The sequence below is a fragment of the Paraburkholderia sp. RCC_158 genome (assembly GCF_041355255.1).
GTDB lineage: Bacteria > Pseudomonadota > Gammaproteobacteria > Burkholderiales > Burkholderiaceae > Paraburkholderia > Paraburkholderia graminis.
The window spans coordinates 486,403-544,073 of record NZ_JBFUPM010000002.1; the positions used below are offsets into that span (position 1 = coordinate 486,403).

General features: G+C 63.4%; 44 protein-coding genes, 1 tRNA gene and 1 pseudogene (2 of these 46 only partly in view). 29 read left to right on the forward strand and 17 right to left on the reverse strand.

What is annotated here, in order from left to right:
* The 3 genes from proP to argA form a co-directional block, all read right to left on the reverse strand.
* On the reverse strand, nucleotides 1-27 hold the 5' end (the start) of the coding sequence (proP, locus tag AB6809_RS06580; protein ID WP_371026118.1) for a glycine betaine/L-proline transporter ProP. 1,476 nt of this gene lie to the left of the window's left edge; the window shows 27 of its 1,503 coding nt (coding positions 1-27); it begins with the start codon at nucleotides 25-27; its stop codon lies off the left edge, out of view.
* Nucleotides 28-819: 792 nt separating this feature from the next.
* Nucleotides 820-1,095 (reverse strand): oxidative damage protection protein, encoded by a 276-nt coding sequence (locus AB6809_RS06585; protein ID WP_006051234.1) that lies wholly within the window; start codon nucleotides 1,093-1,095, stop codon nucleotides 820-822.
* 110 nt (nucleotides 1,096-1,205) lie between these two features.
* Nucleotides 1,206-2,594, reverse strand: coding sequence for an amino-acid N-acetyltransferase (gene argA / locus AB6809_RS06590; protein WP_006051235.1), 1,389 nt, complete (start codon nucleotides 2,592-2,594; stop codon nucleotides 1,206-1,208).
* 23 nt (nucleotides 2,595-2,617) lie between these two features.
* Between argA and hrpA the strand changes: the two genes are divergently transcribed.
* Nucleotides 2,618-6,982 carry an ATP-dependent RNA helicase HrpA gene (hrpA, locus tag AB6809_RS06595; RefSeq protein ID WP_371026119.1) on the forward strand — a complete coding sequence of 1,455 codons (4,365 nt, stop codon included), beginning with the start codon at nucleotides 2,618-2,620 and terminating at the stop codon, nucleotides 6,980-6,982.
* A gap of 388 nt (nucleotides 6,983-7,370) precedes the next feature.
* On the opposite strand, the gene AB6809_RS06600 is transcribed toward hrpA, so the two are convergent.
* Nucleotides 7,371-10,256: a YadA-like family protein gene (locus AB6809_RS06600; protein WP_371026164.1), complete on the reverse strand. Its 2,886-nt coding sequence runs from the start codon at nucleotides 10,254-10,256 to the stop codon at nucleotides 7,371-7,373.
* 81 nt (nucleotides 10,257-10,337) lie between these two features.
* A pseudogene (locus AB6809_RS06605) lies at nucleotides 10,338-11,243 on the reverse strand (ESPR-type extended signal peptide-containing protein); the annotation flags it as partial.
* Nucleotides 11,244-11,734: 491 nt separating this feature from the next.
* Here AB6809_RS06605 and AB6809_RS06610 point away from each other — a divergent pair.
* The 4 genes from AB6809_RS06610 to AB6809_RS06625 all read left to right on the forward strand — a co-directional run bounded on the left by AB6809_RS06610 (nucleotide 11,735) and on the right by AB6809_RS06625 (nucleotide 15,731).
* Nucleotides 11,735-12,754 carry a beta-propeller fold lactonase family protein gene (locus tag AB6809_RS06610; protein WP_006051238.1) on the forward strand — a complete coding sequence of 340 codons (1,020 nt, stop codon included), beginning with the start codon at nucleotides 11,735-11,737 and terminating at the stop codon, nucleotides 12,752-12,754.
* 111 nt (nucleotides 12,755-12,865) lie between these two features.
* On the forward strand, nucleotides 12,866-13,867 hold the full coding sequence (locus tag AB6809_RS06615) for a sterol desaturase family protein (protein ID WP_053858454.1): 1,002 nt from the start codon (nucleotides 12,866-12,868) through the stop codon (nucleotides 13,865-13,867).
* A gap of 172 nt (nucleotides 13,868-14,039) precedes the next feature.
* Nucleotides 14,040-14,873: an EI24 domain-containing protein gene (locus tag AB6809_RS06620; RefSeq protein WP_107706544.1), complete on the forward strand. Its 834-nt coding sequence runs from the start codon at nucleotides 14,040-14,042 to the stop codon at nucleotides 14,871-14,873.
* Between the two features lie 30 nt (nucleotides 14,874-14,903).
* Nucleotides 14,904-15,731: a competence/damage-inducible protein A gene (locus AB6809_RS06625; protein WP_371026120.1), complete on the forward strand. Its 828-nt coding sequence runs from the start codon at nucleotides 14,904-14,906 to the stop codon at nucleotides 15,729-15,731.
* Between the two features lie 191 nt (nucleotides 15,732-15,922).
* On the opposite strand, the gene AB6809_RS06630 is transcribed toward AB6809_RS06625, so the two are convergent.
* On the reverse strand, nucleotides 15,923-16,387 hold the full coding sequence (locus AB6809_RS06630) for a rhodanese-like domain-containing protein (RefSeq protein ID WP_006051242.1): 465 nt from the start codon (nucleotides 16,385-16,387) through the stop codon (nucleotides 15,923-15,925).
* Between the two features lie 439 nt (nucleotides 16,388-16,826).
* Between AB6809_RS06630 and glnA the strand changes: the two genes are divergently transcribed.
* The 4 genes from glnA (at nucleotide 16,827) to AB6809_RS06650 (ending at nucleotide 23,407) form a co-directional block, all read left to right on the forward strand.
* Nucleotides 16,827-18,242, forward strand: coding sequence for a type I glutamate--ammonia ligase (glnA, locus tag AB6809_RS06635; protein ID WP_006051243.1), 1,416 nt, complete (start codon nucleotides 16,827-16,829; stop codon nucleotides 18,240-18,242).
* Nucleotides 18,243-18,385: 143 nt separating this feature from the next.
* Nucleotides 18,386-19,528 carry a nitrogen regulation protein NR(II) gene (gene glnL / locus AB6809_RS06640; RefSeq protein WP_006051244.1) on the forward strand — a complete coding sequence of 381 codons (1,143 nt, stop codon included), beginning with the start codon at nucleotides 18,386-18,388 and terminating at the stop codon, nucleotides 19,526-19,528.
* A gap of 47 nt (nucleotides 19,529-19,575) precedes the next feature.
* The gene (ntrC, locus tag AB6809_RS06645; protein WP_371026121.1) at nucleotides 19,576-21,093 is read left to right on the forward strand and encodes a nitrogen regulation protein NR(I); all 1,518 of its coding nucleotides are present in this window, start codon (nucleotides 19,576-19,578) and stop codon (nucleotides 21,091-21,093) included.
* 169 nt (nucleotides 21,094-21,262) lie between these two features.
* A complete protein-coding gene (locus AB6809_RS06650) occupies nucleotides 21,263-23,407 on the forward strand; it encodes a prolyl oligopeptidase family protein (protein ID WP_371026123.1) in 2,145 nt (714 codons plus the stop codon).
* A gap of 37 nt (nucleotides 23,408-23,444) precedes the next feature.
* Here AB6809_RS06650 and xth read toward each other — a convergent pair whose 3' ends face one another.
* Complete coding sequence (xth, locus tag AB6809_RS06655; protein ID WP_371026124.1) at nucleotides 23,445-24,221, reverse strand: exodeoxyribonuclease III; 777 nt, start codon at nucleotides 24,219-24,221, stop codon at nucleotides 23,445-23,447.
* Between the two features lie 210 nt (nucleotides 24,222-24,431).
* Between xth and AB6809_RS06660 the strand changes: the two genes are divergently transcribed.
* Nucleotides 24,432-24,719 (forward strand): hypothetical protein, encoded by a 288-nt coding sequence (locus AB6809_RS06660; RefSeq protein WP_006051248.1) that lies wholly within the window; start codon nucleotides 24,432-24,434, stop codon nucleotides 24,717-24,719.
* A gap of 101 nt (nucleotides 24,720-24,820) precedes the next feature.
* Nucleotides 24,821-24,897, forward strand: a tRNA-Met gene (locus tag AB6809_RS06665).
* A 52-nt stretch (nucleotides 24,898-24,949) separates the two neighbouring features.
* On the opposite strand, the gene AB6809_RS06670 is transcribed toward AB6809_RS06665, so the two are convergent.
* Nucleotides 24,950-25,666 (reverse strand): aspartate/glutamate racemase family protein, encoded by a 717-nt coding sequence (locus AB6809_RS06670; protein ID WP_371026126.1) that lies wholly within the window; start codon nucleotides 25,664-25,666, stop codon nucleotides 24,950-24,952.
* 200 nt (nucleotides 25,667-25,866) lie between these two features.
* On the opposite strand from AB6809_RS06670, the gene AB6809_RS06675 reads away from it, so the two are divergent.
* Nucleotides 25,867-27,159: an amidohydrolase family protein gene (locus AB6809_RS06675; RefSeq protein ID WP_371026127.1), complete on the forward strand. Its 1,293-nt coding sequence runs from the start codon at nucleotides 25,867-25,869 to the stop codon at nucleotides 27,157-27,159.
* An 86-nt stretch (nucleotides 27,160-27,245) separates the two neighbouring features.
* On the opposite strand, the gene AB6809_RS06680 is transcribed toward AB6809_RS06675, so the two are convergent.
* Complete coding sequence (locus tag AB6809_RS06680; RefSeq protein WP_006051251.1) at nucleotides 27,246-29,354, reverse strand: M3 family metallopeptidase; 2,109 nt, start codon at nucleotides 29,352-29,354, stop codon at nucleotides 27,246-27,248.
* Nucleotides 29,355-29,632: 278 nt separating this feature from the next.
* Between AB6809_RS06680 and AB6809_RS06685 the strand changes: the two genes are divergently transcribed.
* On the forward strand, nucleotides 29,633-30,787 hold the full coding sequence (locus tag AB6809_RS06685; protein ID WP_371026128.1) for an acyltransferase family protein: 1,155 nt from the start codon (nucleotides 29,633-29,635) through the stop codon (nucleotides 30,785-30,787).
* Between the two features lie 209 nt (nucleotides 30,788-30,996).
* Here the strand turns inward: AB6809_RS06685 and folD are convergent, their stop codons facing one another.
* The 3 genes from folD to fixL all read right to left on the reverse strand — a co-directional run bounded on the left by folD (nucleotide 30,997) and on the right by fixL (nucleotide 35,325).
* The gene (gene folD / locus AB6809_RS06690) at nucleotides 30,997-31,857 is read right to left on the reverse strand and encodes a bifunctional methylenetetrahydrofolate dehydrogenase/methenyltetrahydrofolate cyclohydrolase FolD (protein WP_006051253.1); all 861 of its coding nucleotides are present in this window, start codon (nucleotides 31,855-31,857) and stop codon (nucleotides 30,997-30,999) included.
* A gap of 310 nt (nucleotides 31,858-32,167) precedes the next feature.
* Nucleotides 32,168-32,812 carry an oxygen response regulator transcription factor FixJ gene (fixJ, locus tag AB6809_RS06695; protein WP_006051254.1) on the reverse strand — a complete coding sequence of 215 codons (645 nt, stop codon included), beginning with the start codon at nucleotides 32,810-32,812 and terminating at the stop codon, nucleotides 32,168-32,170.
* Nucleotides 32,809-35,325 (reverse strand): oxygen sensor histidine kinase FixL, encoded by a 2,517-nt coding sequence (fixL, locus tag AB6809_RS06700; protein WP_006051255.1) that lies wholly within the window; start codon nucleotides 35,323-35,325, stop codon nucleotides 32,809-32,811. The genes fixJ and fixL overlap by 4 nt, the downstream gene beginning before the upstream one ends.
* A 275-nt stretch (nucleotides 35,326-35,600) precedes the next feature.
* Between fixL and aceE the strand changes: the two genes are divergently transcribed.
* The 3 genes from aceE to lpdA all read left to right on the forward strand — a co-directional run bounded on the left by aceE (nucleotide 35,601) and on the right by lpdA (nucleotide 42,090).
* Nucleotides 35,601-38,306, forward strand: coding sequence for a pyruvate dehydrogenase (acetyl-transferring), homodimeric type (aceE, locus tag AB6809_RS06705; RefSeq protein WP_371026130.1), 2,706 nt, complete (start codon nucleotides 35,601-35,603; stop codon nucleotides 38,304-38,306).
* 95 nt (nucleotides 38,307-38,401) lie between these two features.
* Nucleotides 38,402-40,063 carry a dihydrolipoyllysine-residue acetyltransferase gene (gene aceF, locus AB6809_RS06710; protein WP_371026131.1) on the forward strand — a complete coding sequence of 554 codons (1,662 nt, stop codon included), beginning with the start codon at nucleotides 38,402-38,404 and terminating at the stop codon, nucleotides 40,061-40,063.
* A gap of 251 nt (nucleotides 40,064-40,314) precedes the next feature.
* Nucleotides 40,315-42,090, forward strand: coding sequence for a dihydrolipoyl dehydrogenase (gene lpdA / locus AB6809_RS06715; protein ID WP_371026132.1), 1,776 nt, complete (start codon nucleotides 40,315-40,317; stop codon nucleotides 42,088-42,090).
* Nucleotides 42,091-42,447: 357 nt separating this feature from the next.
* Here lpdA and AB6809_RS06720 read toward each other — a convergent pair whose 3' ends face one another.
* The gene (locus AB6809_RS06720; RefSeq protein ID WP_006051259.1) at nucleotides 42,448-43,020 is read right to left on the reverse strand and encodes a phasin family protein; all 573 of its coding nucleotides are present in this window, start codon (nucleotides 43,018-43,020) and stop codon (nucleotides 42,448-42,450) included.
* 769 nt (nucleotides 43,021-43,789) lie between these two features.
* Between AB6809_RS06720 and pbpG the strand changes: the two genes are divergently transcribed.
* The gene (gene pbpG / locus AB6809_RS06725; RefSeq protein ID WP_310399546.1) at nucleotides 43,790-44,974 is read left to right on the forward strand and encodes a D-alanyl-D-alanine endopeptidase; all 1,185 of its coding nucleotides are present in this window, start codon (nucleotides 43,790-43,792) and stop codon (nucleotides 44,972-44,974) included.
* A gap of 110 nt (nucleotides 44,975-45,084) precedes the next feature.
* Here pbpG and AB6809_RS06730 read toward each other — a convergent pair whose 3' ends face one another.
* Complete coding sequence (locus AB6809_RS06730; RefSeq protein WP_114156239.1) at nucleotides 45,085-45,897, reverse strand: IclR family transcriptional regulator; 813 nt, start codon at nucleotides 45,895-45,897, stop codon at nucleotides 45,085-45,087.
* A gap of 179 nt (nucleotides 45,898-46,076) precedes the next feature.
* Here AB6809_RS06730 and AB6809_RS06735 point away from each other — a divergent pair, with 179 nt between their 5' ends.
* Entirely contained in the window at nucleotides 46,077-46,799 is a 723-nt protein-coding gene (locus tag AB6809_RS06735; protein ID WP_053858443.1) for a (Fe-S)-binding protein, read from the forward strand.
* A gap of 18 nt (nucleotides 46,800-46,817) precedes the next feature.
* Entirely contained in the window at nucleotides 46,818-48,233 is a 1,416-nt protein-coding gene (locus tag AB6809_RS06740) for a lactate utilization protein B (RefSeq protein WP_006051263.1), read from the forward strand.
* Nucleotides 48,234-48,439: 206 nt separating this feature from the next.
* On the opposite strand, the gene AB6809_RS06745 is transcribed toward AB6809_RS06740, so the two are convergent.
* Nucleotides 48,440-48,964: a hypothetical protein gene (locus AB6809_RS06745; protein WP_044021733.1), complete on the reverse strand. Its 525-nt coding sequence runs from the start codon at nucleotides 48,962-48,964 to the stop codon at nucleotides 48,440-48,442.
* Nucleotides 48,965-49,233: 269 nt separating this feature from the next.
* Here AB6809_RS06745 and AB6809_RS06750 point away from each other — a divergent pair, with 269 nt between their 5' ends.
* The 10 genes from AB6809_RS06750 to iscX all read left to right on the forward strand — a co-directional run bounded on the left by AB6809_RS06750 (nucleotide 49,234) and on the right by iscX (nucleotide 56,425).
* On the forward strand, nucleotides 49,234-49,473 hold the full coding sequence (locus AB6809_RS06750) for a hypothetical protein (RefSeq protein ID WP_107706552.1): 240 nt from the start codon (nucleotides 49,234-49,236) through the stop codon (nucleotides 49,471-49,473).
* Between the two features lie 165 nt (nucleotides 49,474-49,638).
* The gene (locus AB6809_RS06755; RefSeq protein ID WP_107706553.1) at nucleotides 49,639-50,136 is read left to right on the forward strand and encodes a low molecular weight protein-tyrosine-phosphatase; all 498 of its coding nucleotides are present in this window, start codon (nucleotides 49,639-49,641) and stop codon (nucleotides 50,134-50,136) included.
* A 131-nt stretch (nucleotides 50,137-50,267) separates the two neighbouring features.
* Nucleotides 50,268-50,798: a Fe-S cluster assembly transcriptional regulator IscR gene (iscR, locus tag AB6809_RS06760; RefSeq protein WP_006051269.1), complete on the forward strand. Its 531-nt coding sequence runs from the start codon at nucleotides 50,268-50,270 to the stop codon at nucleotides 50,796-50,798.
* Nucleotides 50,799-50,870: 72 nt separating this feature from the next.
* Nucleotides 50,871-52,094 carry an IscS subfamily cysteine desulfurase gene (locus AB6809_RS06765; RefSeq protein ID WP_006051270.1) on the forward strand — a complete coding sequence of 408 codons (1,224 nt, stop codon included), beginning with the start codon at nucleotides 50,871-50,873 and terminating at the stop codon, nucleotides 52,092-52,094.
* Between the two features lie 94 nt (nucleotides 52,095-52,188).
* Nucleotides 52,189-52,605, forward strand: a complete 417-nt coding sequence (gene iscU / locus AB6809_RS06770; RefSeq protein ID WP_006051271.1) for a Fe-S cluster assembly scaffold IscU — start codon at nucleotides 52,189-52,191, stop codon at nucleotides 52,603-52,605.
* A 144-nt stretch (nucleotides 52,606-52,749) separates the two neighbouring features.
* Complete coding sequence (gene iscA, locus AB6809_RS06775; RefSeq protein ID WP_029967490.1) at nucleotides 52,750-53,073, forward strand: iron-sulfur cluster assembly protein IscA; 324 nt, start codon at nucleotides 52,750-52,752, stop codon at nucleotides 53,071-53,073.
* A gap of 139 nt (nucleotides 53,074-53,212) precedes the next feature.
* Nucleotides 53,213-53,740: a Fe-S protein assembly co-chaperone HscB gene (hscB, locus tag AB6809_RS06780; protein ID WP_029967488.1), complete on the forward strand. Its 528-nt coding sequence runs from the start codon at nucleotides 53,213-53,215 to the stop codon at nucleotides 53,738-53,740.
* A gap of 103 nt (nucleotides 53,741-53,843) precedes the next feature.
* Entirely contained in the window at nucleotides 53,844-55,715 is a 1,872-nt protein-coding gene (hscA, locus tag AB6809_RS06785) for a Fe-S protein assembly chaperone HscA (RefSeq protein WP_371026134.1), read from the forward strand.
* 155 nt (nucleotides 55,716-55,870) lie between these two features.
* Nucleotides 55,871-56,212 (forward strand): ISC system 2Fe-2S type ferredoxin, encoded by a 342-nt coding sequence (fdx, locus tag AB6809_RS06790; protein ID WP_006051275.1) that lies wholly within the window; start codon nucleotides 55,871-55,873, stop codon nucleotides 56,210-56,212.
* Between the two features lie 15 nt (nucleotides 56,213-56,227).
* A complete protein-coding gene (gene iscX / locus AB6809_RS06795; protein WP_006051276.1) occupies nucleotides 56,228-56,425 on the forward strand; it encodes a Fe-S cluster assembly protein IscX in 198 nt (65 codons plus the stop codon).
* 120 nt (nucleotides 56,426-56,545) lie between these two features.
* Here the strand turns inward: iscX and AB6809_RS06800 are convergent, their stop codons facing one another.
* Nucleotides 56,546-57,304, reverse strand: a complete 759-nt coding sequence (locus AB6809_RS06800; RefSeq protein WP_371026135.1) for a glycine zipper 2TM domain-containing protein — start codon at nucleotides 57,302-57,304, stop codon at nucleotides 56,546-56,548.
* Nucleotides 57,305-57,538: 234 nt separating this feature from the next.
* Nucleotides 57,539-57,671, reverse strand: partial view of a lysine--tRNA ligase gene (lysS, locus tag AB6809_RS06805; RefSeq protein WP_029967482.1) — the final stretch only. Its footprint extends 1,394 nt past the window's final position; 133 of the gene's 1,527 nt are visible here — the last part of the coding sequence; its start codon lies beyond the right edge, outside the window; the stop codon is at nucleotides 57,539-57,541.

Genomic DNA, 57,671 nt, shown 5'->3' on the forward strand with positions numbered 1-57,671 from the left:
AACTCCGATGACTGCGACGAAACTCATGATGCGTTCCGCCACGGTTGCTGGAAAGTGCAGTTTCGCAAACGGGGCAAGGCCTCTTCGCCGCGACGGCGAAAGAGCGGGCGCGCGTAAAAAGAAACGCGACGCGCAGCCAGGGCCGCAAAAGCAGCAAACGCCCGTGCCTCGCGAGCCTGGTCGCGAAAAAACACTCGTCTAGATTGTGCTGACTATTGCGCCTGCCTGGCCGTGAAGGGGGCAAGCGCATGAGGACGCGGGTGGCTGAAGCCGGACCGCACGCCACTGGAAGGCTTGAAACGAAAAAGGCCGGTGCTTTATTCGCCGCCTGGTTTGCCTCTGGGGATGACCTCAGGGCAGCTTCAGGGCAATCTCAAACGACGATACGACCGACAAGCCTTCTTGTATAAAAACTGTTCCATCGCGATGGACACGCGCAGTGCAAGCACTTGGTGTCGCAAGGTCAGAGAACGCGAATGAAGGTGAATTGCTGTTGGAACGATGCACATGTTAGCACGATGACAGAGGATCGTGCAAACCCGGTTTTGGCCGGGAGCCTTGGCGCAGGCGCGCAATCCCTTGCCCGGTGGGGGATTCAGGCGATCGCGGCGGTCTCCAGAAGGGGCTTAAAACGGTTCGAAAATGTACCGTTTGGGGAGTTTTGGGGGTGGCGCGCCGATGGTTTCGGCGCGAGTTCCGAGGCGAAAAAAATCCGCGCACGGTGGCGCGGATTTCGTCGCTGCGGTTGACGCTGCGAGAGGACGCTGATGCTGATAAAGAAACTCAGCGCTCCGCGTTCACCCGGCGCTCAACCCGCGTTCACTCGCTCGCCGGCGGCACATAACCCTGCGCCGTATCCGCGCCTTCGCCGAAGAAGAACTTTTCGGTCTGCTTCATCAGATACTGGCGCGCGCGCGGATCGGCCATATTCAGACGATTCTCGTTGATCAGCATGGTTTGCTGCTTCAACCAGGCTTGCCACGCCTCCTTGGAAATGCTTTCGTAGATCCGCTTGCCGAGTTCGCCCGGCAGCGGCGGGAAATCGAGGCCTTCGGCTTCCTTGCCGAGCTTCGCGCATTGAACCATACGAGTCATGCTGTGCTTCTCCTGTGTCGACGGGAGTCGGGTGCTTGAGCCCTTACTCCGGTCCCATGAAAAAGGGGTTAGTGAATTCGATTGAACGGGCAGTCGCTGCTGGCGACCGCTCAGAGCTGTTTCATCAGCACGAGCGATTTGCGCTGCCAGTTGTACAGCCGGCGACGGTCTTCGGGCAGGTCGTCGACCGTGACCTTGACGAAGCCGCGCTTGAGGAACCAGTGTTCGGTGCGCGTGGTGAGCACGAAGATGCGCGTGAGCCCACGGGCGCGCGCGCGCTGCTCGATGCGCTTGAGCAGGCGCTCGCCGTCGCCGGTGCCTTGCGCTTCGGGCGCCACCGTCAGACACGCCATTTCGCCGATGCGTTCCTGCGTGTACGGATACAGCGCCGCGCAGCCGAACAGCACGCCATCGTGCTCGATGACCGAGAAATGGTCGATGTCGCGTTCGATCTGATGCCGCCCGCGCCGCACGAGCGTGCCGTCCGATTCGAGCGGCTCGATCAGCGCGAGAATGCCGCCGACGTCGTCCGGTGTCGCTTCGCGCAGGCTTTCGAGGTTCTCGTACGAGATCATCGTGCCGACGCCGTCGTGCAGGAACAGTTCGAGCAGCAGGCTGCCGTCGAGCGCGTAGGGGATGATGTGCGCCCGCGCCACGCCGCCGCGGCATGCACGGATCGAGTGCTTCAGATAGAAGCCCGCGTCGCCGGTGACTTCGCCGCTTTCGTGCAGCTTGTACGCGTCGTCGAGCGACAGTTCGCGGATCAGTTCCGTGCCGTCTTCGCCTGCCTGCATGAGGCCGGGCGTTTCGGTGAGGAACACGATCTTGTCGGCGCGCAATGCGATGGCCGCCGCGGAGGCGACGTCTTCCATGGCGAGATTGAAGGCCTCGCCGGTCGGCGAAAAACCGAGCGGCGACAGCAGCACGAGCTTGCGGCTCGCGAGCGAATGACGGATTGAATCGGCGTCGATCTTGCGCACCACGCCGGTGTGCGCGAAGTCCACGCCGTCGAGAATGCCGACCGGCCGCGCGGTCACGAAGTTGCCCGACACGACGCTGATGTGCGCATGCGCCATCGGCGTATTCGGCAAGCCCTGGCTGATGGCCGCCTCGATGTCCAGACGCACTTCGCCGGCGGCTTCTTTCGCGGATTCGAGCGCGCGCGCGTCGGTAATGCGCATGCCGTGCGAAAACTCCGACTCGACGCCGTGCAGGCTCATCTGCTCCTCGACTTGCGGACGCGAGCCGTGCACCAGAACGATCTGGATGCCCATGGCCTGCAACAGCGCGATGTCCGACACGAGCGCATTCAGGAGCCCCTGATGCACCACTTCGCCGCCGAAACCGACGACGAACGTCTTGTTCCGGAACGCGTGGATATAAGGGGCGACTGAGCGCATCCAGTCGACGAATTGCGCGTGCTGTGCAAGCTGTTCCGTTGCTCCGTCGGGGGCCGGAACGCTCGCGGGCGCGGGGACGAGGTCGGTTTGGGAATTCATGCCCGGGATTATAATGCGCCCCCATGTCGAATGTACCCAAAAGTCCCGCCGCGGCGAACGAGAATGCGGCGCCGGCCGCCGATCAAACGAAGGCCGGCGACGCCAAGCGCCGCCCCGACCAGGACGCGAACCGCGGCAAGCCGGACGTGCCCCGCAAGGCGCGCGAGCCGCGTAGTGCCGTGTCTGGCGCTGAGGCGTCCGCGAAGGAAAAAAGTCGCGCCGAGCAAGCGAAGCATGCTGAGTCTCGCGGATCGGGTGGGTCTGGCGAAGCAGGCGAGCCGCGTGAAGCACGTGAACCGCGTGCGCCACGCCAGCCGCAAGAACCGCGTGGGCCGCGTCCGCCACGTGAGCCGCAGCAGCGCGCGCCACGTCAGCCGCAGGAAGCCCGTCCGCCGCGTCCGCCACGCGAGCCGCGTGTTGTCCAGCCGAACCCGATTCCGCCGATCACCTTCCCCGAAGCGCTGCCGGTATCTGCCCGCCGCGATGAAATCGCGAAGGCCATCGCCGAAAACCAGGTGGTGATCGTGTCCGGCGAGACCGGGTCGGGCAAGACCACGCAGTTGCCAAAAATCTGCCTCGCGCTCGGGCGCGGTCTCGGCGCGGGCGGCGCCGGCCTGATCGGCCACACGCAGCCGCGCCGCATCGCCGCTTCGGCGACGGGCCGGCGCATCGCCGAGGAACTCGGCACGCCGTTCGGCGAAGTGGTCGGCTACAAGGTGCGCTTCACCGACAATCTGTCGCCGGGTGCATCCGTCAAGCTGATGACGGACGGCATTCTGCTCGCCGAGACGCAGACCGATCCGCTGCTGAAGGCGTACGACACGCTGATCATCGACGAGGCGCATGAGCGCAGCCTGAACATCGATTTCCTGCTCGGCTACCTGAAGGAAATCCTGGCGAAGCGTGCCGATCTGAAGCTGATCGTGACGTCGGCGACGATCGACGCCGACCGCTTTGCGCGCCACTTCGGCAGTGAAGAGAAACCCGCGCCGGTGATCGAAGTGAGCGGCCGGCTGTATCCGGTCGAGGTGCGCTACCGTCCGGTCGCGGAAGAAAGCCCGGCGATCAAGGCGGCGCAGGGCACCTCGGGCTCGTCTGGTTCGTCTGGCGCGTCGCGTGGCGACCGGCCGAAAAGCCCGCGCGAATCCGGCAAGGAGCGCGACCGCGATCTGATGGAAGCGATCGTCGACGCCGTCGACGAACTGTGCCGCGAAGGCCCCGGCGACGTGCTCGTCTTCCTGCCGGGCGAGCGCGAAATTCGCGACGCCGCCGAGGCGCTGCGCAAGCACCATCCGCCGCATACGGAAATCCTGCCGCTGTTCGCGCGCCTGTCCGCCGCCGAGCAGGAGCGCGTGTTCCGCACCTCGAACGCGCGACGCATCGTGCTCGCGACGAACGTCGCGGAAACCTCGCTGACAGTGCCCGGCATTCGCTACGTGGTCGACACGGGCCTCGCGCGCGTGAAGCGCTATTCGTATCGGAACAAGGTCGAGCAGTTGCAGGTCGAGGCGATCTCGCAGGCCGCCGCGAATCAGCGGGCGGGGCGTTGCGGGCGGGTGGCCGACGGCATCTGCATTCGTCTTTACGACGAGAGCGATTATCAGAGCCGCGTGCGCTTTACCGATCCGGAGATTTTGCGCTCGTCGCTGGCGTCGGTGATTCTGCGCATGAAGTCGCTGCATCTGACCGCGATCGAGACGTTTCCGTTTATCGAGCCGCCGCCAGGCCGCGCGATCGCCGACGGCTATCAACTGCTGAACGAACTCGGGGCCGTCGACGACGACAATCAGCTCACGCCGCTCGGCCGCGAACTCGCGCGTCTGCCGCTGGACCCGCGCGTCGGCCGGATGATTCTCGCCGCGCGCGATCAGCAGTCGCTCAAGGAAGTGCTGATCATCGCGAGCGCGTTGTCGGTGCAGGACCCGCGCGACCGTCCGATCGAGGCGCAGGAGCAGGCCGACCAGGCGCATCGCCGTTTTGCCGACGAGCGCTCGGAATTCCTGCAGTGGCTGAAAATCTGGAACTGGTTCGACGAAGCCATCGCGCACAAGAAGTCGAACAAGCAGTTGCACGAGGAATGCCGGAAGAACTTTCTGTCGCAATTGCGTCTGCGGGAATGGCGCGACGTGCATTCGCAATTGCTGACGGTCGTGCGCGAACACGGCTGGCGTCTGAACGAAGCCGAGGCGACCTTCGAGCAGATCCATCTTGCGCTGTTGACGGGTCTGCTCGGCAACATCGGTCTGAAAGCCGACGACGAGCCGTATTACCTCGGCGCGCGCGGCATCAAGTTTTATCTGTGGCCGGGCTCGGCGCTCGTGAAGAAGGCGGGCAAGTGGGTGATGGCCGCGGAACTGGTCGAGACGAGCCGTCTGTACGCGCGCTGCATCGCGAGGATCGAGCCCGAGTGGATAGAGAAAATCGGCGCGCATCTGCTGAAGAAGTCGCTGTCCGAGCCGCATTGGGAGAAGCGCGCGGCGCAGGTGTCGGCGTTCGAGCGCGCGGTTTTGTATGGGCTGCCGATCTATCACCGGCGCCGCGTGAGCTTCGGCAAGCAGGACCCGGCGCGGGCGCGCGAGCTGTTTATCCGCGGCGCGCTTGTCGAAGGCGAATTCGACACGAAGCTCGGATTTTTCGCGCACAACCGTAAGCTGCTCGCCGACATCGAACAACTGGAACACAAGTCGCGTCGCCAGGACGTGCTCGTCGACGATGAGCTGATTTTCGCGTTCTACGATCAGACGCTGCCGAAGGGCATTTACACCGGCGCGGCGTTCGAGCGCTGGTATCGCGACGAAGTGAAAAAGAGCGGCCAGGCGGAGGACAAGCTGCGTCTGCTGTATCTGTCGCGCGACGATCTGATGCGCCACGAAGCCGCGGGCGTGACGACCGATCTGTTCCCGAAACGGATGACGATGGCTGGCGTCGACATGGCGCTCAGCTATCACTTCGAGCCGGGTTCGCCGCGCGACGGCGTCACGCTCGCCGTGCCGCTCTTCGCGCTGAATCAGGTCGACGCGCGGCGCTGCGAGTGGCTCGTGCCCGGCATGCTGAAGGAGAAGACGCATCTTCTGCTGAAGTCATTGCCGCAGAAGTTGCGGCGCCACTGCGTGCCGCTGCCGGAATACGCGGCTGGTTTCGTCGAGCGGCACGCCGCGCCGCGTTTTGCCGCGGGCGGCTTGCTCGAAGCGCTGATCGCCGATGTGCGCGAGCAAAAGCAGGTCGCGCTGAAGCAGGCGGATTTCAAGCTCGAAACCTTGCCGCCGCATCTGTTCATGAACTTCAAGGTTGTCGACGAACACGGGCGGCAACTCGCGATGGGCCGCAACCTGGCGCAGTTGCGCGCGGAACTCGGCGGGCAGGCGCAGCAGCATTTCCAGAAGATTGCGTCGAGCGCGGCGGGTGCGGCGCTCGCGGATGTTGCGGGCACGCGCGGCCAGGCGGCGGCACCTGCACCGGCCGGTGCGGCGTCGCGCAGCAAGGGCGCTCCGGCGCCGGGGCCGCAGACTGCGACGCAAGGCGCCGGCGGCACCGCGTTGTACGAAAACCTGACGACGTGGAATTTCGGCAAGCTGCCCGAGTTGCTCGAAATTCGCCGCGGCGGACAGACGCTTTTCGGTTATCCGGCTCTAGTGGATCGCGGTACGCATTGTGATGTCGAAGTGTTCGATTCCCCCGATGAGGCGGCGCGGATTCATCGCGCGGGTCTGCGTCGGCTATTCGCTTTGCAGTTGAAGGAACCGATCAAGTATCTCGAGAAAAATCTGCCGGGCTTGCGCGAAATGGCGATGCAGTTCATGACGCGCGGCACGCAGGAAGAGTTGCGCGATCAGTTGATCGACACCGCGCTCGATCGTGCGTGCCTGCAAGATCCGTTGCCGGACGACGACGTTAGCTTCCATACGCGCCGCGATGAAGGGCGCAGCCGGCTCACGTTGCTGGCTCAGGAGATTGCGCGGCTGGTCGGGCAGATTCTCGGCGAATACGCGAGCGTGCTGAAAAAGCTCGTGCAGGCGAAGTCGTTCACGGCGGCGTACGCCGATATCCAGCATCAACTGGACGCGCTGATCGGCAAGCGGTTCGTGGTGGATACGCCGTATTCGCAATTGACGCATTTTCCGCGCTATCTGAAGGGCATTGCGCTGCGAATCGACAAGCTGAAAGCGGACCCCGCGCGCGATGCACGGCAGTTCGCCGAATTCCAACCGTTGTTGCAGAACTATCAACGCGCGGTCGCGCAGCGCGGCGGCGTGCTGGATGCGCGTCTTGCCGAATTCCGCTGGCTGCTGGAGGAATTGCGCGTTTCGCTGTTCGCGCAGGAGTTGCGCACGCCGATGCCTGTGTCGGTCAAGCGGCTTTATAAGGTTTGGGATTCGATGCAGCGGTGAGGTGGGGGAAGGTGCGGGCGGCGGTTTTGAGTTTTCCGGAGCGCGATGATTTTTCCGGGGCGCGAGGTTTGTGCCGTCGTTCGCATGAGTTCGCATGAGCAGTGAGTGGCCGCGATCGGGCGTCTTCTCGTAGTGCGATCGTTTGGCTCGCCACTGCGTTTTTGCCTCGTTCTTGTGTGCGGGGCGGGGGCCGTTGCAACGCGAACTCTCTCGCTTTCACGTCTTCTTCGATGCTGAAAAAGGCGCGTGATGCTTTCCTTGTAGGAGCGCATCACGCGCAAACGTGCCCAAGCCGGAGCTGGGCTTGGGGCTACCTGCACACTACGTTTGCTTTACCCGGCGTCGTGGGTGTCGGACGGCCGTGCTCCGGTTCCACGACGCCCGTTTTTCACCAGTGCATGCCTGCACCCAGCGACGCGCCGAACTGCCCGCGCGAGTCCGTACTGCCTTGCAGCTTGTAGACCCACTTACCGGTCTCGGACAACTGCGACACGCCGATGGCCAGCGCCGACTGGCCGCCATACGTGCCACCGGCCATCGCGACCATGCCGTGGCCAGGCAGCACAGCCTGGGGCAAACCGGCCATCGCCAGCGCCGATGCCGTGCCGCCATACGAATCGCGTCGGGCCGAGCGGATCTGGTCGTCGGTGTAGTTGTGCGCCTCGCCGACCGCGCCGCTCACGCTTTGCTGCAACTGGTTGACGTTGACCGCGTCCGTACCTTGCACGCCGGCTGCGACATTGGTGATCTGCCGCTCCTGACCGCCCGCGCCGACCGATACCGTATTCGCCCGATTGGCGACTGAGCCTTGGCCCAGCGCGACCGAGTTGTCCGCGTTTGCCGCGGCGGTCGCACCGAGTGCCGTCGAGTTGTTGCCGCTCGCGACCGAGTTCGCGCCGATTGCACTCGCGTTGTTGCCGCTTGCCACCGAATTCGCGCCGATTGCGCTCGCGTTCGTGCCAGTGGCCTGTGCGTTGGCGCCGCCTGCGACCGAGTGCACGCCCGATGAAATGGCGCCCTCGGTGTCGCGATTGCCTTCGCCGCTGAAGAACGGGTTCGCCGCATTGACGACGGCGTTGTTGACCGCGCCGCTGATCGCTGCATCGAGTTGCCTGACATTCACGGCGTCGGAAGCGGCGACGCCATCGGCCACGTTGTGGATGATCGTGCCGCCGCTCGCGGACTCGCCGCCGAGCGTGACGCTGCTTTTGTTCACGCTGCCGTCGGCGTTGCGGTCGTACGTCACGGCGCCGTCCAGCTTCGCGGCGGTCGCGGCACCCTGGTCGCTTACGGCTTTCAACTGCGCGACGTTGACGGCGTCGGTGTCGGCGCTGCCGGCCGCGACGTTGGCGATCTGACGTTCGTTGCCCGCAGAGCCAACGGAGACGGTGTTGGCGCGATCGGCGAGCGAGCCCTGGCCCAATGCGACCGAGTTCGGTGCGAGCGCGCGTGCCTGATAACCGATGGCCGTGGCGTTGTCGCTTGCCGCGTTGGCCTGGTAGCCGAGGACAGTGGAGCCGTCGTTGGTCGCGCTGGCGAAGCCGCCCACGGCGGTACTGAATTTACCTTGGGCTTGGGCGCTCGTGCCGGCGGCAAAGCTTGCTTCCCCAGCGGCCAGCGCCGAGCTGCCGATCGCGACAGCGTTCGGGCCGGTAGCCGATGCGTCGTCTTTGCCGTCGTTAAGGCCGTTACCGTTCGCCTTGAAGTAGCGCGAGGCGCTTGCACTGACGGCTTGCAGCTGGCTCACGTTGACGGCGTCGGTTGCCTCGGTTCCGGCGGCCACGTGGGTGACCTGACGTTCGTTGCCGGCAGACCCAACGGACACGGTGTTGCCGCGATCGGCGAGCGAGCCTTGGCCGAGTGCCACCGAGTTCGTCGCGAGTGCGCTTGCCTGATAACCGACGGCCGTGGCGTTGTCGCTTGCCGCGTTGGCCTGGTAGCCGAGGGCAGTGGAGCCGTCGTTGGTCGCGCTGGCGAACCCGCCGACGGCGGTACTGAATTTGCCCTGGGCTTGGGCGCTCGTGCCGGCGGCGAAGCTTGCTTCGCCGGTTGCCAGCGCGGAGCTGCCGATCGCGACAGCGTTCGCGCCGGTAGCCGAGGCGTCGTCTAAGCCATCGTTAAGGCCGTTGCCGTTGGCCTTGAAGTAGCGTGAGGCGCTTGCAGTGGCTGCCTGCAACTGGCTGACGTTGACTGCATCGGTCGGGTCCACACCAGCCGCGACATGGGTCAGGCGGCGCTCGTTATCTTGAGAGCCAACCGATACCTCGCCTTTTGCACTCATACCGGCGATCGTTGCCGGATCGGCGCCTGTGGGGACATAGCCTAGCTTCGTGAGATCCGCGCCTGTCGTCGACTGAGCTCCCAGCGCAACGCTGTTGTCGGTCGAAGCAGCCGCGCCATAGCCAATCGCAACCGAATTCAAGCCCGTTGTCGCGGCCGCATAGCCGAGGGCTGTCGAGTTATCGCCTGCTGCGATTGCTGACGGACCGCCGGCAAACGCGTTGTTGCTTGACGCGGTCGCTGCGTAGCCGAGCGCAACCGAATTCAGAGCGCTGGTGCTTGCCGCATAGCCCAAGGCCGTGGAGTTGTCGCCCGCTGCGATGGCTGACGGACCGCCGGCAAACGCGTTGTTACTGGTCGCCGTGGCTGCATAGCCGAGCGCAACGGAATTCGAGGCGCTCGTGCTTGCCGCATAGCCGAGGGCCGTCGAGTTATCGCCCGCTGCCGCTGCCGAAGCACCGCCAGCAAACGCGTTGTTATTGGCCGCGGTCGCTGCATAGCCGAGCGCAACCGAATTCATAGCGCTGGTGCTTGCGGCATAGCCCAAGGCCGTGGAGTTGTCGCCCGCTGCGATTGCTGACGGACCGCCGGCGAACGCGTTGTTACTGGTCGCCGTGGCTGCATAGCCGAGCGCAACGGAATTCGAGGCGCTCGTGCTTGCCGCATAGCCAAGTGCCGTGGAGTTATCGCCGATAGCCATTGCTGACGCACCGCCAGCAAACGCGTTGTTACTTGTCGCGGTCGCTGCATAACCGAGCGCAACGGAATTCAATGCGCTGGTGCTTGCCGCATAGCCCAAGGCCGTGGAGTTATCCCCCGCTGCGTTTGCTGCCGGTCCGCCGGCAAACGCGTTGTTACTGGACGCGGTCGCTGCATACCCAAGCGCAACCGAATTCGAAGCGCTCGTGCTTGCTGCATAACCGAGCGCAACCGAATTCAGAGCACTGGCGCTTGCCGCATAGCCAAGGGCCGTCGAGTTATCGCCGGTAGCCATTGCTGAGGCACCGCCTGCAAACGCGTTGTTATTCGACGCCGTGGCTGCATAACCGAGCGCAACCGAATTCAATGCGCTGCTGCTTGCCGCATAGCCAAGCGCCGTCGAGTTATCGCCGGCAGCCATTGCTGACGCACCGCCTGCAAACGCGTTGTTCTTCGACGCCGTGGCTGCATAGCCGAGCGCAACCGAATTCAATGCGCTGGTGCTTGCCGCGTAGCCGAGGGCCGTGGAGTTATCGCCCCCAGCCGTTGCTAACGGACCGCCGGCGAACGCATTGTTCCCAGACGCCCTGGCAGCCACGCCCAGCGCGACAGCGCCGGCCGCCCCAGCGGTTGCGCCGTAGCCAACTGCGGTCGACAGTGTCGCATTTGCCTGCGCAGCGCTGCCTAGAGCGGTACTGCCATCTTTGTCCGCGACGGCTCCAGTACCGGCTGCAACCGAGTCCCTGCCGTTGGCTTGCGAATAAAACCCGGTCGCCACCGAGCGCACACCTGCAGCCACTGAAGCCGTTCCTACAGCCGTGGAGCCGTCGCCGGATGCCGTGGCGACAAGGCCCATCGCGGTCGAGAGGTCGCCGCTTGCCATAGCGCCCATGCCGAGAGCCATGGAGTTCCCGCCAGAAGCGATTGCATCTGCACCCACGGCAATAGCATTGACCTGCAAGGCTTTCGCATTTACACCAACTGCGACCGAGCCGTCTCCCGCTGCATTAGCGCCAACTCCCGCCTCGATCGCATTGACGCCCGCCGCCATTGCATTCGCCGCACCCAACACCGCAGCCGCCGCCAGCACTGCCTGCACGACGACTTTCCTGCGCGACGAACCGCGCTTCGTCTTCGCCTTCGACGTCTCGGGTGCCGCTACCCACGTTGCCGTCGTTTCACACCAGATTGATTGATAGCTTTTATTCACTTGGAAAAACTCCGCGCTGTTGTTTCGTGGACGGAGTGGGCGCGATAATCGGAAATGGGTCTCATCGCCCATTGTGAGGCGCACAAAAGCCGGCTATGGATAGCCGAATTTATATTGGTTGCCGTTCATCAAGGTCGCTATTTTCAGTTGATTATCAACGACCGACCATCCGCGCTCACTCTTGCGTCCTTTGGAATGGCTTGGACGATGAGCCTGCGGGATTCTCCGGGCGTGCGTGGCCGGCGCAAATAAGCAAAATCCGAATTACGCGGAATTAATTTTCACGTTCTTAATTTGCGTCTTTATCTGACTGGATATTTAATCGACAGCGAGATATTTCTCTATCGGTATTAAATTGTTTCGTGATTATTGAGCGTATTCTCACGACAACATTTTCTAGTTAGGACGACACCTTTCGATCTTGCAGATCATGTTTATCGGCGATGCGCTTCGGGCGCGCTCATCCGGCCCTCGATTTTCCCCGCTCTGCAACCCCGATCTGCGTCAACCGCAGGCCACGGCAAACGTTCTACAATGACGGTCGTTCTCCGAAGTGAGTTTTCATGCGTAAATTTTTTCTTCCTGGCGTGACAGCCACGTTCGCCGCAGGCTTCGCGCTCGCCGCCGCGGCAGGCTTTTTTTCTCCCGCAGCCCGCGCCAACAACGTGATCGTGCTGAATTCCGCCGAAGCCACGCTGAGCCTCATCGACGAGACTACCCGCCAGGTTATCGGCACCGTGCCCACGGGCAAGGAACCGCATCATCTGATGGTGACGCCGGATAATTCCTCGCTGATCGTCGCCAATTCGGTATCGAACAATCTGATGTTCGTCGACCCGAAGACAGGGCAGGTCCAGCGCTGGGTCGAAAATATCGAAGATCCGTATCAGATCGGCTTCTCGCCTGACCGCAAATGGCTCGTCACGACGGGGCTGCGTCTCGACCGTCTCGACATCTATCACTACGACGGTCAGAAGAACCAGATGGCGCTCGCGTCGCGTCTGCCGCTCGCGGTCATGCCGAGCCACATGGCGTTCACGAACGACAGCAAGACGGTCTTCGTCACGCTGCAGGTTTCGGGCGAACTCGCCGCCATCGACCTGGCCACGCAAACGGTCAAGTGGAAGATGAAAGTCGGCAAGGTGCCGGCGGGCCTGTGGATGACGCCGGGCGAAAAGTATCTGCTGGTCGGCATGACCGGCGCGGATTACGTGGCCGTGGTCGACTGGCACACGCAGAAGATCGTCAAGACGATCCATACCGGCAACGGCGCGCACAACTTCCGCTCGCTGGCGGACGGCAAGCATGTCGCGGTGTCGAACCGCGTCGCGAGCACGATCAGCATCATCGACGAAGACTCGCTCACGAACGTCGGCGACATCACCGGTCTGATGCCCGGGCCCGACGACATGGAACTTTCCGCCGACAAGCGCTATCTCTGGGTAACGTTCCGCTTCGCGAAGCACGTCGGCATCATCGATCTGAGCACGCGCAAGCTGATCCAGACGATCGCCGTCGGCCGCTCGCCGCACGGCATCTATTTCTTTAATCGCGCGCCGGTCACAGCGCCCAACGGCGCGTGATAATGGAGCGAGCCATGCCGCGCCACGCCGCACGCGAGGCACGATACGCGCAGTACGCAGCGCAATACCCACGATAGCGAGCGGCAAACACAGAAGTAACCGACCAGCACCATGTTCCATCTGATCTTCTCTTCGCTCGACAACTTCGTCTCCGCCGCGCAGACGTTGCTGTACGTCAACGTGGTGCAGCCGCTGCTGTTCCACTTCGATCTGATGGACTACGACGAAGACACCTACGACAGCCTTTACTGGGTGATCGTGGGCGTCCTCGAGGTGCTGGCCATGTATGCGATCCTGCGGCCGCTCGAGGCGCTGCGTCCGGTCGAGCAGTGGGACAACCGCAAGGCAGTGCGCGTCGACGTGATCTACACGTGGATCGCGAAGCTCGGCATCCTGAACCTGTTTTTCTTCTTCGCGCTGCAGCCGTTTTTCGACAATGTGCAGGCATGGCTGCGCCTGCATAACATCTCCAATATCGAGTTCGACAACCTGTGGCCGGGCGTGACGACGCAGCCGCTCGTCACGTTCGTGATGTACCTGCTCGCGCTCGATTTCGCCGGTTACTGGTATCACCGCTGGCAGCATCGCATCGGCGTGTGGTGGGAGCTGCACGCGGTGCACCACAGCCAGCAGCAAATGTCGCTGTGGGCCGACGACCGCAACCATCTGCTCGACGACCTGCTGCAGGCATCGTTCTTCGCGGTCATCGCGCTCGTGATCGGCGTGCCGCCGTCGCAGTTCGTCGTGCTGGTCGCGATTACCAATCTTGCGCAGAGCGTGCAGCACGCGAATATCCGCCTGCATTTCGGCTGGCTCGGCGAGCGGCTGCTGGTGAGCCCGACGTTTCATCGGCGCCATCATGCGATCGGTTACGGTCACGAGGGCCTGAAGTACGGCTGCAACTTCGGCGTGCTGTTTCCGTGGTGGGACATGCTGTTTCGCAGCGTGTCGTGGAGCCGCGACATGGAGCCGACCGGCATCAGCGACCAGTTGCAGGGTCGCGCGTACGGCGAAGGCTTCTGGGCGCAGCACTGGCTTGCTTTCGTGCGCATCGGCCGGCGTCTGAGCGCGCGGCGCGGCAATCGGGACGAGGGCGGCGCCACCGCGGTCTGAGCCGGACTGACTTCGTTCTTCAATCGTCCTCCATTCGTTGTCCATCCACCGCCGGTCTCCCCGGCGGCCCGTCGCGTGGTTTATGCTGTCCACGTTTGCGCGCACGGTTCACGTTCAGTGACCGCCGCGCCGCTCCATCATTTCACCGTTGCACTCACCGGCACTGGCTCGCATGAATGACCTTTTGCGCTCGTTCGGGCGCGCGCTCGCAAGCGCGCTCCACCCGCGCATGCTCTGGCTGACCTTCATGCCGTTCGTCGCGGCGACGGTCGGCTGGGGCGTGATCCTGTGGTTTAGCTGGCAGACGCTGATCGGCGCGACCCGCGGCTGGCTCGAAGGCTGGTCGTTCACCGTCACGCTTTACCATCTGTTCGACTCGCTCGGTTTTTCCGGGCTGCACGCGGCCATCGCGCCGTTCCTCGTGGTCGCGATGACGATCCCGCTCATCGTCGTCACGGTGTTGCTGCTGATCGCCACGCTGTCGATGCCGGCCGTCATCCGCTTCCTGTCGACGCGCCAGTTTCCCGGCCTGGAAATGCGCCGCGGCGGAACGTGGTACGGCAGCCTTGGCCAGGCGCTCTGGACGACGCTGGTATGTCTCGTGCTGCTGATCGTGACGCTGCCGCTGTGGCTCGTGCCGCCGTTTTTCGCGCTGATTCCGCCGCTGCTGTGGGGCTGGCTGACCTACCGCGTGATGACGTACGACGCGCTCGCACTGCACGCCACGCGCGATGAGCGGCGCGCGCTCGTGCGGCGCTTCCGGTTGCCGCTGCTGCTGATCGGCGTTGCGAGCGGTCTGATGGGTTCGCTTCCGACGCTGCTGTGGGCGTCGTCCGTGTGGCTGCTGGTGCTGTTTCCGGTCATCACCGCGGTGACGATCTGGATTTACGCGTTCATCCTCGTGTTTTCGGCGCTGTGGTTCGGCTACTACTGTCTGCGGGCGCTGCAGCGCATGCGCGCGGAGGAGGCCGGCGGCGTGCGGCACGCGGCCCCGGTTCCTTATTGATCAACGAACGAGATAACCAAAGAGGCGGCAATGGCATTTGGCGTCATCATCATCGGCGATGAAATCCTGTCGGGCAGGCGCGTCGACAAGCATTTGCCGAAAGTCATCGAACTGCTCGGCGCGCGCGGCTTGTCGCTTGGCTGGGCGGAGTACATCGGCGACGACCCGCAGCGCATCACGGCCACGCTGCGGCGTACTTTCGAATCGGGCGACATCGTGTTTTCGACGGGCGGCATCGGCGCGACGCCGGACGATCACACGCGTCAATGCGCGGCGGCCGCGCTCGGCGTGCCGCTGCAACTGCATCCGGAAGCGCAGAAGCTGATTCAGGAGCGCATCCGCGACATGTACCCGGCAACGGCCGCGACGCCGCTCGACCTGAACTCGCCGGAGAATCTGCATCGGCTGAATATGGGCACGTATCCGCAAGGCGCGGCGATCATTCCGAACGGCTACAACAAGATTCCGGGCTTCTCGATCCGCGAGCACTACTTCGTGCCGGGCTTCCCGGTCATGGCCTGGCCGATGATCGAATGGGTGTTGGACACGCACTACGCGCATCTGCATCACGCGATGCCGCACGCGGAAAAATCGCTGCTCGTGTTCGAGTTGCCCGAGTCGCGTTTAACGCCGCTGATGGAGAAGATCGAGCGCGATTTCCCCGGCGTGCGCGTGTTCAGTCTGCCGAGCGTGGGCGACGCCGAGCGTGGCGGCGTCTATGCGCGGCATCACATCGATCTCGGCGTGAAGGGCGAGCCGGAAGCGGTGGCGGCGGCGTTCGTCAAGCTACGCGAGGGAGTGCATCTGCTCGGCGGCGATATTGTCGAGCACGAGGCGGCGGGGAAGCCTCGCGCGTGATGTCTGCCTTGTTGACGCGCGATTTAACGGTGAGGCGTGCGCGAGCGGTCGGCTAATAGCGGCGATAGTAGCGGGCTAGCGGTCGGTTCGCGACCGGCTGGCTTCCGACCGGCGGTTCACAGGCCCGCAGCTCTGTACCGGACGCTTTACTCCCCGCTTCAATACGCCGCTCCAGCGCCCTCACGCACCCCTCACGCGCCAATCCACGGCAAGCCGCGGAAGCACCAGCCCGACACCGTCTTGCGATGTCCCTGGCCGTCCTTGTCGCCTTCGAAGCCTTCCAGCAGGTCATAAGCCTTCGTGAAGCCCGCCTGCGCCGCGGCGATCGCCGCGAGCTTGGAGCGCGCGGCGCTGCGGCACAAAAACAGCACCGGGGTATCGGGCGACGCCACGTCGCTCAACTGATGCAGGAATTCCTGATTCGGCACGGCGCCCGGATAGCGCGTCCATTCGACGTGCGCATACTGTCCGTCGCCGATCACGGGCCGGCCGACCCAGTCGAGTTCGGCGCGCGTGCGCACATCGACGAGACGCGCGCCCGTGTCGAGCTGCAGCAGTTCGAACGCCTCGGCCGGCGACAGCGCGCCGGCGTAAGGCAACTGGCTTTCGGTGCGGCGTTTGTCCGCCTGCGCATACAACTGTTCGAGGGTAGTCATGCGTTGGTCTCCTTGATCAAGTGACCATTCTAGCGCGGCGCTTTGGGCCCGCGCGGCCACCGGACGACCTGCAATCCGAGGCGACGCGCACGCTGCAACCGCTCGCCCTTTAATGGTGCAAAATGCCGCATATGCACCAAAGTCGTTCCGCGACAGCGGCCACTCCGCACCCGCGCCTCATTTTGGTGCTTACAAAAACCATCGAATTTTAGGGCTGCATATCCCCCGGTGCGCGAATTCCCCGCCGACGCGCGCACTGTCAGCACGCGCGCCGTCTTGGCGCATACATGGCACAGTTGCTGCTTTAGTCAGGCCGATCGATCAGCAACGGCTAATTTTCACATTCGCTCTTCACAATTGAGGGTGGACGCGCCGGGACGGGTCAGCTAGATTGGGCGGCGGCTGAAATCCGCCGAATTCGTTAATCAGGAGATAGGTTATGAGTAAATCCGTGGCCGACGTCGTTCAACTCGTCAAAGACGAAGACGTCAAGTTTGTCGACTTCCGTTTCACCGACACGCGCGGCAAAGAGCAACACGTTTCGGTGCCGGTGTCGGCATTCGATGAAGACAAGTTCGAAAGCGGCCATGCGTTTGACGGTTCGTCGATTGCCGGTTGGAAGGGCATCGAAGCATCGGACATGTTGCTGGTCCCGGACGCGAACACCGCCTTCATCGACCCGTTCTATGAAGAGTCCACGCTCGTTCTGACCTGCGACGTCGTCGAACCGGCTGACGGCAAGGGCTACGAACGCGACCCGCGTTCGCTGGCAAAGCGCGCCGAAGCCTATCTGAAGAGCTCGGGTCTCGGCGACACGGCATTCTTCGGTCCGGAACCGGAATTCTTCATTTTCGACTCGGTCCGGTGGAACACGGACCAGTCGGGCTGCTTCGTCAAGATCGGTTCGGAAGAAGCACCGTGGTCGTCGTCGAAGGAATTCGAAGGCGGCAACACCGGCCACCGTCCGGGCACGAAGGGCGGCTATTTCCCGGTCGCTCCGGTCGACACGTTCCAGGACATCCGCTCCGAAATGTGTCTGCTGCTCGAACAGATCGGCATTCCGGTCGAAGTGCACCACCACGAAGTCGCGGGCCAGGGCCAGAATGAAATCGGCACCAAGTTCTCGACGCTCGTGCAACGCGCCGACTGGCTGCAGCAGATGAAGTACATCATCCAGAACGTCGCGCACACGTACGGCAAGACGGCTACGTTCATGCCGAAGCCGATCGTCGGCGATAACGGTTCGGGCATGCACGTTCACCAGTCGATCTGGAAGGACGGCCAGAACCTGTTCGCGGGCAACGGCTACGCAGGTCTGTCGGAATTCGCGCTGTTCTACATCGGCGGCATCATCAAGCATGCTCGCGCGCTGAACGCGATCACGAACCCGTCGACGAACTCGTACAAGCGTCTCGTGCCGCACTTCGAAGCACCGGTCAAGCTGGCTTACTCGGCGCGCAACCGTTCGGCGTCGATCCGTATTCCGCACGTGTCGAACCCGAAGGGCCGCCGTATCGAAACGCGTTTCCCGGACCCGATGGCGAATCCGTACCTGTGCTTCTCCGCGCTGATGATGGCGGGTCTGGACGGCGTGCAGAACAAGATTCATCCGGGCGAAGCTGCCGACAAGAACCTGTACGACCTGCCGCCGGAAGAGGATGCAAAGATCCCGACCGTGTGTGCCGGCCTCGACCAGGCTCTGGACGCGCTCGACGGCGACCGCGAGTTCCTGACGCGCGGCGGCGTGTTCACGGATTCGATGCTCGACGCGTACATCGAACTGAAGACGAACGAGCTGCAACGTTATCGTCAGTCGGTGCACCCGATCGAATTCGAAATGTACTACTCGCTGTAAGCGGCAATGGCGCTTCGCCCGTCGAATGGCGAAGCGCTTTGTCCGACGCTCGCGATCGGTCACGAAGGGACGGCGGCGCCGTCCCTTTTTCATTCGACCGGACGCAGCGGTTTGCCACCATCTCCTATCGGCCAGACTGCAAGATGGTTCTAAAGAATCTGATCAAGGCGAGAAAAGGGCACGTCGACACGCTGTCCGACGACGCACAGCTCGTCGCGTCCGGACTGTTGCCGGGCTTCGAGGCGTTGCCCACCGTCGTGCTGATACTCGAGAAGCGCACGCTGCGCGTCGCGTTTGCGAACCCGTCGGCGGAGTCGATGCTCGAGCTTTCGCGCCGGCAACTCACGCAGATGGCGTGGCCGGACATCTTCTCGAATGCCGACGAACTCGTCGCCACCATCACGTCGATCGCCGCTCACCGTTTTCACGCGACGCATCTCGATGCCGTGCTCGAGCGGCCCGCTCACGAGCCGCTGCATGTGCATGCGATCGTCGGCTTTCTGGAAAGCGCGCAAGACTACGTGCTGCTCGAACTGTTCGAGAACGAGCGGCATTTGCGCAGCGACCGCGAGGAGCGCATCAACGACCTCACGGCCGTCAACAAACAGTTGATCCGCAATCTCGCGCACGAAATCAAGAATCCGCTCGGCGGGATTCGCGGCGCGGCGCAACTGCTCGAATTCGAACTGGGCGAGCGTCAGCGCGACGAGTTGCGCGAGTACACGCAGGTCATCATCAAGGAATCGGACCGGCTGCAAACGCTGGTCGACCGCTTGCTCGAGCCGCACCGGCATCCGCATATCGTCGGCGACGTGAATATTCATGAAGTGTGCGAGCGCGTGCGTCAGGTGATTCTCGCGGAGTTTCCGCGCGGCCTCACGATCGAGCGCGATTACGACGTCAGCGTGCCGGACCTGCGCGGCGACAAGGAGCAACTGATCCAGGCGCTCCTGAACATCGTGCGCAACGCGGCAGAGGCATTGCGCGAACGCATCTCGCAAGGCGACGCGCGCATCGAATTGCGCACGCGCATTGCACGCAAGATCACGGTGTCGAAACGCTTATGTAAGCTGGCACTGGACTTGCATATCATCGACAACGGCCCCGGCATTCCCGAGGACATTCGTGACCGCATCTTCTATCCGCTCGTATCGGGGCGCGAGGACGGCAGCGGTCTCGGTCTGACGCTCGCGCAGACGTTCGTGCAACAACACGACGGTCTGATCGAAGTGGAAAGCCGGCCCGGCCACACCGAGTTTCAGATTCTGCTGCCGCTCGACTACTGACACGCCTTCGCACACCGCAGGCATCTCAAGACTTCTGACAGACCTATATGAAGCCGATCTGGATAGTAGACGACGATCAATCGATTCGCTGGGTGCTTGAAAAAGCGCTCGCTCGCGAAAACTTCGCGACGCGCAGCTTCGCGAACGTGCGCGAGGCGTCGGCGGCGCTCGATCACGAAAGCCCGCAGGTGCTGGTGTCCGACATCCGGATGCCGGGCGGCTCGGGCCTCGAATTGCTGCAAACCGTGCGTGACAAGGTGCCGGGCTTGCCGGTCATCATCATGACGGCGTTCTCCGATCTGGACAGCGCGGTCGCCGCGTTCCAGGGCGGCGCGTTCGAATATCTCGCGAAGCCGTTCGACATCGACAAAGCGGTCGAGCTGATCCGCCGCGCGGTGGACGAGAGCATGCGCGGCGAACAGACGTGGGACGACCGCGTTGCCGATGCACCCGAAATGCTCGGCCAGGCGCCCGCGATGCAGGACATGTTTCGCGCGATCGGACGTTTGTCCCATTCGGCGGCAACCGTGCTCATTACCGGCGAATCGGGCACCGGAAAGGAACTGGTCGCGCGTGCGTTGCACCGGCATAGCCCACGCGCGAACGGTCCCTTCATTGCGCTGAACACCGCGGCGATTCCAAAAGATCTATTGGAATCGGAACTATTCGGCCATGAGCGCGGCGCCTTCACTGGCGCGCAGGCAATGCGCCAGGGCCGCTTCGAGCAGGCCGAAAACGGCACGCTGTTTCTCGATGAAATCGGCGATATGCCGTTCGATTTGCAGACGCGTCTGTTGCGTGTGCTCTCCGATGGCCAGTTCTATCGGGTCGGCGGCCACAATCCGCTGCGCGCCAACGTGCGCGTGATCGCGGCGACGCACCAGAATCTGGAATCGCGCGTACGTCAGGGGCTTTTCCGCGAGGACTTGTATCACCGTCTCAACGTGATTCGCCTGCGTTTGCCCGCGTTGCGCGAGCGCAGCGAAGACATTCCGCTGCTCACCCGGCATTTTCTGCAGAAGAGCGCGCGCGATCTGGGCGTCGAGCCGAAGCGCGTATCGGAAGAGGCGCTCGCTTATCTGGCTTCGCTGCCGTTTCCGGGCAATGTGCGGCAGTTGGAGAATCTCGCTAACTGGCTCACGGTGATGGCGCCCGCGCAGACCATCGAGATCAAGGACTTGCCGCCGGATCTCGGTCCCGCGCAGGCCGGCGCGACGGATCTTACGACGGGCGGGGGCGGCAGTCCGATCGGTAGCGCGGACGCGGGCCTCGCGGCCACGGCGCCGATCAATGGCGGAAGCGTGGCGACGCATGCGGGCATGCCGGGCGGCCTGCCGGTTGCCACGGTCAGCGCATGGGAAGGCGGCTTGCGCACGGAAGTCGCACGCTTGCTGCGCGAGAATTCCGCGGACGTGATGGACGAACTCGCACGCCGTTTCGAAGCGGCGGTGATTCGCGAGGCGCTCGACTTCACGCGCGGTCGCAAGGTCGAGGCGGCGGAGCGTCTCGGTATCGGACGCAATACGATTACGCGCAAGATTCAGGAGCTCAATCTCGAGCCTTGATTCGATGACCGCACGGCATGTGTGAAGGCGGCGGGCGGCGGCATGGATATCGCGTCCGGCCGCCGCTTGCGCCTTTATCCGAACATCCAGACATTGAACCGCCGCGCAAACACCGCCGCTTCTCGCGCGGCAAGGCATAATCAACGCTGTTTTTATCCGACAGCTCACGATGCCCCCTGCCTCTTCCGCTAGTTCTCCCTGGCCGTTTTCCACCGATCCGTTCCTGTGGCTCGAAGCGCTCGACGACCCCGAAGCACTCGCGTGGGTCGACGAGCAGAACGCCCGCACCCGCGCCGCGTGGTGCAGCGGTGAGCGACTCGACACGCTCACACAATGGCTCGCCGATGCGTATCTGCCGCGCGAACGCCCCGTCATTCCCACTCGATGGAAAGAGTGGGCGTACGACCTGTGGCAGGACGACCGCAATCCCAAAGGGCTGTGGCGGCGCACCACGTGGGCGGCGTGGCGCGGCGGTAAGCCTGAGTGGCAGAACCTGATCGACTTCGACGCGCTAGGCGAAGCCGAAGGCACGCCGTGGGTCTGCGTCGAGTTCGACATTCTTTACCCGGATGGCGATCGCGCGTTGATCACCATGTCGCCAGGCGGGTCGGACGCGGTCGTCGTGCGCGAGTTCGACATCGACGCGCGACGCCTCGTCGACGACGGCTTTGTGATCGCGAAGGCGGGCAAGCATGCGGCGTCGTGGATCGACCGCGATACGCTTTACGTCGGCTGGGACAATGGGAGCGAGAGCCTGACGCGCTCCGGCTATCCGCGCGAAGCGCGGCGCTGGACGCGCGGGACGGCGCTCGCCGACGCGCCCGTGGTGTTCGAGGGCGCGTATGACGACATCGGCGTGCAAGCGCACTACGATCCGGTGGAAAAGCGTCACACGGTCGTGAGCAGCGTCGATTTCTTCGACTCGCACAGGTACTACCTCGACGCGGCGAACGGCGTCCCGCTTGCCGCCGATGCGTGGCGTCGTTACGACGTGCCCTCGCATGTCGCGGTGGGCGGCTGGAACGGCTGGCTGCTGCTCGAGCCGCGCCTCGACTGGCATTACGATGAAGTGACGTATCCGGGCGGCGCGCTGCTGGCGATCCGTGAAGACGCGTTCCTGCGCGGCGAGCGCGAGGTCACGCCGTTGTTCATCCCGACTTCGCAGACGTCCGCCTGCGAATGGACGCACACGCGCAACCAGCTCATCGTGTCGTATCTGGAAGACGTGCAGAACAAGACCTTGCTGTTCACGCCGATGCAATCCGCCGATCACACATGGCAGTGGCAACAGCGTGTCTTCCCGTCGCACGGCGAGGGGCAGGCCGACGTCTCGCCGGTGGAGTCGACGTTGAACGACGAAGTGTTCGTCGATACCGACGACTATCTGCAGCCGCCCGCGTACTGGCTCGCCGATCTTGCCCGCGACGATCTCACCGCGTGGGAGTTGGTCCACCGCTGGCCGACGCAGTTCGACGCGACGCGCTATGTGGTGACGCGCGGCGACGCCGTTTCCGCGGACGGCACGCGCGTGCCGTACACGGTGATCGGACCGCGCGACGCGCAAGCTGCCGCCGAGCGCATGGATCATGCGGATCGCGCCGAACAGCATGTCACGCGGCCGTGTCTGCTGACCGGCTATGGCGGCTTCGCGATTCCGTTATTGCCGAGCTATCTCGCGGGGCAGGGCATCGGCTGGCTCGAGCGCGGCGGCGTGTACGTGGTCGCACACATTCGCGGCGGCGGCGAGTTCGGCACGCCCTGGCACACGGCGGCGCAGACCGAGCATCGGCAACGCGCTTTCGACGATTTCATCGCGGTTGCCGAAGCGCTCGTCGCAAGCGGCGTGACGAGCGCCGCGCAGCTCGGCATCCAGGGCGGCAGCAACGGTGGCCTGCTGGTGGCGGCGTGCATGGTGCAGCGCCCGGAGCTGTTCGGCGCGGTGGTCTGCGAAGTGCCGCTGCTCGACATGAGCCGCTATCACCTGCTGCATGCCGGCGCGTCGTGGATCGACGAATACGGCGATCCCGACGATCGCGCCGCCGCGCGCGTGCTCGCCGCCTACTCGCCGTATCACCGCGTGACGGCGGGCGTGAAGTATCCGCCGGTGATGTTCACGACGTCGACCGCCGACGACCGCGTGCATCCCGGCCATGCCCGCAAGATGGCGGCGCGCATGCAGGCGCTTGGTGTGGATAACGTGTGGTATCGCGAGAATACGGAGGGCGGTCACGGCGGCTCCGACGAACTGGAGCAGGCCGAGCACGACGCGATGGTGTTCGAGTTTTTGTGGGGAACGCTGGGGGTTTCGGCTTGAGCGTGTGTGCGAATGCGAATGCGTCGGGGCGCCTCTATCAACCTAGTTGCGCGACGACCGGCGCGTGGTCCGACGGCTGGTCCCATTTGCGCGGCACCTTGTCGACCTCGCACGAAGCGCACGTTTCGGCCAGCGCCTTCGACAGCAGAATATGGTCGATGCGCAGACCCGCGTTGCGTCGGAAAGCCATCATCCGGTAGTCCCACCACGAATAGATTTTTTCCGGCTGCTCGAACTGACGGAATGCGTCGACGAGACCGAGTTCGATCAGCCGCACGAACTCCGCGCGTTCTTCCGGCGACACCAGGTTTTGACCTTCCCAAGCCTTCGGATCGTGCACGTCGCGGTCGTCGGGTGCGATGTTGTAATCGCCGAGCAGCGCGAGCTTCGGATACAGCGCCATCTCGCTTTTGACCCAGTCGTGCAGCGCGGCAAGCCAGCGCAGCTTGTACGCGAACTTGTCGGTGCGGGGTGCCTGGCCGTTCGGAAAATAGGCGGAAATAATGCGCACGCCCTCGACGGTCGCCGCGACCACGCGCTGCTGCAAGTCATCAAAGCCCGGAATGTTTCGCACGACGCTCGCTTCGTCGACGTTGAGCCCCGCGCGCACCAGAATGCCGACGCCGTTGTACGTCTTCTGGCCCGCGAACCAGCTCCGGTAGCCTTTCTCTTCGAGTTCCGCGCGCGGAAACTTTTCGTCGGGCAGCTTCAGTTCCTGAAGGCACAGTACGTCGGTGCCGCTGGTTTCGAGCCAGTCGATCACGTGCTGCTGGCGGACTTTGAGTGAGTTGACGTTCCAGGTGGCGATTTTCACGGGAGATTCTCAAGCTGAATGGCGCAGGAGCCGTAGCTTACCAGCGCCCGCGCGAAGGCGACGATTTTCGCTGCGCTCACACCCGTACTCACGCCCACACCGCGCCTCGTGCATCGAAAATAAAAAGCCGATGCGCGCCGCGCGCAGCGTATAGTGGGGTGATATTCACAGTTCGACTCACTCAGGCACCGGCGTGCACCGGAGGGCATCATGGCTCAGGCTTATCCAGATCTTTATAAGGACTTCGAAGTGCATCCGCTGGTTTTCTCGCGGGCGTTCGACAAATTCGACGGTCACAAGCGGCATGCGGAAGGCTACGACGTCGCGGTGCGCGTCTGCCGTCCGGGTGCCATTAGCGGTTCGAAGGCGAGCCGTGTGTTTCGTCTCGTGCTGCCCGCCACGTTCTCCGACTTCGGCGTCGCAAAACGCAGCGCGAGTCAGTACGGCGCGGATATTATCGACGGCAAGATCGAGGGCGCGACGGTTCAGGATCTGTGATTCGCGGTGCGGATTTTGCGCGTCGAATGGCATGCCGACACCGTTAGTCGAAGCAATAGTTTGACGTTTTGCCGACGCCCCTATATACTCTTTTTCTCTGACGCGGGGTGGAGCAGTCTGGCAGCTCGTCGGGCTCATAACCCGAAGGTCGTAGGTTCAAATCCTACCCCCGCAACCAGGCATTATTGAAAGCCCGCTGGCGCAAGCCACGCGGGCTTTTTCATTTGCTGTCAGTCATCCGCAATCGCCTCATCACCCCCAATCGCCCACTCCACCGCCGCTTGCGCATGCAACGCCGTCGTATCGAACACGGGCAGCACGGAATCTTCCGCCTTGATCAGCAACGTGATCTCGGTGCAGCCGAGAATTACCGCCTGCGCGCCGCGCGCGGCCAGCGATTCGATCACACCTTGATATATCGTGCGCGACTCGCTCTTCACGTTGCCGTGACACAGCTCGTCGTAGATGATGCGGTGCACGTCCGCGCGTTGCGCTTCTTCCGGCACCAGCGTTTCAAGGCCGTAGCGCTCGCGTAGCCGTCCCGTGTAAAAAGCCTGCTCCATCGTATAGCGCGTGCCGAGCAAACCGACTCGTTCGACGCCCGCCGCGCGCAGCGCGTTGCCGGTCGGATCGGCGATATGCAGGAACGGCACATGAATGGCGCGCTCGATCGACTCATACACGCGATGCATCGTGTTGGTCGCAAGCATCACGAGCCCGGCGCCGCCGCGTTCGAGTTGACGCGCCGCATCGGCCATCTGTTCGCCGAGCGCGTGCCAGTCGCCCGCCCGCTGATTCGCTTCGATGGGCGCGAAGTCCACTGTCAGCATCAGGCTGCGCGCGTTGTGATGACCGCCGAGGCGCGCCTTCGCGTGGCGGTTGATCAGCCTGTAATACTCGGCGGAAGATTCCCAGCTCATGCCGCCGATCACACCTATCGTCTTCATCCGCACGCTCCTCAATGAACAACGCCATAACGTGAACCGAGTATAGGTGCGCCGTGCCGCGGGTTGCCGGTACGGATTGCTCGCTGCCGGCCGGTACGGGGATCCCAATTTAAGCGCGTACAAAACCGGCGCGGCCTTTCTGACGCCGATAGAATCGTCATGAATCACGACGCGAACGCCGACACAAAAAGGAGCGAGATATGGACCTGATCATCCGCCGCGCGATGCTGCCGCCACGCGTCGCGCCGCAAGCGAAGCACGCGGTCGACATCGGCATCGAAGCGGGGCGCATTGTCGCGGTCGAAGCGAATCTGGCCGCCGTCGCGCGCGACGAAATCGACGCGGCCGGCTCGCTCGTCACGCCGCCTTTCGTCGATCCGCATTTCCATATGGACGCAACGCTGTCCTACGGTTTGCCACGCGTGAACGCGTCGGGCACGCTGCTCGAAGGCATCGCGCTGTGGGGCGAACTCAAGCCGCATCTCACGCAGGGGGCGCTGATCGAACGCGCGATGCAGTACTGCGACTGGGCGGTCGCGCGCGGGCTGCTGGCGATCCGCAGTCACGTCGATGTGTGCGATCCGCGCCTGCTCGCCGTCGAGGCGCTCGTCGAAGTAAAGCGCCGTGTCGCGCCGTATCTGGACCTGCAACTCGTCGCGTTTCCGCAAGACGGCGTGCTGCGCAGTGCCGGCGCTTTCGAAAACCTCAAGCGGTCGATTGCAATGGGCGTCGACGTGGTCGGCGGCATTCCGCATTTCGAACGCACGATGGCCGACGGCGCGCAATCCGTGCGCATGTTGTGCGAGTACGCGGCCGAGCAGGGCTTGCGAGTGGACATGCACTGCGACGAATCGGACGATCCGATGTCGCGCCACATCGAAACACTCGCCGCCGAAACGCAGCGCCTCGGCTTGCATGGGCGCGTCACCGGTTCGCATCTCACGTCGATGCATTCGATGGACAACTACTACGTGAGCAAGCTGTTGCCGCTGATGCGCGAGTCGGGCGTATCGGCGATTGCAAATCCGCTCATCAACATCACGTTGCAGGGACGCAGCGACACGTACCCGAAGCGGCGCGGCATGACGCGCGTGCCGGAGATGATGGCGGCGGGCATCAACGTCGCGTTCGGGCACGATTGCGTGATGGACCCGTGGTATAGCCTCGGCTCGGGCGACATGCTCGAAGTCGCGCACATGGGCTTGCACGTCGCGCAGATGACGGGCGTCGAAGGCATGCACGCGTGCTTCGACGCGGTCACGGTGAACGGCGCGCGCATTCTCGGTCTGGAAGACTACGGTGTCGCGCCGGGGTGCGCCGCCAACCTCGTGCTGCTCGACGCGCGCGATCCGGTGGAAGCGATCCGCCTGCGCGCGGCGCGGCTGGCGGTGATCAGCCGCGGCAAGGTGGTGAGCCGCGCACCGGCGGCGCGCGCGGCGTTGTCGCTCGACGGACGTCCTTCGGAAGTGGACTTCAAGCTGCATCGCGACTGACCTGACCGCCGTACGCAGCCAGCAAAAAAGCCGGTGTCCGCATTGTGCGGAACACCGGCTTTTCATCGCATCACAACACCATTCATTCAGTGCGCGGCGGCAGGCGTCATGCCGTTATGCCGCAGCAGCGCGTCGATGTTCGGCTCGCGTCCGCGGAACGCCTTGAACGACTCCATCGCCGGGCGGCTGCCGCCCACTTCGAGAATCTCCTTGCGATAGCGCATGCCGGTTGCCTGATCGAGCACACTGCCGCTCGCCGATTGCGCGGCTTCCTCGAATGCCGCATACGCGTCGGCGGACAGCACCTCGGCCCACTTGTAGCTGTAGTAGCCCGCCGCATAACCGCCCGCGAAAACGTGGCTGAACGTGTTCGGCCAACGCGAGAAGGGCGCTTGCGGCACGACATGAAAGCGCTCGTTGATCTCGCTCGCGAGTTGCGTCGCGTTCTTCGTGCCGGTCGCGTCGAAGCCGGTATGCAACTGCATGTCGAACATCGAGAACACGATCTGCCGCAAGGTGCCGAGCCCGCTCTGGAAATTCTTCGCGGCAAGCATCTTGTCGAACAGTTCGCGCGGCAGCGGCTGCGCCGTTTCGACGTGCGAGGTCATGTCGGAGAGCACGTCCCACTCCCAGCAGAAGTTCTCCATGAACTGCGACGGCAGTTCGACCGCGTCCCACTCGACGCCGTTGATGCCGGACACGCCGAGTTCGTCGACGCGCGTCAGCATGTGATGCAGCCCGTGCCCAAACTCGTGGAAGAGCGTGATGACTTCGTCGTGCGTGAAGCATGCAGGCTTGCCGCCGACCGGCGCCGAAAAGTTGCAGGTCAGATACGCAACCGGCGTTTGCACGCCGCCGTGCGTATGCTTGTGACGGCCGCGCGCGTCGTCCATCCAGGCGCCGCCGCGTTTGCCTTCGCGTGCGTACAGGTCGAGGTAGAACTGTGCGACGAGGCCGCCGTCCTGATTCTCGACGCGGAAAAAGCGCACGTCCGGATGCCACACGGCGGCTTCGTCGCGGCGGATACGCACGCCGAACAAAGTCTCGGTGACTTTAAAAAGGCCCTTGAAAACAGCGTCTTCCGGGAAGTACTGCTTCACTTCGTTTTCCGAGAACGAATAGCGCTTCTGACGCAGACGCTCGGCGGCAAACGTCATGTCCCACGGTTGCAGGTCGCTCAGGCCGAGTTCATTCGCCGCGAATTCGCGCAGTTCCTTCCAGTCCTGCTCCGCATGCGGACGCGCGCGCGTGGCGAGGTCTTCGAGGAAAGTCATGACCTGTTCCGGCGATTCCGCCATTTTCGGCGCGAGCGAGACCTCGGCGAAATTGTTGTAGCCGAGCATGTGCGCTTCTTCCGCGCGCAGTTTCAACTGCTCGGCGAGCACCGACGTGTTGTCCCACTCGGGCTTGCCGTTGCCGTATTGCGGACCGAGTTCCGACGCGCGCGTCACATACGCGCGGTACATCGCCTCGCGCATCGGACGGTTCTCCGAGTACTGCATGACCGGGAAGTACGACGGGAAATGCAGCGTGAATTTGTAGCCGGTCTTGCCGTCGCGCTCAGCCGCTTCTTTCGCGGCTTCGATCACGTCTTCAGGCAGACCGGCGAGTGCCGCTTCGTTGCCGGCTTCGACGACATACGCATAAGCGTTCGTCGCATCGAGCACATGATCGGAAAACGCCTTCGAGAGCGCCGCCTGCTTCTCCTGCAATTCGGCGAAATGCGGCTTCTGGTCCTCGGGCAATTCGGCGCCGGACAGACGGAAATCGCGCAGCGCGTTGCTGAGAATCTTCTGGCGCTCACTGCTGAGCGCGGCGAATTCGTCGCTTGCGTTCAGCGTCTTGTACTTCTCGTACAGCGCAAGATTCTGCCCGACGCTCGACCAGAACTCGGTCACGCGCGGCAGGTTTTCGCCATACACGGCGCGCAGTTCCGGCGTATCGGCAACAGCGTTCAGATGACCGACGACGCTCCATGCGCGCGACAGCGGTTCGGTCGCGCGCTCGACGGGCTCGACGACATCGGCCCACGAAGCGGGTGTAACCGGCAAAGCGGCGCGCTCGACTGCGGCCGCTGCATCGGCGAGCAGCACATCGAGCGCGGGCGTGACGTGTTCGGGGCGGATTTCGCCAAAGCGCGGCAGGTCGGAGAAATCGAGGAGCGGATTGTCGTGATTCGAGACGGTAGTGGACATGAGGCTTCCTGTCTGACGCGGGTGAACGGTTGATGACTAACGGATACTTTAACCGGTGCTGGGCGGCGTGCGCGCGGCGGCGCCCCATCGCACCTGACATCCATAGTATTGGGGCAGGCATACAAATTACCAGATGTCGCGGCGCGCGGCGCTTCTGTGCGAAAGCGAACTGTGTCAAACGGCGCCGCGCCGCATGCTGATGCGTCCGTCGCTTGACTGCGGAGTGGCGGCTCAGCACTTCAGTTGACGCTTTCCGACGCTTTCCCCAAGAGGTATCGATGCACCCGCTTTCGCACGCTCTATCGCGCAACGGCAACAATTTCGACCTGGTGCGGCTTGTCGCCGCCGTGGCCGTCGTGTATGGCCATTCGTATCTGCTGCAGGCGCCGGACGGCTCGAGCGACTGGGTCCACAACGCGCTCGGTTTCGACGGCTTCGGCGCGCTCGGCGTCTATGCGTTCTTCCTGTTGAGCGGCATGCTCGTGACCGCGAGCTTCGACCGTCAACGCTCGGTGCCGCGCTTTACGGTGCTGCGCATCGCGCGTCTGTGGCCGGCAGTGGCGCTCGGCTCGCTGGTGACGGTGTTCATTGTCGGGCCGTTGTTCACGACGCTGCCGCTGCGCGAGTATTTCAGCTCCGGCATGACGTGGGCGAACCTCGACAACTTTTCCACCATCGTGATGAACACCGGCTGGGCGCTGCCCGGCGTGTTCGAACACAACCGCTTTCCCGTCGACGTCAGCAGTCCGCTATGGACGCTTCCGCTGCAAGTGCGCTGCTATCTGATCGTGCTCGCGGCGGGCATGCTCGGTCTGCTGTCGAGCCCGCGCGGCGCATTGCTCGCGGCGGCGCTCGGCATTGCCGCCTTCGTGCTGCGCGTGCATTTGCCGCCGCATCTGACGCCGCATTCGCTGCCGCTCGTGCAGATCGGCTTGCGCGACTTCAGCGAGACGCCCGGCGGCTATTCGTTCTGGCCGGAGCCGTTCTTCATGCTCGGCGTGCTGCTGTATGGATTGCGCGAGCGGATCGACATCCACGGTCTGATGGCGCTCGCGTTGACGATGGTGTTTCTGGTGTTCCGCGATACGGCGGGCGCGCAGCCGTTGTTCTATCTGGCTTTTGTGTATGGCGTGCTGTGGGTCGGCATGACGCCGCTGTTGCGGCGCTTTGTGCCGCGCCATGACTACTCGTACGGCATCTATCTGTATGGCTTCATGGTGCAGCAATGCGTGGCGAATATCGCGCCGCAATTGAGTCATGTGACGGCGGTGCTGATCGCCGCGCCGTTTATCGTGCTGTGCGCCGCGCTGTCGTGGCACTGTGTCGAACGGCCGGTGCTGATGTGGTGCCGCGCGCGCCTCGCGCGCCCGCATGCGGTGCGTGCCGACGCGCGGCCGGCCAGCAAGCAGGGCGCGCGCGAAACCGTGCGCTGACGGTCATGCAGCAAGCGTTTGGATTCAAAGGGTGATGGAGTGAGACTGAAGTGCGAGGAGAGGCAGGGCGGGGACGCAGACGAGCGTGAGTCATAGCGAGTCGGACAAAATCTCGACTCACGCCGATATGAAAGCAGCAGTCAAACCGGGGTTGCGTAGCGAGTTGAAAGCGCGGGGCTGGCAGTTGCCCAGCGCTTTCCTTTTTACCTTCAGGCCTTCTTCGCTGCCTCGCGCTCCGCGGCTTCAATCGTATTCACGAGCAGCATCGTGATCGTCATCGGACCGACGCCGCCCGGCACCGGCGTGATGTAGCCGGCCACTTCCTTGACGCCCGCGAAATCGACGTCGCCGCACAGCTTGCCGGCCTCGTCGCGATTCATGCCGACGTCGATCACCGCCGCGCCCGGCTTCACCATGTCGGCGGTGACGAGGTTGCGCAGGCCGGTGGCCGCGACCACGATGTCGGCATTGCGCGTGTGCGCGGCGAGATCGCGCGTCTTGCTGTGGCAGATCGTGACCGTCGCGCCCGCTTCGAGCAGCAGCAGCGCCATCGGCTTGCCGACGATGTTCGAGCGGCCGATCACCACTGCGTTCGCGCCTTGCAGCGGAATCTCATAGGCGGCGAGCATCTTCATCACGCCGTACGGCGTGCACGGACGGAACAACGGCTTGCCGGTCAGCAACGCGCCCGCATTGGCGACGTGAAAGCCGTCCACGTCCTTCTCCGGCGCGATCGCCTCGATCACCTTGTGGCTGTCGATATGCGGCGGCAGCGGCAGTTGCACGAGAATGCCGTGGATCAGCGGGTCGCGATTGAGTTCGTCGATACGCTCGAGCAGTTCGGCTTCCGACAGGTCCGCCGGATAACGGTCGAGCGACGAGCCCAGACCGTTGTCGTGGCACGCCTTGACCTTGTTGCGCACGTAGACTTCGCTGGCCGGATTGTCGCCGACGAGCACGACAGCGAGCCCCGGCTGATGGCCGCGGGCGGTCAGCGCGGCGGCGCGTGCGGCGACGTCGGCGCGCAGTGTCTTGGAGAGGGCGAGGCCGTCGATCAGTTTGGCAGTCATGGTCGGTCGAGAGGGGCAGTATGGAAAGCGGAGCAGCGCGTGCCGCGCGCGATGGCGTTTTTCAGCAGCAACGGGTCGGCACATGAAAAGCGCGCGACGCTAATCGGAGATAGGCGTCGCTGCAAAGTCCGTCATTATACCGGCGTGCGCGCGGGCAAGCCGACGACGTCCGCGTTAGCGGACGGCTCGCGCCGAGGCGAGCAGACAGAAGAGATAGCGGAGAAGAGCCGGACTGGACAGTCGGCCGATGACGAATGGCACACGGCGCGCCGCGGCAACTGCCGGACGCGCCGCCGACGCTTGCCAGTATTTATTGCGCCGGTTGCGGTTTGTTCGACAGCGCGAGTCGCAGCAGATCGGCGACCGTGTTGACGTTGAGCTTTTCCATGATGTTCGCGCGATGCGCTTCGACGGTCTTGATGCTGATGCCGAGGTCGTCGGCGATCTGCTTGTTGAGGCGGCCCGCGATGATGCGCTCCAGCACCTGATGCTCGCGCGCGGTCAGCTTGCCCAGGCGCTCGGCGGCGGCGCGCTGCTGCTGCACGCTGGTGCTTTCGCTGCGCGCCTTGTCGAGCATGCGCTCGACCAGCTTGCGCAGCTCGGCTTCGTCGAACGGCTTTTCGATGAAGTCCATCGCGCCTTTTTTCATCGTGGACACGGCCATCGGCACATCGCCATGACCCGTCACGAAGATGATCGGCAGCGACGCGTTGTCGGCGATCAGGCGTTCCTGCAGTTCCAGTCCGCTCATGCCGGACATCCGCACATCGAGAATCAGGCAGGCAATCTGGCCCGGATGCTGATGCGGCTGCCATGCGTCGATAAACTGCTCGGCGCTGGAGAAGCACTGCACGCGGTAGCCGTTCGCCTCCAGCAGCCAGCGCAGCGAATCTCGCACGGCCTCGTCGTCGTCGACGACAAAGACAGTTTCCTGTGTGGTGACTGGGCTGTTCATAGCTCTCCCGTAACGGTTTGTGGTGTCGGCGCCTCTGACCCGCCGTTGCTCGGGCCGTCAGGCTCTCCAATAGGCAGACTGCAATGGAACGTGGCGCCTGTGATGTGGCCGTCTGACTCGACGTTGTTGACCACCCACAGACGACCGCGGTGCGATTCGATAATCGAACGGCAAATGTTCAGCCCCATGCCCATGCCGTCGGACTTGGTGCTGTAAAACGGTTCGAACAGCCGCTCGGCGGTTGCTTCGTCGACGCCCGGGCCCTGATCCACGACGCTGATGTTGACAAAGCCGCCCTCCAGCCGCACGACGACGCGGATCACCGGATCGACCGCGTTGGGCCGCGCTTCCGCCATCGCCTCGGCGCCGTTCTTCAACAGGTTGACCAGCACCTGCTCGATCAGCACGGGGTCGACGTAAATGACGGGCAGCCGCGAGCGCATGTCGGTGACGATGCGAATGCGCCGCTTGCGCACTTCTATTTCGGCGAGACCCACGGCGTCCGCGACGATGTCCGCGACGCGCGTCGCCTGGCGCTTCGGCTCGCTGCGTTTCACGAACTCGCGAATGCGCTTGATGATCATGCCGGCGCGCACCGCCTGCTGTGCGGTTTTTTCGAGCACGGGCAGCAGATTGTCAGGCGTCGTCCGACCGGATTTAACCAGCGCAACGGTTCCGGAGCAATAGTTATTGATGGCGGCGAGCGGCTGATTCAGTTCGTGTGCGAGCGACGACGCCATTTCGCCCATCGTCATCAGACGGCTCGTGAACTGCAGCTTTTCGTCCTGCTGGCGCGACAGTTCCTGCGCCTGCTTGCGCGTGGTGATGTCGGTTGCGATCTGCATCTGCGCGAGATGGCCGTCCACCCACTGGATGTACTGACGGCGCACTTCGAACCACTTCTGGATGCTTTGCACGTAGATTTCCTGCGCGTCGGCCGTGCTTTCGGTCAACGCCGCGGCGGGCAGTCCCGCGTATGTGTCCACCATATCGATCGAATCCGACGACGCCTGTGCGCTATCGAACCCGCCGCCCGCCAATTCCAGATGACCGTCCGGGCGGATGCCGAACAGATGCCGGTAGTAGCGGTTGGCGAACAGCAGTTCGGCTTCGTCGGCGGCGAGCACGGACACGGCCGCGTCGAGACTTTCGAGCACGGTGGTGAAGCGCTCATGCGCGGCGGCGAGTTCCTCGCGCGCGCGCTTCGGCTCGGTGATGTCGGTCATCGACGACATCCAGCCGGTCTGGCGGCCCGAGCTGTCGATCAGCGGTGATACATACAGACGCGCGTGGAACGTGGAGCCGTCCTTGCGGCGCACCCGCAATTCGAATCCCGACGACGGCGCCTTGCCGCGCAGCGTCATGTCGAGCTGCCGCTGCATTTCCGGATAGGCGTCGCGCGGCCAGTAGGCGAACGGCGCCGTCTTGCCGACGAGGTCGCTTTCGTCCCAGCCGGTCATGCGGCAAAACGCGGGATTAACGTGCGTGATGCGGCCGTGCATGTCGAGCACGCGCATGCCGATCAGCACGGAGTTTTCCATCGCGCGGCGGAAGAACGCTTCGGCGTAGAGCGCCTGCTGCGCCTCGAAGCGCTGCCGCGTGTGTTTCCACAAACTCCACAAGCTCCACAGCACGAAGCACGACAAACCGGCCACCAGCCACACGAGCGTGTTGTTGGTGAAGTTCGTCATCTGCGGGAACGCGTACACGCGCACCGAGACGCCCTGGCCCGGCGGATCGAGCGGCAGATCGTAGAACATGTCGCGCGGCAGGCGCGGCCGCGTGGACGTGGTGGTCAGCTCGCGGTTGTTCGCGTCGACGATCGAAATCTTGTACTTCGCCGACAGCTCGGGCGGAATGTCGTGCTTGAGAATGCCTTCGACCGAAAACACCGCGGCGATCGAGCCGAGAAATTCGCGGTCGCGAAAGACCGGCGTTTGCAGTGTGATGTAGCCGTTGCCGAGGTCGTCGTAGATGAGCGGCGAATACACCTGGCGGCGCGTGCTGCGCGCCTCGGCGAAGGCGGCTTTGACCGCTTCGTCCATTTGCGTGTCGTTCGGCTTGGCGAGACGCTGGCCGAACACGGGCAGCGCGGTATTGGGCCAGCGCGGCTGCTGCTGGCTCGTGTACCAGTTCATGTAGAGGATTTCGGGATGCCCCTGCATGATGTCCGTGGTAGACACCTGGAACGACTGCGGATCGGCGTGGCCCGCGGCGAGGTCGCGCGCGAGCGCCTGGATCTGTTCCTGCGCGCCGGTCATGGACAGGCGAATCTGCTGCTGGGCCCATGCGACGTTACGGTAAAGCGTGTCTTCCTGCTGCTGCTGCTCGCGCCGGTTCAGGCTCCACAGAATCAGGCTCATGACGACCAGGAACACCAGGATCGACAGGAGCGGCGTCAGCAAATAGGAATTGGACCACCAGGGCCCATGGTGCCAGCGGGAGGACGGCGACGAATCCGCCGGCGAACCAGCGTTGCGCGCCGATCGAGCGAAAAGCCGTTCGGTCAACATGCGTGGCATTGTAGCGCAGCGCGTAGCTAGCAAATCACGCAAAAAATCACTGAAAGTGCCGTTATTCGGCGCACACTAGCCGACGTATCCGGGGAAAGGCAGTCAAATCAGGTTGCGCTGCAACAATTTTCCGCATTATGAGAACCGATCTCGTAATTCGAAAATTTTGTTGCGTGGACGTCGGGACCCTTATTACAATCGGCCGAAGCTGCCGCGGCCGTGCTTCGTCCGCGTCGTCTGTTCAAAGAGCGTTCCTCTATATCCAGGAGACGAGCATGTCCGCTGTACCCGACGAAGTCATGAAATATGTCGCCGCTGAAAAAGACGACGATCCCCAGGAAACCGGCGAATGGCTGGAAGCGCTGGATGGCGTGATTTCTGCTGTTGGCCCCGACCGTGCCCACTACCTGATCGAGAAACAGATCGAATTCGCCCGCGTGCATGGCGAACATCTGCCGTTCTCCGCTAACACCCCGTACATCAACACGATTCCCGTCGCGCGCCAGGCGAAGATTCCCGGCGACCAGGACATCGAACACCGCATCCGCTCGTACACGCGCTGGAACGCCATCGCGATGGTGCTGCGCGCGGGCAAGGACACCAACGTCGGCGGCCATATCGCGTCGTTCGCGTCGGCAGCCACGCTGTATGACGTCGGCTTCAACCACTTCTGGCACGCGCCGTCGCCCGAACATGGCGGCGACCTCGTGTTCGTGCAGGGTCACTCGTCGCCGGGTGTTTACTCGCGCGCGTTCCTGCTTGGCCGGCTGACCGAGCAGCAGCTCGACAACTTCCGCCAGGAAGTGGGCGGCGAGGGCATCTCGTCGTATCCGCATCCGTGGCTGATGCCGGATTTCTGGCAATTCCCGACCGTCTCGATGGGCCTCGGCCCGATCATGGCGATCTATCAGGCGCGCTTCATGAAGTACATGCAGGCGCGCGGCATCGCGAAGACCGACGGCCGCAAGGTCTGGGCTTTCCTCGGCGACGGCGAAACGGACGAACCGGAATCGCTCGGCGCGATCGGCATGGCCGGCCGCGAGCGGCTCGACAACCTCGTGTTCGTGATCAACTGCAACCTGCAGCGCCTCGACGGTCCGGTGCGCGGCAACGGCAAGATCATCCAGGAACTGGAAAGCGAATTCCGCGGCGCGGGCTGGAACGTCATCAAGGTCGTGTGGGGCAGCCGCTGGGACGCGCTGTTCCAGCGCGACAAGTCGGGCGCGCTGATGCGCCGCATGATGGAAGTCGTCGACGGCGAATATCAGACGTACAAGTCGGAGTCGGGCGCGTTCGTTCGCGAGCACTTCTTCAATACGCCGGAACTGAAGGCGCTGGTCGCCGACTGGTCGGATGAAGACGTGTGGAACCTGAACCGCGGCGGCCACGATCCGCACAAGATCTACGCCGCGTTCCACGAAGCCACGCAGACCAAGGGCCAGCCGACCGTCATCCTCGCGAAGACGATCAAGGGCTACGGCATGGGCGAAGCCGGCCAGGCGATGAACATTACCCACCAGCAGAAGAAGATGCAGGTGGAGCAGCTGAAGAAATTCCGCGACCAGTTCCGTCTGCCGATCTCCGACGAAGACCTCGTCAACGTGCCGTACCTCAAGTTCGAAGAAGGTTCGAAAGAACTCGAGTACATGCGCGCTCGCCGCCAGGAACTCGGCGGCTATCTGCCGGCGCGCCGTCAGAAGGCCGAGTCGCTGCCGGTGCCGGATCTTGCGGCATTCGAGCCGCTCCTGAAGGGCACGGGCGAAGGCCGCGAGATTTCCACGACGATGGCGTTCGTGCGGATTCTCAACATCCTGCTGAAGGACAAGGCGCTCGGCAAACGCATCGTGCCGATCGTCCCGGACGAGTCGCGTACGTTCGGCATGGAAGGTCTGTTCCGTCAGATCGGCATCTGGAATCAGGACGGCCAGAAGTACATTCCGGAAGATTCCGACCAGCTCATGTTCTACCGCGAGTCGGAAACCGGTCAGATTCTGCAGGAAGGCATCAACGAAGCCGGCGGCATGTCCGACTGGATCGCAGCCGCGACGTCGTACTCGACGCACGGCGAGATCATGATCCCGTTCTACATCTTCTACTCGATGTTCGGCTTCCAGCGCATCGGCGATCTGGCATGGGCCGCGGGCGACATGCGCTCGCGCGGTTTCCTGCTGGGCGGCACGGCAGGCCGCACGACGCTGAACGGCGAAGGTCTGCAACACGAAGACGGCCACTCGCTGCTGTGGGCCGCGTCGGTGCCGAACTGCATCAGCTATGACCCGACGTTCGGTTACGAACTCGCCGTCATCATGCAGGACGGCCTGCGCCGCATGGTCGCGGAGCAGGAAGACGTGTACTACTACATCACGGTGATGAACGAGAACTACGAGCACCCGGCGATTCCGCAGGGCGCGGGTCTGGAGAACGTAGCGGCCGACATCATCAAGGGCATGTACGCGTTCCGCAAAGCCGACGCTGACAAGAAAGCGCCGCGTGTTCAACTGATGGGCGCGGGCACGATCTTCAACGAAGTGATCGCCGCCGCCGACCTGCTGAAGAACGACTGGGGCGTCGCCGCCGATCTGTGGAGCGTGCCGAGCTTCACCGAACTCGCTCGCGAAGGTCACGAAGTGCAGCGCTGGAACATGCTGCATCCGACGGAAGAAAAGAAGCTCTCGCACGTCGAGAAGCTGCTGAAGGACGCGCCTGGTCCGGTGATTGCCTCGACCGATTACGTTCGCGCGCTGACCGAGCAGATTCGCGCGTTCGTGCCGCAGAAGTTCGTCGTGCTGGGCACGGACGGCTATGGCCGTTCGGACACGCGCGAGAAGCTGCGCCACTTCTTCGAAGTCGACCGCTACTGGGTCACGGTTGCCGCGTTGAATGCACTGGCAGACGAGGGCACGATCGAACGCAAGGTCGTCGCCGAGGCGCTCAAGAAGTACAACCTTGATCCCGCCAAACCCAACCCGATGACCGTCTAAGGCATCATTCCCCGTGTGCCACGGCGTGCGCGCCCGCCACTGACCGGTTCCGACCGGCAGCGGCAGTCGCGTGCGCGGCCCAGGAGACACTAACAATGAGTCAAGCGATCGAAGTCAAGGTGCCGGACATCGGCGATTACAAGGACATTCCTGTGATCGAGGTGCTGGTCAAGGCGGGTGATACCGTCGAGAAAGAGCAATCGCTCGTTACGCTGGAGTCCGACAAGGCGACGATGGATGTGCCGAGTTCGGCGGCCGGCGTCGTCAAGGAAGTGAAGGTCAAGGTCGGCGACAACGTGTCGGAAGGTTCGCTGATCGTGGTGCTGGATGGCGCTGAAGGCGGCGCGGCTGCGGCTGCTCCGGCGGCTGCGCCTGCACCCGCACCTGCGGCTACTCCCGCGCCTGCACCGGCTGCGGCTCCGGCCGCTGCACCGGCCGCAAGCGGCGGCGGTCTGCAGGAAGTCAAAGTGCCGGATATCGGCGACTACAAAGACATTCCCGTGATCGAAGTCGCGGTGAAGGTCGGGGATCGCGTCGAGAAAGAGCAGTCGCTGGTCACGCTCGAATCCGACAAGGCGACGATGGACGTGCCGAGTTCCGCGGCCGGCGTCGTCAAGGAAGTGAAGGTCAAGGTCGGCGATACCGTGTCGGAAGGCTCGGTGATCGTCGTCGTGGAAGCCGAAGGCGGCGCTGCGGCGCCCGCGCCGGCTCCCGCGGCCAAGCAGCAAGCCGAAAAGCCGTCGGATGCGCCTGCCGCGCCGTCGCCCGCACCGGCCGCTCCGTCCGCACTCGCACAAGCGCCTTCGATCCCGGCAGGCGAGGGCGGTTCGCGCCGCGCGAGCCACGCTTCGCCGTCGGTGCGCAAGTTCGCGCGCGAACTCGGCGTCGACGTGACGCAGGTTCAGGGCACAGGTCCGAAAGGCCGCATTACGCAAGCCGACGTCACGGCGTTCATCAAGGGCGTGATGACGGGCCAGCGCGCGGCGCCGGCCGGCGCAGCCGCGCCTGCAGCCGGCGGCGGCGAGCTGAATCTGCTGCCGTGGCCGAAGGTCGACTTCTCCAAGTTCGGCCCGTTCGAAGCGAAGCCGCTGTCGCGCATCAAGAAGATTTCGGGCGCGAACCTGCATCGCAACTGGGTCATGATTCCGCACGTCACGAACAACGACGAAGCCGACATCACCGAACTCGAAGCGTTGCGCGTGCAGTTGAACAAGGAAAACGAAAAGGCCGGCGTGAAGATCACGATGCTGGCGTTCGTCATCAAGGCCGTTGTGTCGGCGTTGAAGAAATTCCCGACGTTCAACGCGAGCCTCGACGGCGACAACCTCGTGTTCAAGCAGTACTACCACGTGGGTTTTGCAGCCGATACGCCGAACGGTCTCGTCGTTCCGGTGATTCGCGATGCGGACAAGAAGGGTCTCGTCGAGATCGCGAAGGAAATGACCGATCTTTCCAAGGCCGCGCGTGAAGGCAAGCTCAAGCCGGATCAGATGCAAGGCGGCTGCTTCTCGATTTCGTCACTGGGCGGAATCGGCGGCACTAACTTCACGCCGATTATCAATGCGCCTGAAGTCGCTATTCTTGGGCTGTCGCGTGGCGCGATGAAGCCGGTGTGGGACGGTAAGCAGTTTGTGCCGCGTCTCATGCTGCCGCTGTCGTTGTCTTATGACCATCGGGTGATCGACGGGGCTGAGGCTGCGCGCTTCAATGCGTATCTTGGGGCGATTCTTGCCGATTTTCGGCGTGTGATTCTTTGATGTGGTGTTGCGCGGGGCGCTGGTTTTTTTCTGTGATCAGTGTCTCTCTGTAGAACCTGTTTTCTTAGTGGTCTATTGGCGCTGCCCCTGTGCGGGGCGGCACCTACTTTTCTTTGTCTTCCAAAGAAAAGTAGGCAAAAGAAAGGCGCGTCCTTCGGCGGACTGCAAAAGGTGATTCTGTTTGGCGCGCTGCCAGTTTTTGGGCCCTGGGCGGGTTCTTCTCATCACCATCAACAAGACTAGGGGACACTATGAGTCTCGTCGAAGTAAAAGTGCCGGATATCGGTGACTTCAAGGACGTCGATGTCATCGAAGTCAATATCAAACCGGGCGATGCGATCGAAAAAGAACAGTCGCTGCTGACGCTCGAGTCCGATAAGGCATCCATGGAAGTGCCGAGCGATACCGCCGGCATCGTCAAGGAAATCCGTATCAAAGCCGGCGATAAAGTCTCGCAAGGCACCGTCATCGCGCTCGTCGAAACGTCCGGCGAAGCAGCGCCCGCTAAAGAAACTCCGAAGGCCGCGGAAAAAGCGCCTGCACCCGCGCCGGCTCCCGCCGCCGCGCCGGGCGCCGCCGCGCCCGCGCCGCAAGCGGGCAGCTTCTCGGGCAACGCGGATATCGAGTGCGACATGCTCGTGCTCGGTTCGGGCCCTGGCGGCTATTCGGCTGCATTCCGGTCCGCCGATCTCGGTATGAAGACGGTGCTCGTCGAGCGTTATTCGACGCTGGGCGGCGTGTGCCTGAACGTCGGCTGTATCCCGTCGAAAGCGCTGCTGCACACGGCGCTCGTCATCGACGAAGCCGAAGCGCTCGGCGCGCACGGCATCACGTTTTCCAAACCGCAGATCGATCTGGACAAGCTGCGCGACTTCAAGTCGGGTGTCGTCAAGAAGCTGACCGGCGGTCTCGCCGGCATGGCGAAGATGCGCAAGGTCGAAGTGGTCACGGGCACCGGCGCGTTCGTCGATCCGAACCACATGGAAGTACAAACCGAGGGCGGCAAAAAGGTCGTCCGGTTCAAGCAGGCGATCATCGCCGCGGGCTCTGAAGCGGTGAAGCTGCCGTTCATTCCGGAAGATCCGCGTGTGGTCGATTCGACCGGCGCGCTCGAACTGCGTCAGATTCCGCAGCGCATGCTGGTGATCGGCGGCGGCATCATCGGGCTCGAAATGGCGACGGTCTACGCCACGCTCGGCGCGAAGATCGACGTCGTCGAAATGCTCGACGGTCTGATGGCCGGCGCGGACCGCGATCTGGTCAAGGTCTGGGAAAAGTACAACAGCAAGCGTTTCGCCAACGTCATGCTGAAGACCAAAACCACCGCGGCCGAAGCGAAAGAGGACGGCATCTACGTGTCGTTCGAAGGGGAGAAGGCTCCGGCGGAAGCGCAGCGTTATGACCTCGTGCTGGTCGCGGTCGGACGCTCGCCGAACGGCAAGAAGATCGGCGCGGACAAGGCCGGCGTGGCGGTCACGGATCGCGGCTTTATCGACGTCGACAAGCAGATGCGCACCAACGTGCCGCACATCTTCGCGATCGGCGATATCGTCGGTCAGCCGATGCTCGCGCACAAAGCCGTCCACGAAGGACACGTTGCCGCCGAAGCCGCTCACGGCGAGAAGGCGTACTTCGACGCGCTGCAGATTCCGTCGGTGGCTTATACCGATCCCGAAGTGGCGTGGGCCGGCAAGACCGAAGACCAGTTGAAGGCAGAAGGCATCAAGTACGGCAAGGCGGTGTTCCCGTGGGCCGCATCGGGCCGCGCGATTGCCAACGGCCGCGACGAGGGCTTCACGAAGCTGCTGTTCGACGAGGAAACGCATCGCGTGATCGGCGGCGGTATCGTCGGTCTGAATGCGGGTGACCTCATCAGCGAAGTGTGCCTCGCGATCGAAATGGGCGCGGACGCGGAAGACATCGGCAAGACGATTCATCCGCACCCGACGCTCGGCGAATCGATCGGCATGGCCGCCGAACTGTACGAAGGCGTCTGTACCGATTTGCCGCCGCAGAAAAAGAAGTAATGCGTTTGGCTCATCCGCATGCGTGCGGATGGCGCTCAAAAAGAAACGGCGCGCCCTTTGCGGGGCGCGCCGTTTTTCATCTGAAGCTCAATCGCATTCGAGCCGCGGTCCGAAACGAAGCAACGCCGCGAACGCCGCGCAAAAAAATCCCGGCGCTTCGCCGGGCAAACGATACGTCATTCAACGTATCGGAGCGTTCGGCCAATTGAAACCGTGTGAGCGGCAACGGCACGACGCTGTTGCTTACAGCAACGCCGGCGCAGCGATGAAGCTGGGCCGGCGCAAACGATGCCCGAAGCAAGGCCTCGGGTCAGTCGACCCAGGCTCCGACAGCGAGCCTGGAAGCAGACCGGAAACTTAGACCGGCTTCTTGGCCGAGCGCGAAGCTTGTGCAGCGGCTTGCGATGCAGCCTTCGAAGCGGCCGTAGCGGCTGCGTTGAAGTTGCTTTCCGCGATTTCGACAGCTTGCTTCGTGGCCTTGTGGACCGTTTCGTACGTGGTGTTGGCGGCAGTGATGGCCGACTTGATCACGGCGACAGCGGTTTCCGAACCGGCCGGTGCATTCTTCGCGACGTTTTCGACGAGCGACTGAACCTTGCGGTTCTGCTCTTCGAACTGCGCTTCCGCTACGCGGGCGAACTCGCCTTGCGTTGCCGAAACGATTTCGTACACGTGACGGCCATACGACAGCGCCTTTTCAGCGACCGGCTGCGCGAGGCTCGCTTGCAGTGCCAGCAGTTCCTGCGCGTCTTTCACCGACAGCGCGCGCTGGGCATTTTCCTGGCTTTCCGCGAGCGTCGATTTCACGACTTGCAGGTTCAGTTCGACCAGCTTTTCGACGCCTTCGAATGCCTTGGTGGTGAGGCCGAACAGCGTTTCGAAGTTGGCTTTCTGGGCTGCAGCGAATTGCTCGGGGGTCAGCAAAGTCATGGTTTACGCTCCTGGATTGCGGCCGAACTCTGCGACCGCATTGGGTGGTGGCGAGACGCACAAATTCGTCTGCCCGGACCGCGATGTATTGTGCATCGCAGCAATGAGTTCTATTTTAAGATGGCGCCAAGGAATGTCAAGTGGTTTTTGTGCGTTGCACAATCTTAAGAAACCACTTAGGAAACAATAGCTTATGCGCTCTGAATGACAGCCGCATGACGCGGAACGATTGACCGTTCTTGCCAGTGGAAAGTCCGAAAACGGTATTTTGTTCCGGCTCCAACAGCCTCTCCGAGGCGCTTTTGCGTGCACCGCAGAAAAAACCGTGAGGGGTCTATTTAACAAAAGCTCGGCGCGGATGCGAATTGATGTAAACCATAAACTGTCACGGAACGTTAATCGTTGATGCCGGTCGAACGCGCGTCTGCGATTTGCAGCGGGCATTTAAGACAACGTGCGCTGCGCGTGTTGGCTCGCTTGCGTCCGCGGCGCGAGACCTCGTTGGCCGCGACAGCCGTGTTTCCCCTCATCAAGGTTGTCTCGAAATTGCCGTTATGCTGAAAGGACCACACCCTTTTTCAGGGTGACGGTGGTGGCGAGGCGCGGCGCTCCGATCGTTTTTATCGATCGAAGCGCGGCACTTATTTGCGTTTTTGCGATCGGAGCTTATAAGCTGGTTTAAGGAGCGCAGATAAGTGCTTCAAATTGCTAATTTTTCGTTGTTTTACTACACTTGCGGAACCCTCTCGCCGCTCCCTACAGAACACCCATGAAAACCGACATGTTTTCGTCGCTAAAAGTGATCCACGGCGCGGCGCGCAGCACCGCTTTGTCGGTGGCCGCCTCCATGGTCCTCGCGGCGGCGCTTGGCACGCCCGTGAGCACTTTTGCCGCGACGCCCGCTGCCTCCGCAAAAACCTCGAAGCACGCGAAGGCCGGCAAGAAGCCCGCCGCCGCAACCAAGGTCTCGAGCAAAGCTGTGAAAGCCGGCAGCAAAGGCGCGGTCGCGAAGGCCGCCGCCGCTGATGACGACGCGCCGCGCGCGAGCGTCAAGCGCAAGCGCGTGACCTATACGTCGAACGGCCGTCACCACTCGGTGGTGCGGCGCGTTGCCTATGAGCCGCGCCAGCCGACCGTCGGCCAGGCATTCGGCCTGCACGAGACGCCGGACGCGCTGATGCTGCGCTCGAGCGTCGCGTACGTGGTCGACCAGAACACCGGCGAGTCGCTCTTCGATAAAAACTCGCGCGCCGTGGTGCCGATCGCGTCCATCACGAAGCTGATGACGGCGATGGTCGTACTGGATTCGAAAGAGCCGATGACCGATCAGCTCGAAGTCACGGACGAAGACCGCGACTACGAAAAGAACACCGGCTCGCGCCTGTCCGTCGGCTCGGTGCTGTCGCGCGAAGACATGCTGCATATCGCGCTGATGGCGTCGGAAAACCGTGCTGCCGCCGCGCTGTCGCGCTACTACCCGGGCGGCCGGCCGGCGTTCCTCGCCGCCATGAACGCCAAGGCGCGGCAACTCGGCATGACCGACACGCACTTCGAGAATCCCACCGGTTTGACGAGCCAGAACGTGTCGAGCGCGCGCGATCTCGTGAAGATGGTCAATGCGGCGTATCAATATCCGCTGATCCGCCGGTTCTCGACGGACCGCAGCTACGAGGTGTACACGGGCAAGCGCACGCTCGCGTACAACAGCACGAATGCGCTCGTGCGTAACCCGACGTGGGAGATCGGTCTGCAAAAGACCGGCTTCATCAACGAAGCGGGCGAGTGCCTCGTGATGCAGGCCAATATTCATGGCCGTCCGATGGTGCTCGTGCTGCTCGACTCGTCGGGCAAGTACTCGCGTTTCGCCGACGCCACGCGGCTGCGCACGTGGCTCGACAACGGCGGCGATCAGGCGCGTATCACGAGCGCGGACGCCGGCGGGCCGGGCACCTGAGCGCGCTGTGTTTCTGGATTTGCGGTCGGTTGAAGAATCGGTCGCCGCAATCGAAAAGCCCCGCATTTGCGGGGCTTTTCGTTGCACGCTGCGATTCGCGGACTCACGACTTATGCATGCGAGCCCGAATGATGTCCGTGATCCTGCGAAGCCTGCGGCCGATACCCCAGCGCTTCGGAAATCACGAGCGCCGTCTGGCTAAGCTGACCTAGCCAGGAATCTTGCAGGCGGTCGGCCGGCGCCGAAAGCGACAGACCCGCGACGAGTTTGCCCGTGTCGTCGTAGATGCCCGCGGCGATGCAGCGCACGCCGAGCTCCAGTTCTTCGTTGTCGCGCGCGCACGCTTGCTGGCGCACATGCGACAGTTCGCGCTCGAGCTTGGCTAAGTCGGTGATGCTGTTTTGCGTGTGGCCCGACAGGCCCGTGCGGGTCGCGTAGGCGCGCACGCGCGTCGATTCGTCGGCGGCGAGGAAGAGTTTGCCGACCGACGTCAGATGCAGCGGCGCGCGTCCGCCGATGGCCCGCACCACCTGCATGCCCGAACGCTCGGAGTAAGCGCGCTCGATGTACACGATCTCGTCGCCCTGACGCACCGACAGGTTCACCGTCTGGCCCGTCTGCCGATGCAGTTCGCGCATCGGCGTGAGCGCCGCGTCGCGCACGGACAGCCGCGCCTTCACGAGATTGCCGAGTTCCAGCAGGCGCATGCCGAGCCGGTACGTGCCGGGATCGGACCGGTCGACGAGCCGGCACATCACCATGTCGTTCAGGATGCGGTGCGCGGTGGACGGATGCAGTTCCGTGCGGATGGCGAGTTCTTTCAGGCTGACCGGGTCGCTATGCGCGGCGAGTGCGTCGAGCAGGCGCATCATGCGTTCGATCACCTGGATCGAAGTTTTGGGATCCGGGTTCGTGTCGCTCATAAGAAGAATCGGTTGACGCGTCAAACAGCGGAAACTGATTGTATCTCGTATCGTGAAAAAAGCGAACGCACTTGGAAGCGGCCTTCGAATTCGGCGAGGCGTTCGTCCTATGCCTTCCGGGCGTTGGTATTGTGCGCCAAACAGCGGATAATCAGGGACGTTTTCCCGGAGGAGGGCTCATGCGAGTCGGATTGTTCGTCACCTGCCTGATCGACCTGATGCGGCCCGAAATCGGTTTTTCGGTGATCAAGCTGCTCGAAGGCGCCGGTTTTGAAGTGGTGGTGCCGCCGGCGCAAACGTGCTGTGGCCAGCCCGCGTACAACTCGGGCGAGCGGCGCATCGCCCGCGACCTCGCCGAGAAAACCTTGCGCGAATTCGAGCAGTTCGACTACGTGGTGGTGCCGTCAGGCTCGTGCGGCGGCATGATCCGCACGCATTACGGCGATCTCTTCGCCGACGACCCCGAACTGATGAATCGCTTCGGCCGCCTGCGCGCCAGGGTGTTCGAGCTGACCGACTTCCTCGTCAACGTCGCCAAAGTGCGGTTGCAGCCAGGCGAATTCGCCGGACAGGTCACCTATCACGATTCGTGTTCCGGTCTGCGCGAACTCGGCGTCAAGGCGCAGCCGCGCGAACTGCTCGCCCAGGTGGGCGTCGCGGTGACCGAAATGAAGGGCTGCGAACACTGCTGCGGCTTCGGCGGCACGTTTGCGGTGAAGTACGGCGACATCTCCACGGCGATCGTCGACGAAAAATGCGCGAATATCCGCGACAGCGGCGCGGGCGCGGTGGTGCTCGGCGACCTCGGCTGCATGCTCAATATCGAAGGGCGCCTGAGGCGCACCGGCGATACCGCGACGCGCGTGCTGCACATCGCGCAGGTCCTGGCCGGCGACGTATAACGGGGTAAGGGGACCGCCATGCAAATCCAATCGATGCAATTCAAGGCGCGCGCCGGTCAGAAGCTCGCGGACCAGCGGCTGCAGCAGAACCTGACCAAACTGTCCACCAAGTTCGTCTCCGCGCGCGCCGCGGCGCTGACCGCGATCGACTTTCCCGCCACGCGGGACGCACTGAAGGAGCGCCGCAACCGGGCGCTCGAAAATCTGGACGTGTGGCTCGAGACGTTCGAACGCGAGGCGGCCCGGCGCGGCGTCACCGTGCTCTTTGCCGAGACCACGCAGGAGGCCGCGCGGCTCGTCGGCGAAATTGCACGCCGGCACGATGTGAAGAAGGTGATCAAGACCAAGTCGATGGTCACCGAGGAAATGCGCCTGAACGAGGTGCTCGGACAGATGGGCGTGCAATCCATCGAGACCGATCTCGGCGAATACATTCTGCAGATCAACGACAACGAGCCGCCTAGCCACATCATCGCGCCCGTCGTCCACAAGGATAAGGACGAGATCGCCGACCTGTTCGCCAAAACGCACGGCCGGCCGCGGCTTACCGAAATTCCCGATATGACGCTGGAAGCCCGGCAGGTGCTTCGCCCGCACTTCATGAGCGCGGACATGGGTGTGACCGGCGGCAACTTCGTGATCGCGGAAACCGGCTCCGTGGTGCTCGTCACCAATGAGGGCAACGAAGGCATGTGTACGGTGATGCCGCGCGTGCATGTCGCCGTCACCGGCATCGAAAAGGTGCTGCCCACGCTCGAAGACCTTGCGACGGCCATGCGCTTGCTGCCGCGCTCGGCGACGGGCCAGACCACGTCCAACTATTTCTCGGTGCTGACCGGGCCGCGAGGCGAGGGCGATCAGGACGGGCCCGAGCATATGTATGTGGTGCTCGTCGACGGCGGGCGCACGGGGCTGATCGGCGGCGATTTTCAGGAGATGCTCCGCTGCATTCGTTGCGGCGCGTGCATGAATCATTGCCCGGTGTATCAGAAAGTCGGCGGCCATGCCTACGGCTGGGTGTATCCCGGCCCGATGGGTTCTGTGCTGACGCCGAGCTACGTCGGCCTCGATAAGGCGCTCGATCTGCCGCAAGCAGCCACGCTGTGCGGCGAGTGCAATAGCGTATGTCCGGTCGGCATTCCGTTGTCCGATCTGCTGCGCAAACTGCGCGAGAAGCAGGTCGAACGGCGCCTGCGTCCGTGGAAGGAGCGCGCGGGTCTCGCAGTGTGGGGTTTTCTGGCGATGCATCCGGACGCTTACGCGCTCGTCACGAAACTCGCTGTGCGGGTGCTGGAGCGCATGGGCGGGCGCAATCGGTCGATTGCGAAGCTCCCTTTGGGCGGCGCCGGCTGGACGAATACGCGGGATATGCCCGCGCCGGTTGGACGCACGTTCCGGGAGTTGTACGCCGCGCAACGCAGTCATATCGGCTGAAGAAGGTTGGGGCGGCGCTCTGCCGTCGCGCGAGTGCTACTGCTACTGCTAGTGAGTTGTGCAACGTGCCGGTAGAAGTTTTCGCGAGAGCCAACCGCTGTTGCGACGGCGCCGGTGCCATACGCCAAGGCTGGCCCGCGTGGCAAGTCGCTTGACACGCCGCGGCGTGCCCGCGGCGTGCCGTTCACCGCCGCTAAAGCGCTGCTCTAATGCGTCGTCATGCCCCGAGCCGGATTGCCTCTCAACACGGGTGCGCCGGCATCGCCGCGACCGCCCGCCTGCGGTGCTGGCGCCGGCGCGGGCGGCGGCGGGGGCGGCGGCGCGACGCCGGGCCGCGGCGCATTCGAGCCGCTCGGACCGCGCGGACCCGCGACCGCTCCCTGCGGAGGCGGTCCGCCGTTGGGCTGGCCGCGAGGTCCACCGTTGGGTTGGCCATGCGGCCCACCGTTTCCGCCCCGATTGCCGTGGTCTCCGTCGTAGTACGGCCGCCCTCGGTATCCGCCGTATCCTGGACCGTAATAGCGCCCCGGACCGCCGTAATAGCCCGGACCGTAATAATTGCTGTAGCCCATGTAGACGTTCGTCTGCGGGACGGGCGCGCCGTACGCGTCGTAGTAGCCGTCGTAGGTGCTGTAGCCGTTGCTGTACATCGGCGTGCCGTCCGGATAGACGGCGCAGCCGCCGAGCAGGGCGGCGACGGCGACAGCGGCAAAGGGTGCGAAGCGTTTCATTTCAAGCCCGAGACAGTAGGTTTCGTAGTAATGAGACCGCAATTATGCGCATCCGTGGCGGTAGCTTTGTATGCTTTTGTAAGGACTTATTTTTCGTGCCAGGCGTGAGCCGATCGCGCCTGATCGTGTCCGCATCAAATCACTGTTCCATTTCCGACAACGCTGTATCGCGCCTGAGCCGGTTTTTCCCGATTGGCTATTCCTATAGGATTCGTCATGGGCATAGTAAGCGATGAGCTTAGCTACCCCTCCTCTGGAAGAACGACATCATGAAAAAGACAATAGCGGTGTACTGGCCTCTCGCACTGGTCGTCGGATTAGCGGCAGTGGCGTATCTGCACATTTGCGGCGATCTGTCCGCGCGCGGCTCGCAGGCGCCGCTGGCGGCAGACCAATTGACCGCCGAACTGGCGCGGGCGGCGTCCTACGGCATGATCGACGACGCGTCGTCCGCGCCGGTCAAGCCGTTGCGCACCGTGACCGCGCTGCCTCTGGCGCAGGCGTCCTGAACTTGAACCTGAGCCCGCGAGCGGCCGAAGCAATGCCGGGCGGCGTCCGCGGCGCGATTTCGTGCGCCTTTGTATAATCGCGGCACCGCGCGGCGGGCGTCGCGTCGCGGCGTATTTGCCGCCATTCGCACCTCACCGCGCCGAAAAGCGCAAAAGAAGCCTCCGATGAAAACTGTGTCCATCTGCTTTGTCTGCCTCGGGAACATCTGCCGTTCGCCGACCGCGGAAGCCGTGATGCGCCGTCTCGTCGACGAGGCGAAGCTCGGTGGGCGCATTCTGATCGACTCCGCCGGCACGGGAGACTGGCACATCGGCCAGCCGCCGGACGAGCGCGCGCAGCAGGCCGCGCGCGGCCGCGGCTACGATCTCGCGGCACTGCGTGGGCGGCAGATAGCCGACATCGACTTCGACCGCTTCGACTTGCTGATCGCAATGGACGACAAGAACGTCGCCGCGCTGCGCCAGGTGTGTCCGCCGGACCAGCAGGACAAGATTCGCCTGCTGATGGAATTCGTGCCCGAAAGCGACGCTCGCTGGAGCGGTTCGCGCGAAGTCGTCGATCCGTATTTCGGCGGCGCGGAAGGTTTCGAGCAGGTGCTGGATCAATGCGAGGCGGCTTGCCGCGGGCTCATCGCCGCATTGCGCCCCCAATTGATCGACTAGGTCGCGGCGTCGCTGGGAAAAAGCGCGCGAGCAATTAAGTAATGACCCACATCCCAGGAGGGATACTTGACTAAATCGGTCATGTATTTATACTTGACAAAACTTGTCGAGAATAGCGGTTCCCCATACATATGAGACTCACCACGAAAGGCCGTTTCGCCGTCACGGCGATGATCGACCTGGCTTTACGCCAGGAGCAGGGCCCGGTGACGCTTGCAGGTATCAGCCAGCGCCAGCATATCTCCCTGTCGTACCTCGAGCAGCTGTTTGGCAAGCTGCGTCGTCATGAAATCGTCGAGTCCGTGCGCGGGCCGGGCGGCGGCTACAATCTCGCGCGCCGCGCCGAAGACGTGACGGTGGCCGACATCATCATCGCGGTGGACGAGCCGCTCGACGCCACCCAATGCGGCGGCAAGGGCTCGTGCGAGGGCACCAAGCAGCACGACGGCCATTGCATGACGCATGAGCTGTGGTCCACGCTGAACCAGAAAATGGTCGAGTACCTGGATTCGGTCTCGCTGAAAGATCTGGTCGACCAGCAACGTTCGCGCGAAGGCGCGCCGGCCGTTCTGCGCGACAGGCGCAGTGAGGCGCCGGCGGTCGAGCCGGTTCGCGTGGCGCCCAAAGGTCCTAATTCCGTTTTCAACATGGCCGGTTCGTAAGACGCGGCGCGGCATACCGCAGCGCGATCACGAATTCAGAAGCCAGAGCACACGACGTCCCCGGAGCGATACATGAACAACGAGATTCCCCACCTGCCCATTTACATGGACTACAGCGCCACGACCCCGGTCGATCCGCGCGTGGTGGACAAGATGATTCCGTATCTGCGCGAGCAGTTCGGCAACCCCGCGTCGCGTAGCCATTCGTATGGCTGGACGGCTGAGCGCGCGGTCGAAGAAGCGCGCGAAAACGTCGCCGCGCTCGTCAATGCCGATCCGCGCGAAATCATCTGGACCTCGGGCGCAACCGAGTCGGACAACCTCGCGATCAAGGGCGCCGCGCACTTCTACAAGAGCAAGGGCAAGCACATCATCACGGTGAAGACCGAGCACAAGGCCGTGCTCGACACCTGCCGCGAGCTGGAGCGCGAAGGCTTCGAAGTCACGTATCTGGATGTGCAGGACGACGGTCTGATCGACCTCGAGAAGTTCAAGGCCGCGCTTCGCCCGGACACGATTCTCGTGTCGGTGATGTCGGTGAACAACGAGATCGGCGTGATTCAGGACATCGAGGCAATCGGCGAAATCACCCGTGAAAAAGGCATTATTTTTCACGTGGACGCCGCGCAAGCCACCGGCAAGATCGATATCGATTTGCAAAAGCTGAAGGTCGACCTCATGTCCTTCTCGGCGCACAAGACGTATGGTCCGAAGGGCATCGGCGCGCTGTACGTGCGCCGCAAGCCGCGCGTGCGTATCGAGGCGCAGATGCACGGCGGCGGTCACGAGCGCGGCATGCGTTCGGGCACGCTGGCTACGCACCAGATCGTCGGCATGGGCGAGGCGTTCCGCATCGCGCGCGAGGAAATGGCAACGGAAAACGAGCGCATTCGCATGCTGCGCGACCGTTTGCTGCGCGGGCTGTCGGAGATCGACGAAGTCTATGTGAACGGCGACATGGAAAAGCGTGTGCCGCACAACCTGAACATCAGCTTTAATTTCGTCGAAGGCGAATCGCTGATCATGGCGGTGAAAGACGTGGCGGTGTCGTCGGGTTCGGCGTGCACGTCGGCTTCGCTGGAACCGTCGTATGTCTTGCGCGCGCTTGGCCGTAACGACGAACTCGCGCACAGCTCGATCCGCTTCACGGTGGGCCGCTTCACGACCGAGCAGGACGTGGACTACGTGATCAATCTGCTGAAGACGAAAATTGCGAAGCTGCGCGATCTGTCGCCGCTGTGGGAAATGCACCAGGACGGCATTGATATTTCGACGATTCAGTGGGCAGCGCACTGACGCGCCGGCTAGTCGAAACGATCGCGCAATTTACCGCACAGTTCACCGCGCAATTTACGAACACGCAGATTGAAACGAATCAAGGAGTGTAATCATGGCTTATAGCGACAAGGTTCTGGACCACTACGAAAACCCGCGCAACGTCGGCTCGTTCTCGAAGGACGACGACGCGGTCGGCACCGGCATGGTCGGCGCACCCGCATGCGGCGACGTGATGAAGCTGCAGATCCGCGTGGGCGCGGACGGCATCATCGAAGACGCGAAGTTCAAGACGTACGGCTGCGGTTCGGCGATCGCGTCGAGCTCGCTCGTCACCGAGTGGGTGAAGGGCAAGACGCTCGATCAGGCTATGTCGATCAAGAACACGCAGATCGCCGAAGAACTCGCGTTGCCGCCGGTGAAAATCCACTGCTCGATTCTCGCGGAAGACGCGATCAAGGCAGCGGTCGCCGACTACAAGCAACGTCACGGCGAAGCAGCAGTAGTGGAAGGCGACCAGCAGCACGCCTGAAGCCACGAGTTCGAAAGCGATCGGGCGAGTTGAAGCGAACGGCGGAAGCGAACGGCGCGGTGGGTTCGCGCCGTCACGCATGAGCGATATTTGATGCAGGCAGGGCAGCGGGGCGTCGGCACGCACCGCGCAATGAGAAACGCTATGGCAATTACGTTGACCGAAAAGGCAGCACAGCACGTGCAGAAGTATCTGATCCGTCGTGGTAAAGGCGTGGGCCTGCGTCTGGGCGTGCGCACCACCGGCTGCTCCGGCTTGGCCTACAAGCTCGAGTATGTGGACGAACTCGCGCCCGAAGACGAGGTGTTCGAATGCAACGGCGTGAAGATCATTGTCGACCCGAAGAGCCTTGCTTATATCGACGGAACCGAGCTCGATTTCGCGCGCGAGGGCCTGAATGAAGGCTTCAAGTTCAACAATCCGAACGTGAAGGACGAGTGCGGTTGCGGCGAGTCGTTCCGCGTATAACCGGAACTTCCGCGTGAGCGGACCAAAGGCGGCGCGGGCCGCCTTTTTAGTTTGCTTCGCAAGATCGCATGATCCCACGATCGCACCGCGGGACTGCGCTTTGCATGCGCTCCTTTGAATGAACGGAAACTTCTATCCGATGGCCTCGCTGAACGATAGCCACTTCGACCTCTTTGGTCTTCCGGCGCAATTTGCGCTCGATCCCGCCGCGCTCGATCACGCGTATCGCACGGTGCAGGCGCAAGTGCATCCGGACCGCTTCGCGGCGGCCGGCGACGCGCAAAAGCGCATCGCGATGCAATGGGCGACGCGCGCGAACGAGGCGTATCAGACGCTGCGCGATCCGCTCAAGCGCGCGACGTATCTGTTGCATCTGCGCGGCATCGACATCGGCGCGCACGACAACACGGCGATGGAGCCGGCGTTTCTGATGCAGCAGATGGAATGGCGCGAAGCGATCGAAGACGCCGCCGCGGCGAAGAACGTCGACGCGCTCGATGCGCTGCTCGGCGAATTGCGCGACGAAGAGCGCGTGCGTTTCGACAAGCTCGGCGCATTGCTCGACAGCGGCGCGGACCAGGCGGCGGGCGAGGCGGTGCGGCAGTTGATGTTCATCGAACGGGTGGCGTCGGAAACCGGCTCGCAGATCGAGCGGCTCGAGAGCTAGCCTCGTTCAGCGCGTCGCATCGCATCGGCGCTGACGCGGCTTTGGCACTACATCCAGCAACGCAAAATTCAGGACGGGGCTTCGCGGCTCCGAGAAGATCCAGATGGCCTTACTGCAAATCTCCGAACCCGGCATGGCGCCGGCGCCCCATCAGCGGCGTCTGGCGGTCGGTATCGATCTCGGCACGACCAATTCTCTCGTCGCCGCCGTGCGCAGCGGTGTGCCCGACGTGCTGCCTGACGAAGATGGCCACGTGTTGCTGCCCTCTGTCGTGCGCTACCTGGAAAAGGGCGGCCGGCGTATCGGCCGCGCGGCCAAGGCCGAGGCGGCGACCGATCCGCACAACACGATCGTCTCCGTCAAGCGCTTCATGGGCCGCGGCAAGGCGGAAGTCGAGGGCGCCGAAAACGCACCGTACGACTTCATCGACGCGCCCGGCATGGTGCAGATCCGCACCGTCGACGGCGTGAAGAGTCCGGTCGAAGTGTCGGCGGAAATTCTCGCGACGCTGCGCCAGCGTGCGGAAGACACGCTCGGCGACGAACTGGTCGGCGCGGTCATCACGGTGCCGGCCTATTTCGACGAGGCGCAGCGCCAGGCCACGAAAGACGCCGCGCGCCTCGCCGGCCTGAACGTGCTGCGCCTGCTGAACGAACCGACGGCGGCCGCGATCGCCTACGGCCTCGACAACGGCTCCGAAGGTCTCTATGCGGTCTACGACCTCGGCGGCGGCACTTTCGACCTGTCGATTCTGAAGCTCACGAAAGGCGTGTTCGAAGTGCTGGCGGCGGGCGGCGACTCCGCGCTCGGCGGCGACGATTTCGACCACGCGCTCTATCGCCATGTGCTGCAGCAAGCCGGCATCGCGCCGCAGTCGCTCGCGCCGGAAGACGTGCGGCTGCTGCTCGACAGCGTGCGCACGACCAAGGAGGCGTTGTCGGACGCGCCTGAGGCAACCCTCGCCGCGACGCTTTCGAACGGCACCAGGATCGATCTGACGATCGGCGAGGCCACTTTCGAGGCCATCACACAGTCGCTCGTGCAACGCACGCTCGGCCCGACCAAGAAAGCGCTGCGTGACGCAAAAGTCGCGACGAAGGACATCAAGGGCGTCGTGCTGGTGGGCGGCGCGACCCGCATGCCGGTGATTCGCCGCGCGGTCGAAGCATTCTTCGGCCAGCCGCCGCTGACCAATCTCAACCCGGACCAGGTCGTGGCGCTCGGCGCGGCGATCCAGGCCGATCTGCTCGCGGGCAACCGCGGCGCGGACGGCGACGACTGGCTGCTGCTCGACGTGATTCCGCTGTCGCTCGGCGTCGAGACGATGGGCGGGCTGACCGAGAAGATCATCCCGCGCAATTCGACGATTCCGGTCGCGCGCGCGCAGGATTTCACGACCTTCAAGGACGGCCAGACCGCGATGGCGATCCACGTCGTGCAAGGCGAGCGCGAACTCGTCAGCGACTGCCGCTCGCTCGCGCGTTTCGAGCTGCGCGGCATTCCGCCGATGGCGGCAGGCGCCGCGCGCATCCGCGTGACGTATCAGGTGGATGCGGACGGCCTCTTGTCCGTGTTCGCGCGCGAGCTGGGCTCGGGCGTGGAGGCGTCGGTGGTCGTGAAGCCGTCGTACGGTCTCGCCGACGACGACATCGCGCGCATGCTGGAGGACAGCTTCTCGACCGCCGAAGTCGACATGCGCGCCCGCGCACTGCGCGAGGCGCAAGTCGAGGCGCGGCGTTTGATCGAAGCAACCGGCGCGGCGCTCGCCGCCGACGCCGAACTGCTCGACGACAGCGAACGCGCGGAACTCGACGCGCTGCTGAACGGCTTGCGCGACGTGGCGCAGAGCGACGACGTCGACGCAATCGAAGCGGCGACGAAAAAGCTCGCCGAAGGCACCGACGAATTCGCCGCCCGCCGCATGAACAAGGGCATTCGCCGCGCGCTCGCCGGCCGCAAGCTCGACGAGATCTGACGCTTGCCGCGCTCACGTGGCCAGCCGCGGTTCGCCGCTGCAAACCCATGAGCGCGATGGACTTAAAGACACGCGGACTTAAAAACTCCGCGCGTCGCCAGTAAAATGGTGCGAAGCCTGTTTGAGGCCGCGCCTCAGACCCAAACGGAAAATGTATGCCTCAAATCGTTGTGCTGCCTCACGTCGAACTGTGCCCGGAAGGCGCGGTGATCGAAGCCGTGCCCGGCAAGAGCATTTGCGACAACCTGCTCGATAACGGCATCGAAATCGAGCATGCCTGCGAGAAGTCGTGCGCGTGCACGACCTGTCACGTGATCGTGCGTGAGGGTTTCGCCGCCTTGACGCCGTCCGAGGAAGACGAGGACGATCTGTTGGACAAGGCGTGGGGGCTCGAGCCGGCTTCGCGTCTGTCGTGCCAGGCGATCGTGCCGGCCGAGCAGGACCTGGTCGTTGAAATCCCGCGTTACTCGATCAATCACGCGAAGGAAAACCACTAACAGGAGGACGCAGCCATGAAGTGGACCGATACGCAAGACATCGCGATGGCCCTGACCGACAAGCATCAGAACGTCGATCCGCAGCAGGTGCGCTTCACCGACCTGCATCGCTGGGTCACGGAGCTGGAAGGATTCGACGACGACCCCAACCGGTCGAACGAAAAAATTCTCGAGGCGATTCAGGCTGCATGGATTGAAGACGCGGATTACTGAGGTTGCGAAGCGGTTTCGGCGGATGCCGAGGCTGCAAGGAAAAAGGCGATTCCATCATTGGAATCGCCTTTTTTATGCGCGCTGACTTCTTGTGCGTGTGAGGTTTAAGCGCCGCGGCATTTAGTCCGCGACGAGCGTGCCGTTTTGCACGCGAACGCGCTGACCTTGCTGGAAGGGCGGCGCTTCGTGATATGTGAAGTAGCGCGTCTTGCCGTTTTCCATCCGTACCCGCACGGAATACGACGTCGTGCTGCGGATATGTTTTTCGACCGAGTTGCCGGCGAGCCCGCCGCCGAGCGCGCCGAGCAGCGTCATCGCGGTGCGGCCGTTGCCGCTGCCGAACTGGTTGCCGACCACGCCGCCGGCCACTGCGCCGCCGACTGCGCCGATGCCGGTGCCGTGTCCTTCCTGACGCGCCGCGGAGATCGCGACCACCGTGCCGCACGTCGAGCAATGCGCTTGCTGTACAGGCTGCTGTGGCTGAGCGTATTGAGGCGCGGGCTCGGCCTGTGGTTGCGGCGCGGGTTGCTGTTGGGCGTATTGCTGCTGCACGGGTGCGGGTGCGCGTTGCGGCTCGGCGGGCTGTGCGGCGGCTGTCTGCGCTGGCTGCTGCGCAGCCGGATTCGCCGGCGCCGCCGAATCGACCACAGGTTGCTGTTGCTGCGCGCTTTGCGGCACAACCTGCGCCGCTTGCGTCTGATTCGTCGGCTCGCCGTTGCTCGACGCCTTCGGGAACATGCCGGTGACGGCCGCCGTGGCGACCAGGCTCGCGATGATCACCGCGCCCGCGGCAGTCGCGACGAGCGGATGAAGCCGCCGCTGAGTCGGCGGCGTCGGCGGGGCAGCTTGTGTGGCGGGTTGCGTGTTGGGCTTGTCCATCTTGACCTCCGTCTTCGGCAGAGTGACTTCTAGTGAGACCCAGTCTCGCGGAATTCGATCCCCGAGGCGTTTCGAATTGTAACGATTTGCCGGAAAGCCGTCGTGCGGAGGCTGGGGGCAGCGGGCCTTTTACCTATCGTTACAAACCGCGCCTGATGCGGCGTGCGCAAAAGAAAACGCCCGACATAGAGCCGGGCGTTTCCAAAAACCAACCGCAAGCAAAAACCGCGGTCTTCAGTCCTCGCGACGCAGATGCGGGAACAGAATCACGTCGCGGATGCTCGGGCTGTCGGTCAGCATCATCACCAGACGGTCGATGCCGATGCCGCAGCCGCCCGCCGGCGGCATGCCGTATTCGAGCGCGCGG

What these genes read in the sequence shown, in the direction of transcription:
- AB6809_RS06585 (WP_006051234.1), bottom strand. Translation starts at nt 1,095, where the DNA reads ATGACTCGTATGGTTCAATGCGCGAAGCTCGGCAAGGAAGCCGAAGGC.
- argA (WP_006051235.1), bottom strand. Translation starts at nt 2,594, where the DNA reads ATGAATTCCCAAACCGACCTCGTCCCCGCGCCCGCGAGCGTTCCGGCC.
- hrpA (WP_371026119.1), top strand. Translation starts at nt 2,618, where the DNA reads ATGTCGAATGTACCCAAAAGTCCCGCCGCGGCGAACGAGAATGCGGCG.
- AB6809_RS06600 (WP_371026164.1), bottom strand. Translation starts at nt 10,256, where the DNA reads ATGGCTACCGGCGATAACTCGACGGCCCTTGGCTATGCGGCAAGCGCC.
- AB6809_RS06610 (WP_006051238.1), top strand. Translation starts at nt 11,735, where the DNA reads ATGCGTAAATTTTTTCTTCCTGGCGTGACAGCCACGTTCGCCGCAGGC.
- AB6809_RS06615 (WP_053858454.1), top strand. Translation starts at nt 12,866, where the DNA reads ATGTTCCATCTGATCTTCTCTTCGCTCGACAACTTCGTCTCCGCCGCG.
- AB6809_RS06620 (WP_107706544.1), top strand. Translation starts at nt 14,040, where the DNA reads ATGAATGACCTTTTGCGCTCGTTCGGGCGCGCGCTCGCAAGCGCGCTC.
- AB6809_RS06625 (WP_371026120.1), top strand. Translation starts at nt 14,904, where the DNA reads ATGGCATTTGGCGTCATCATCATCGGCGATGAAATCCTGTCGGGCAGG.
- AB6809_RS06630 (WP_006051242.1), bottom strand. Translation starts at nt 16,387, where the DNA reads ATGACTACCCTCGAACAGTTGTATGCGCAGGCGGACAAACGCCGCACC.
- glnA (WP_006051243.1), top strand. Translation starts at nt 16,827, where the DNA reads ATGAGTAAATCCGTGGCCGACGTCGTTCAACTCGTCAAAGACGAAGAC.
- glnL (WP_006051244.1), top strand. Translation starts at nt 18,386, where the DNA reads ATGGTTCTAAAGAATCTGATCAAGGCGAGAAAAGGGCACGTCGACACG.
- ntrC (WP_371026121.1), top strand. Translation starts at nt 19,576, where the DNA reads ATGAAGCCGATCTGGATAGTAGACGACGATCAATCGATTCGCTGGGTG.
- AB6809_RS06650 (WP_371026123.1), top strand. Translation starts at nt 21,263, where the DNA reads ATGCCCCCTGCCTCTTCCGCTAGTTCTCCCTGGCCGTTTTCCACCGAT.
- AB6809_RS06660 (WP_006051248.1), top strand. Translation starts at nt 24,432, where the DNA reads ATGGCTCAGGCTTATCCAGATCTTTATAAGGACTTCGAAGTGCATCCG.
- AB6809_RS06670 (WP_371026126.1), bottom strand. Translation starts at nt 25,666, where the DNA reads ATGAAGACGATAGGTGTGATCGGCGGCATGAGCTGGGAATCTTCCGCC.
- AB6809_RS06675 (WP_371026127.1), top strand. Translation starts at nt 25,867, where the DNA reads ATGGACCTGATCATCCGCCGCGCGATGCTGCCGCCACGCGTCGCGCCG.
- AB6809_RS06680 (WP_006051251.1), bottom strand. Translation starts at nt 29,354, where the DNA reads ATGTCCACTACCGTCTCGAATCACGACAATCCGCTCCTCGATTTCTCC.
- AB6809_RS06685 (WP_371026128.1), top strand. Translation starts at nt 29,633, where the DNA reads ATGCACCCGCTTTCGCACGCTCTATCGCGCAACGGCAACAATTTCGAC.
- folD (WP_006051253.1), bottom strand. Translation starts at nt 31,857, where the DNA reads ATGACTGCCAAACTGATCGACGGCCTCGCCCTCTCCAAGACACTGCGC.
- fixJ (WP_006051254.1), bottom strand. Translation starts at nt 32,812, where the DNA reads ATGAACAGCCCAGTCACCACACAGGAAACTGTCTTTGTCGTCGACGAC.
- fixL (WP_006051255.1), bottom strand. Translation starts at nt 35,325, where the DNA reads ATGTTGACCGAACGGCTTTTCGCTCGATCGGCGCGCAACGCTGGTTCG.
- aceE (WP_371026130.1), top strand. Translation starts at nt 35,601, where the DNA reads ATGTCCGCTGTACCCGACGAAGTCATGAAATATGTCGCCGCTGAAAAA.
- aceF (WP_371026131.1), top strand. Translation starts at nt 38,402, where the DNA reads ATGAGTCAAGCGATCGAAGTCAAGGTGCCGGACATCGGCGATTACAAG.
- lpdA (WP_371026132.1), top strand. Translation starts at nt 40,315, where the DNA reads ATGAGTCTCGTCGAAGTAAAAGTGCCGGATATCGGTGACTTCAAGGAC.
- AB6809_RS06720 (WP_006051259.1), bottom strand. Translation starts at nt 43,020, where the DNA reads ATGACTTTGCTGACCCCCGAGCAATTCGCTGCAGCCCAGAAAGCCAAC.
- pbpG (WP_310399546.1), top strand. Translation starts at nt 43,790, where the DNA reads ATGAAAACCGACATGTTTTCGTCGCTAAAAGTGATCCACGGCGCGGCG.
- AB6809_RS06730 (WP_114156239.1), bottom strand. Translation starts at nt 45,897, where the DNA reads ATGAGCGACACGAACCCGGATCCCAAAACTTCGATCCAGGTGATCGAA.
- AB6809_RS06735 (WP_053858443.1), top strand. Translation starts at nt 46,077, where the DNA reads ATGCGAGTCGGATTGTTCGTCACCTGCCTGATCGACCTGATGCGGCCC.
- AB6809_RS06740 (WP_006051263.1), top strand. Translation starts at nt 46,818, where the DNA reads ATGCAAATCCAATCGATGCAATTCAAGGCGCGCGCCGGTCAGAAGCTC.
- AB6809_RS06745 (WP_044021733.1), bottom strand. Translation starts at nt 48,964, where the DNA reads ATGAAACGCTTCGCACCCTTTGCCGCTGTCGCCGTCGCCGCCCTGCTC.
- AB6809_RS06750 (WP_107706552.1), top strand. Translation starts at nt 49,234, where the DNA reads ATGAAAAAGACAATAGCGGTGTACTGGCCTCTCGCACTGGTCGTCGGA.
- AB6809_RS06755 (WP_107706553.1), top strand. Translation starts at nt 49,639, where the DNA reads ATGAAAACTGTGTCCATCTGCTTTGTCTGCCTCGGGAACATCTGCCGT.
- iscR (WP_006051269.1), top strand. Translation starts at nt 50,268, where the DNA reads ATGAGACTCACCACGAAAGGCCGTTTCGCCGTCACGGCGATGATCGAC.
- AB6809_RS06765 (WP_006051270.1), top strand. Translation starts at nt 50,871, where the DNA reads ATGAACAACGAGATTCCCCACCTGCCCATTTACATGGACTACAGCGCC.
- iscU (WP_006051271.1), top strand. Translation starts at nt 52,189, where the DNA reads ATGGCTTATAGCGACAAGGTTCTGGACCACTACGAAAACCCGCGCAAC.
- iscA (WP_029967490.1), top strand. Translation starts at nt 52,750, where the DNA reads ATGGCAATTACGTTGACCGAAAAGGCAGCACAGCACGTGCAGAAGTAT.
- hscB (WP_029967488.1), top strand. Translation starts at nt 53,213, where the DNA reads ATGGCCTCGCTGAACGATAGCCACTTCGACCTCTTTGGTCTTCCGGCG.
- hscA (WP_371026134.1), top strand. Translation starts at nt 53,844, where the DNA reads ATGGCCTTACTGCAAATCTCCGAACCCGGCATGGCGCCGGCGCCCCAT.
- fdx (WP_006051275.1), top strand. Translation starts at nt 55,871, where the DNA reads ATGCCTCAAATCGTTGTGCTGCCTCACGTCGAACTGTGCCCGGAAGGC.
- iscX (WP_006051276.1), top strand. Translation starts at nt 56,228, where the DNA reads ATGAAGTGGACCGATACGCAAGACATCGCGATGGCCCTGACCGACAAG.
- AB6809_RS06800 (WP_371026135.1), bottom strand. Translation starts at nt 57,304, where the DNA reads ATGGACAAGCCCAACACGCAACCCGCCACACAAGCTGCCCCGCCGACG.